Genomic DNA, 57671 nt, shown 5'->3' with positions numbered 1-57671 from the left:
CTTCGACTCTCCAGGTCTCAGCGTTGGCAGCAGCGACAATGCAACAGAGCGCGGGCTGATCATCAATCAGGGTGCAACCCTGCGCGCCCGCCAGTCGAGCTTTACCGTCAGCGGCGACGTGAACAATAGTGGCACCATCGACCTGCAAAACAACAGCGCAGGTGATCGTTTTGTCATCGCAACCAATCCAGGCGACGCCTCCGGCAATTACCACGGGCAAGACGCCAGCCTGAAAATCGACACTGTACTCGGCGGCGATAACTCGCCAACAGACAAGCTGGTGATTCAGGGCGACTCAACCGGCAGCACCAGGCTTAGCGTCAACAACCTCGGTGGCAGCGGCGCCCAGACCGGCAATGGCATCGAAGTGGTGCAGGTCGCCGGAAACTCAAACGGGGTCTTCGCACTCAATGGCGACTACATTACCAAGGACAACCAACAAGCCGTTGTCGCCGGCGCCTATGCCTACACGCTGCACAAGACAGAAACTGGCGACTGGTCCCTGACCTCGGCCATTACCGCCTCCCCCGATACTCCTGTCGATCCGCTGGTGCCAATGACGCCGAGCGAGCCGCGCTATAGCCCTAGCGCTGCACTCTATCAACAATATGGCCAAGCGTTGCTCGACATGAACAGCCTGCCGACCATGCAACAGCGTGTCGGCAATCGCTACTGGCATGCCGCCGACGGCACAGCTCAAAGCCGTACAACCACCAGTATTGACGGCGAGCAGACCTACATCGAAAACGGCGCAGGCTGGGCCCGTGTGGAGGGCAGCTACCAGCGTAACAGGCCCAATGCCGGAACGATCGATGCCGACTCAACAACCAATCGCTGGAAAATGCAGGCTGGCCTCGACGCCTTGCTGAATGAAGACCAACAAGGCAACAAGCTGATTGGCGGGCTAACTGCGCACTACGGCACCTCGTCGTCCCAGGTTGAATCGTTTTTCGGGGATGGCAATATCGACAGCCGTGGTTATGGCGTAGGCCTGACGCTAACCTGGCTGCAGGAAAATGGTTTCTATATTGACTCGCAAGCCTCGGCAAACTGGTACAAAACCGATATCGACTCTGACGAAACAGATCGTCAGTTAGCCTCGGACAATGATGGTTTCGGCTACGCCTTCTCGGTCGAGAGCGGCAAGCAACTTAAGCTCAACGAAACCCTGAGCCTGACGCCCCAGGCACAGTTGATCTACTCCAAAGTTGATTTCGACAGCTTTACCGATGAGTTCAACACCCACACCTCATTGGACTCTGCCGACAGCCTGCGCTCACGCCTGGGTGTTTCGCTGGATCATGACAGCCGTTGGCTGGACGATACCAACAAGATCCGCCGTAGCCATGTCTACGCAATCAGCAACCTGTACTACGAGCTCCTCGATGGCACCCAGGTTGATGTTGCCGACGTAAAGCTTAAAAATCGTCCAGAGCGGCTCTGGACTGGCCTCGGCGTGGGCGGAAGCTACAACTGGAATGAAGACAAGCTCTCGCTCTACGGCGAGGTGTCTGTCGACTCATCCGTGAATAATTTCGGCGACAGCACGGCCGTCAACGGCACCGTCGGCATGCGCCTGAGATTTTGACCCTTAGTCACCGATAACGAAAAACGGAGCCCTCAAGCTCCGTTTTTTTATTGCTCAACACCGCTGCATAACTGAACTAACCGGTTGCGCACCACTCCAGCGCAACCTGCTACGCTCGAAATATCGCAGGAAGCGATAGCCCAGACTTCAAGGAGCGAACGATGTCACTGGCCATAGTCCACAGCCGTGCCCAGGTGGGTGTTGATGCGCCAACTGTCACCGTCGAGGCGCACCTTGCCAATGGTTTGCCATCACTGGCATTGGTCGGTTTACCCGAAACAGCGGTAAAAGAAAGCAAGGACCGAGTACGCAGCGCCATCCTCAACTCTGCATTTGAGTTCCCACCACGGCGAATCACGCTCAATCTGGCCCCGGCCGATTTACCTAAGGATGGTGGTCGTTTCGACCTGGCAATCGCCTTGGGGATTCTCGCCGCAAGCGGGCAAATACCGGCAAGCGCACTTGAAGATATCGAATGCCTGGGTGAACTGGCGTTATCCGGAGAAGTTCGTCCGGTCCAGGGAGTATTGCCGGCCGCCCTGGCTGCTCGGGCCAGCGGACGCACTCTCGTGGTGCCCAGTGCCAACGCGGAAGAGGCCAGCCTCGCTTCCGGCCTGAACATAATTGCAGCCGAGCACTTATTGCAGCTGGCTGCACATTTCAATGGCCTGGAGCTGATTGCGCCATACCAATCACAAGGCCTGCTGCGCCAGCCCCAACCCTACCCGGACTTATCCGAAGTTCAGGGCCAGTTGACGGCAAAGCGTGCATTACTGGTGGCTGCTGCCGGCTCCCACAACCTGCTCTTTAGTGGCCCGCCTGGCACTGGCAAAACCCTGCTCGCCAGCCGCCTGCCCGGTTTGCTGCCACCCCTTGACGAGCAAGAAGCGCTGGAAGTGGCAGCCATTCATTCAGTCGCCAGCCACAGGCCAATGACCGCCTGGCCACAACGACCTTTTCGCAATCCTCACCACAGCGCATCCGGTCCGGCATTGGTCGGCGGCGGCAGCCGGCCACAACCCGGCGAAATAACCCTTGCTCACCATGGCGTGCTGTTTCTCGACGAACTGCCTGAGTTTGATCGCAAGGTCCTTGAGGTATTGCGCGAACCGCTGGAAAGCGGTCATATCGTGATCGCCCGCGCTCGCGACAAGGTGCGCTTCCCGGCCCGATTCCAACTGGTTGCGGCCATGAACCCTTGCCCCTGTGGGTTTCTTGGCGACCCCAGCGGGCGCTGCCGTTGCAGTAGCGAGCAGATTCAACGCTACCGGGCCAAACTCTCCGGCCCGCTGCTCGACCGCATTGATTTACACGTCACTGTGGCCCGCGAGGCAACAGCCCTGCTTGTACCTGAAAGCACCACCAGTGAAACCGCCACCAGCGCCGCCCATGTTGCCAGCACCCGTAAACGGCAAATGCAGCGCCAGGGCTGCGCCAATGCATTTCTGGACCTGCCAGGGCTGCGCCAGCACTGCCCGCTGCAGGCGGCGGACCAGCTATGGCTGGAAACCGCCTGCGAGCGACTGGCCTTATCCCTACGCGCCGCTCACCGCGTGCTCAAGGTCGCAAGAACCCTGGCCGATCTTGAGGGCGTCGCAGACATAAACCGCCAACACCTGGCCGAAGCCATGCAGTATCGCGGTCATGCCTAGACCTAACGCAGTAGCCATATCGGCCTGGCGCTACTGAAAACGCCCGACCTCATTGCGCAGCTCACCCGCCAGGCCATCAAGCTCGCGGGCCGTTTCGGCCAGGTTGGAGATCACCTGGTGCTGCTCGTTATTGGCCAGGGCGATACTTTGCAGATTACTGCTCAAGGCCGTAGCGGTGCTACTTTGCTCTGAAGTGGCTGTGGTAATAGAGGCAAACTGCTCTCCGGCCATGCTGGTCTGCTCGGCAATTTGCGCCAGTGCCTCCACAACCCGAGAATTGAGCTGCAAGCCTTCGTTCATCAACGACTGGCCTTGCTGCATGGTGCTGATGGCAGTGGCTGTTTCAGTCTGGATACTGCCGATCATGCTGGAAATTTCTGTTGTCGCATCACGGGTACGGCCTGCCAAACTACGGACTTCATCAGCAACCACGGCGAAACCACGACCTTGCTCCCCTGCGCGCGCTGCTTCAATCGCTGCGTTGAGAGCCAGCAAATTGGTTTGCTCGGCAATCGAAGTGATCACGCTGACAATACCGCCGATCTCCTGCGAACGCAGGCCCAAAGTATTGATAACCGCCGATGTAGCATCCAATGAATGCGCTATTTGTTCCAGCGCCTTTGACGCCTCGTCCATCGAGCTGCGGCCGATGTTGGTCTGCTGTGCGTTATCACTGGCCAGGCGTTCGGTCTGGCGCATATTGTCGGCGATATTCAGGGATGTTGCACTGAACTCCTCGACCGCACCGGCCATACTGGTGATCTCGCCCGACTGTTGTTCTATCCCTTCATAGGCGCCGCTGGAAAGTCCCGACAATGCTTGGGCGCGGCTGCTAACGGCCTGGGCCGAGCTGCGAATACGCGAAACCATGCTCGCCAGCGCTTCACCCATTTGGTTGAAACTGGTGGCAAGGTCACTGATTTCATCATTGCCACTAATGGTTGAACGTGCACTCAAGTCACCAGCTCCCAGCGCGTGAGCTTGCTTGACCAACTGGCCAAGCGGTCGCAATTTACGGCGCAGCAACCAGATCACCGCACCAACGGCCAAGACCAGCGCCAGCAGGCTACCAATCGCCAGTTGCCAACCGAGCGACCAGGTCACGGCCTGGATTTCAGCCATGGGCATGCTCGCCACCACTTGCCAACCGCCAGCGCTGAAAGGTGCGCTAACGCTGTAGAATTCTTGCTGGCCATCACTCCAAACCATGCCCTGGCTTGGGTTGCTGGAGTGCTCTATCAGTTTCGCCGGGGCTGAATCGGCCTTCTGCGCAGCGAAAGGAGCAACCAACCATTTGCCGCTGGAATCGAAGATTGCCAGTGAACCGGCCTTGCCAATGCGGAAGTTCTTCAGCGCAGCAAACTGATCGTTTTGCGTATCGGTATAGTCAAAGCCGACAAACAACACCGCAATCACTTGCCCCTGGCTATCGGTGACCGGTGTGTACTGGGTCATGTAGGCGCGGTCGAACAGCAATGCACGGCCCACATAACTCTCGTTCTGGAGCAGGCGCTGGTAGGCTGGATGATTGTGATCCAGCGCTGTGCCGATGGCACGACTACCGTCCTGCTTGGTTAACGAGGTGGTAACCCGAACAAACTCGGAACCGTCGCGGACAAATACGGTGGCCACCCCGGCGGTCAGGTTCTTGAACTCATCAACGCGCTCAAAGGCATTGTTCAGCAAGTTGCCGTCGGCATACAACGCAGGCGTCTGCACCCCGACCACGTCTATTCGCTCATCGGGTTTAACCACCAGCCCCGAGCTGTAGCGCTTCTCGAACAGGCCCGCGAGGCGCTGCGTGCTCTCAAGCAAACTAGCGTTGAAGGTCGCTAACTGGTCAGCCATCAAACGCGACTCGCTGGCCAGGTGCTCTTCACGGATCGCCACGTTGGCATCACTCAAAGAGCGCAAGGCGAACACAGTGCTGAGGCTAATCAACACAGTCAGGATAATAGCCAAGGCCAACGCCAGCTGCCGAGTGATAGAGGAACGAGAGGGGTTCATGAAAGCTCCGACAAAAAAATACACCTGAGCACCCATAGCAAAGGATGCATCACTAGTCTGTCGGCTTAATCGGCCCCGCCCCCCAGAACTTAAGCGCCACTCAGCCGATTATTTGATCCACTCGACCTGTGGTAGCTGCATTGCCGCGACTTCACTGACCAGATAGTCGCGCAAGCGCTGGAAACGTTCCTGGTTACGCCGCGCCTTGGGCCAGACCAGGTAATAGCTGGAACCACTGGGTACCGCTGCTGGCCAGGGCAAGCCGAGGCGGCCTTGCGCCACATCCTCTGCGACCATGACCAGATCACCGATCGACACCCCGTAACCGCGCGCGGCCGCGACCATACCCAACTCCAGGGTGTCGAACACTTGACCGCCACGCAACGGGACCTGGTCAGCCAGATTCATGGCCTGCAGCCACTGGCGCCAATCACGGCGATCAGGCGTTGGGTGGAGCAACTCGGCGCTTTGCAGTTGTGCCAGGTCCCAGGCGCCATCGCCCAGGACATCGACGGCGCACACCGGGATCAACCATTCGGCGAATAGCAACTCACTTTCCCAGTCATCGGCAAAGTTTCCGCTGCTCAGCAGTACCGCGCAGTCAAAGGGCTCGTGCAAGAAGTCGACTTTATCGACATCCATCCAGGCACTAGTCAGTTGCACTTCGATATCACTGCTGAGCATGCGAAACCGCGAAAGCCGCGCCAGCAACCAGCGCATGGTCAAGGTCGACGGCGCCTTCAGGCGCAACACCCCATCATCCGCCTGCAAGGGTGCACAGGAACGCTCAAGCGCATCGAATCCTTCACGCAGGCCAGGGAGCAAGGTGCGACCGGGTTCAGTGAGCTTGAGACTGCGCCCACAACGCTCGAATAGACGACAGTCGAAATACTCCTCAAGCGTGCGCACGTGGCGGCTGACCGCGCTTTGCGTGATCGCCAGTTCTTCACCGGCCTGGGTGAATGAGCAGTGGCGCGCGGCCGACTCAAAGGCGCGCAACGCGTACAAAGGCGGTAGCTTGCGACTCATGGATAACTAAAACTCATACTAAACAGAGGTATTTTCATTTTGCAGCATGTGCCATCAATTTCACATACTGCACAGCTCAATACTCAACCTGGCCTCCACTTATGTCCCATGGCAGCTACCCTCTCCACCCCGCCATCAGCAGTGCTGCCGCGCTGCCACGCGAAGTTGATATTGTCATTGCCGGCTCAGGCATCATGGGCTGCGCAACGGCCTACTACTTGCGGCAAAAGGGCTTGTCGGTGTTGGTCTGCGACAAGGCCGGGCTGGCCAGCCAGCAATCGACCCGGGCCTGGGGCTTTGTGCGTCAACAGGCGCGCGACCCGGCCGAAGTGCCATTGATGATGGCTGCCATCGAGTTGTGGAAACAGCTTGAGCATGAGTTGCAGTTACCTTTGGAGTGGCGTCAGGACGGCTGCATGTACCTGGCTGAAAATGATGAACACCTGCGTCAGTACCATGACTGGCTGGATGTCGCCGCCAGCCATGGCCTCGACACCCGTTTGCTCAGCAGCCGTGAAGTCGCTGCCAGATTGCCTGCGCTGGCCAATCCGGCAAAAGGCGGGCTGTTCACCGCCAGTGACGGCCAGGCAGAGCCGCGCCGGGTAGCGCCGGGCTATGCATTACGCGCTGCCGAGGCCGGTGTGGTATTTGCCGAAGGGTGCGGCGTGACCGCGATCGATCGAGCAAGCGGCTCGGTTTGTGGCGTGCAAACCGAACGCGGCTATGTGAAGACCAGCCGCGTACTGGTCGCGGCCGGGGCCAGCAGTTGGCGGTTGCTGGCTCCGCTTGGACTTGAGCTTCCACAGCAGGCGCTGCGCAGCACGGTCTCGCGCACCAGCCCGGTACCCGACATTGGCGGCTGTAGTTTTATCGGCCACGGCATTGGCATCCGGCAACGCGCCGACGGCAGTCTCAACCTGGCGGATGAAGCACAAGCCGACATAGACCTGAACCTGGACTTTATCCGCGGTGCCTCCTGGTACCTGCCCTTATTGCCAGAGCATCACCGCAGCTTCCGCTTCCACCTCAATGGCGCGCTGCTGCATGACATAAAGTTGCGCCTACGGGGTGAAAACAAGGCGCTCGGCGAACGCGACCCACACGCCAGGCCCGAGCCCAGCCGTGTTCGCGCCGCTGAAAAAGCCTTGGCGCGCGCCTTCCCGGCTTTGCATGAGGTGCGCGTCATAGAAAGCTGGGCCGGTTTTATCGATGTCTTGCCCGACGGCATACCTGTACTCGATGCGCCCAGCCAAATCCCCGGCCTGCTGATTGCGACTGGTTTTTGCGGCCATGGCTTCGCCATGGGCCCAATTGTCGGTCAGTTGATGGCGCAATGGGTCACGCAGGGCAACACGTCACTCGATGTAAGCGCATTTCGTAGCGGCCGCTTTGCTGATGGCAGCGCAGGCAAACCCTATTCACTTTTCTGAAGAAGCCCTGCATGTCGAGTCCAAACCGTATTGAGTTGCTGGCTATTTTGCGTCTATCAGGCCCACTGGTAGCGGCGCAATTGGCACATGTATTGATGGTCTTCACCGACACGGTGATGATGGGCCTGCTTGGCCCTCAAGAACTGGCTGGCGGCGGGCTCGGCGCAGCGTGTTATTCGTTTGTCTCGATTTTCTGTGTTGGGGCCATAGGTGCAGTGGGCAACCTGGTTGCCATCCGCCACGGTTCTGCGGATGCGGCAGGTGTAACCCGCCTGACCCAGAACGGCTTGTGGATGGGCTGGGGCTTGGCCCTGCTGGCGGGGCTGATACTGTGGAACCTCGAACCGGCCCTGAGGCATGCGCAGCAAACGCCGGAAAACGTTGAGCGCGCCATGCACTTTCTCTCAACCCTGGTATTCGCCCTGCCCGGCTACATGACCTTTATGGCGCTGCGCGGCTTCACCAGTGCAATCGGTCGTCCCGGGCCGGTCATGGCCATCAGCATTGGAGGCGCGCTGGCCAATTTCATTCTGAACTACGCCCTGATCAAAGGTTGGTTTGGCCTGCCACAGTTGGGCCTGGCTGGTATCGGCCTGGTCACCTCGCTGGTCATGAGCGCCATGGCCTTGATTCTGGCCTGGCATGTGATGCATCACCGCGCCTATAGCGCTTACCCACTGCAGCGCGGCGTCTGGCAGCCAGACTGGCAAGAACTCAAGGAACTTATCCGCCTTGGCTTACCCATTGGCGGCACCTATGCGGTGGAGTCAGGGCTATTTGCCTTTGCGGCGCTGTGCATGGGCGCGCTGGGCAGTACGCAGATGGCCGCCCATCAAATTGCCCTGCAATCGGTGTATGTCGCCTTTATGGTGCCAGTCGGCATTTCCTATGCGGTGACCTTCCGGATTGGCCAGCATTATGGCGCTGGCCGCTTGCTTGAGGCACGGCGCAGCGGTCGACTGGGCATCATGTTTGGCGCCACCTGCATGCTCGGCTTTGCCTTGCTGTTCTGGCTCGCGCCGCAATGGGTGATTGGCTTGTTTCTCGACCGCAATGACCCGGCATTTGAGTCGATTATCGCGCTGGCCATCAGCTTGTTGGCGATTGCGGCCTGGTTTGAGCTGTTTGATGGTATTCAAACCATTGCCATGGGTGCGATTCGCGGACTCAAGGACGCCAAGACCACCTTCTACACCGGCCTGGTCTGCTATTGGCTGATTGGTGCGCCCATGGCCTGGGCCCTGACATTTGTCTTCGACTGGGGCGCGGCAGGTGTGTGGTGGGGTTTAGCCAGCGGTCTTGCCTGCGCAGCCATCAGCCTGAGCCTGGGCTTTGAATGGAAAACCGCGCGGATGCTCAAGCAAGACCCGGTCGAGACCTGCAGCAACTTGGCCTAGTTCTTCTGGCTCATGCCCGGCAGTACATTTCGTACGCCGTAGACCAGAAATTTCGCCAACTCACTCAGAGCGATGGGCTTGCTGATTAGGAAGCCCTGCGCCTGGTCACAACCGAACTGACGCAACATGGCGAGTTGCTCGGCGTTTTCAACGCCTTCGGCGACCACCTGCAAGTTGAGGTTGTGTGCCAAATTAATCATGGCCCGCACCAGCAGGCGGTTCTCCGAGCGTTCGCACATGCCGCCGACAAAACTCTTGTCGATCTTCAGCAAGGTGATCGGCAGGCTGTTGAGGTGGACGAACGAAGAGAATCCAGTGCCAAAATCATCCAGCGAGAAACGCACGCCCAACTCTCCCAAGGCCAGCATGGTCTGGCGCACATGGTCGCTGCGGCGCATGATGGCGGTTTCGGTCAGCTCAAACTCAAGCCACTGGGCATCAATCCCGCGCTCATCGATCAAGCGCTTGAGCGTTGGCAGCAGCTGGCTGTCCTGGAACTGGCGGAATGACAGGTTGACCGCCATATGCAGCGGCTCCAGCCCACGCCCACGCAGCCACTGCATGTCACGCAGGGCACGGGAGATGACCCAGTAGCCGAGCGGCACGATAAGGCCGCTTTCTTCGGCCAGCGGCACAAATTCATTGGGCGCAAGCAGGCCACGGGTAGCGTGGCGCCAACGCACCAAGGCCTCAAGCCCAACAATGTTGCCGGTTTTCAGGCAAAGACGCGGTTGATAATGCAGCTCCAGTTCATCGCGGCGCAGCGCACGGCGCAATTCGCTTTCGAGATCTGCTTGGCTACGCGCGTTGTGATTGATCCGCTCATCATAAATATACGAGGTGCAACCTTGCTGGTTCTTCGCCTGCTGCATGGCAATGTGCGCGTGCCACATCAGCGGATCAGGCCCCGCATTCGCCCGGGCGTGTGCAAGCCCAAGGCTGCAACCGAGCATAAGGCTCTCGCCATCGACCCAATAGGGCTCGGCCAACACTTCGGTTACCCGCTCGGCAAAGCGCTCTGCGCGCAGTGCGTCCCGTCGGGTATCGAGCAGCACCGCAAACTCGTCGCTGCCCAAGCGTGCTATTTGATCCCCCGATTGCAGGACCGACTTTAGCCGCGCTACCACTTGCAGGATCAGGTTGTCGCCGGCCTGAAACCCCAAGGCATCGTTTACATGCCGAAAGTTATCCAAATCCAGATGGCCAAGCGCCAGGCCCCGGCTATCGGCCGCCGCTAGCCGGGCGGTGAGCAGGGTCTGGAAACCTTGGCGGTTGGCAATTCCCGTGAGCGCATCCTGCTCGGCCAAACGGTTGAGGGTATGCTTGAGCGAACCGTGCTCTTGCACATAACGCAAGCAACGCCGCAGTACATCCGGGGTCAGTTGTGAGCGGACCAGCCAATCGTTGATACCTTGGGGCTCATCGAGAGGCTCTTGCTCGAGCAACAAGATAATCGGTAGCGGACAAACACCCAGAGAAGGCTGGTGGCTCGGCGTGGTCAACAGGACGGTGTTGCCATGGTTGCCGTACAGGTTACGCGCGATGCTCCATGAGGCGGCTGAAATAATCGAATACGCTCCGCCCCAAGGCAGCAGGCACTCATGCAAGAGCGCAGGCCATGAGGAATCCTCGGCAAGCAGGATCAGCGTTAAGGGCTCGACGAACGCAGACAAACAACCTCCCCAAAGACAAAATAATGCAGTGGCATCCTCGCCAAATGCGCCATTTTTGGCGTCTAGTCCGCACATCCCTGCTGTGCTCACGCATCCTGCTCTAAAGTAGAGCCTTCGACAAGTACCCCTCAGATGAGGTTACCCGGTTGGCGTAGGAGCTAATTGACCACGATCAAACGCCGCCGACCTTCAACCACCATACAAATGCATGTTATCGCCACGCAGACTACTGTAATTCACAGAAGAACCAAGCCCGCCTGATCTAACTCCGTGCGCTAACACACAGTTCCAGAAGGTCGAGGCACAAAGCGCTGAGCCTGTTAAAATGCGCGCCCACTCTCCATGTGATAACTGTAATGTCCCGACTGAACCCTCGGCAGCAGGAAGCCGTGAACTACGTCGGCGGCCCTCTTTTGGTGCTCGCCGGTGCTGGCTCCGGCAAGACCAGCGTCATCACCCGCAAGATCGCCCACCTGGTGCAGAACTGCGGCATTCGCGCGAGCCACATTGTCGCCATGACCTTTACCAACAAGGCCGCGCGCGAGATGAAAGAACGCGTCGGCACGCTGCTTAAAGGCGCCGAAGCGCGGGGGCTGACGGTTTCGACCTTTCATAACCTGGGCATGAACATTATCCGCAAGGAATACGCACGCCTGGGTTATAAACCAGGGTTCTCGATCTTCGACGAAGGTGATATCAAGGCGCTGCTCAGCGATATCATGCAAAAAGAGTATGCCGGTGATGACGGCATTGACGAGATCAAGAACTACATCGGCTCATGGAAAAACGACCTGATACTGCCCGATCAGGCACTGGCCGAAGCACGCAACCCTAAAGAACAGACCGCGGCCATCGTCTACCTGCATTACCAGCGCACCTTGAAGGCCTATAACGCAGTCGACTTCGATGACCTGATCCTGATGCCAGTAAAGCTGTTTCAGGAACATGCCGACATCCTGGAAAAATGGCAGAACCGAATTCGCTACCTGCTGGTCGACGAATACCAAGACACCAACGCCAGCCAGTATTTGCTGGTAAAACTCCTGGTCGGCACCCGCAACCAGTTCACCGTGGTTGGCGATGACGACCAGTCGATCTATGCCTGGCGGGGTGCGCGGCCGGAAAACCTGATGCTGCTCAAGGAAGACTACCCCTCACTGAAGATTGTCATGCTGGAGCAGAACTACCGCTCCACCAGCCGCATCCTCAGGTGTGCCAACACCCTGATTTCCAATAATCCACACGCCTTCGAGAAACAACTCTGGAGCGAGATGGGCGTGGGTGATGAGATTCGCGTAATCCGTTGCCGCAACGAAGACGCCGAGTGCGAGCGCGTGGCCATGGAAATCCTCACCCTGCACCTGCGCACCGATCGCCCCTACAACGACTTCGCCATCCTTTATCGGGGTAATTACCAGGCCAAGCTGATGGAGCTCAAGCTCCAGCATCACCAGATTCCTTATCGCCTCAGCGGCGGCACCAGCTTCTTCGCCCGCCAGGAGGTGAAGGATTTGATGTCCTATTTCCGCCTGCTGGTGAACCCCGATGACGACAATGCCTTTTTACGGGTGATCAACGTGCCTCGCCGCGAGATAGGCTCGGCGACCCTCGAAAAACTGGGCAACTACGCCACCGAGCGTAAGGTCAGCATGTACCAGGCGGCGGGCGAAATTGGCTTGGGTGAACACCTCGACAGCCGCTTCACCGAACGTCTGGCACGCTTTACCCGTTGGATGGACGGCGTACGCCAGCAGTGTGCGCAGAACGACCCCATCGCGGCGTTGCGCAGCATGGTAATGGACATCGATTACGAGAACTGGCTGCGCCAGAACGCCTCCAACGACAAAGTAGCCGATGCGCGCATGGGTAATGTCTGGTTTCTGATCGAGGCGTTGAAAAACACCCTCGAACGTGACGAGGACGGCGACATGACCATCGAGGACGCCATTGGCAAGCTGGTATTGCGCGACATGCTCGAACGCCAGCAAGAGGAGGAAGAAGGTGCAGATGGCGTGCAGATGCTGACATTGCATGCCTCCAAAGGCCTTGAGTTTCCATACGTATTTATCATCGGCATGGAAGAGGAAATCCTTCCGCACCGCTCCAGTATCGAAGCCGACACCATTGAAGAAGAGCGGCGCCTGGCCTACGTTGGTATCACCCGCGCGCGCGAAACCCTGGCGTTCACCTTCGCTTCCAAGCGCAAACAATACGGTGAGATAATCGACTGCACGTCCAGCCGCTTTCTCGATGAGTTGCCACCCGAGGACTTGCAGTGGGAAGGTTTGGAAGAAGCCCCGGTTGAAGTCAAGGCCGCTCGTGGCAATGCGGCACTGGCGGACCTGCGGGCAATGCTGAAAAAATAGACGGTTTTCTATCGCCCATTATGGGCCAGGCACTCTTGGAAAATTTGCGCGCTGGGCCGCTCCATCCCGGAACGCCCGGCGCAACTGACTTCAGAGACGCCTAAGGCCAGGCAAAGGGCAAACACCCCAGCATAGACTGGGGTTTCACACTAAATGAGGGCTGTTGCGTGGAAGCGCTGAAACAAAAAATTCGCGAAGAAGGCATTGTGCTCTCAGAGCAGGTACTTAAAGTCGATGCTTTTTTAAACCATCAGATTGATCCCAAGCTGATGCAGCAGATTGGACATGAATTCGCGGTCCGCTTTCGCGACCAGAAGATCACAAAAATCGTCACCATCGAGGCCTCTGGTATTGCTCCGGCAGTAATGGCGGGGCTGGAGCTCGGGATTCCGGTCATTTTTGCCCGCAAATACCAGTCGCTGACGCTCAAGGACAACCTGCTCACATCCAAGGTCTACTCCTTTACCAAGCAGACAGAAAGCACCATTGCCGTCTCGGCCAAACACCTGACCGCCGATGATCATGTGCTGGTCATCGACGACTTCCTGGCTAACGGGCGCGCGGCCAAAGCATTGATCGACGTGATCCAGCAGGCTGGAGCCAGCATCGCCGGAATTGGCGTGGTAATCGAGAAGTCATTCCAGGTGGGCCGCAACGAGCTGGACCAACAAGGTTTTCGCGTTGAATCACTGGCGCGTATCAGTTCGCTGGCGGACGGCAAGGTCAGCTTTCTCGAGTAAGAACAGCACTGGCGGGCAGGCTTTGCCGGGCTGCCCGCCAGCGCGTTGGCGGTCAACGCTTACCGACGCCTTGCGTAGCCTGCAAGCCCGCCAATACCAATCGCTGGTACAACTCCTCTCGCAAGCCATCTGGCTGAGCCAGGCCCATGCGCTGCAAATGGTCCATAAACGCCTCGGGCTCGGGCGCTTCAAGCGTGGCCTTGCCAAGACGCAATATCTCCGAGAGCTTGAATTTGCGCTTGAGCCAGGTCAGGGCGCGCAGCAAGTCGCGCTCCACAGGGGTGAAATCGCAGCCCAGGGCAAACTCATCGAACAATGGGCCATGCTCGGTTTGCAACGCCTCCAGGCGTTCGGGCAGGTTATTGCGGTAGGCAGGGTCGAGCTCGAAGGCTTTGTCGAGCTTGCCATTGGCTTGCGCTTGCGCGATCAACTCGGCCTGGAAACGCGAGTCACTGATCTTCAATAAGGCCTCTATCACCTGCGAATCACTTTTGCCGCGCAAATCGGCAATGCCGTATTCGCTGATCACAATATCGCGCAGATGCCGTGGAATCGTGGCGTGGCCATAGGTCCAGACAATATTTGAGCGAACCTCGCCATCGGCCTCACGCCAACTGCGCAGCAGCAATATTGAGCGTGCATCTTCAAGCGCATGGCCCTGGGCAACAAAGTTGTACTGGCCGCCAACGCCACTGAGCACACGACCGTTTTCAAGCTGGTCAGACACCGCGGCGCCCATCAAGGTCATGGTAAATGCCGTGTTGATAAAGCGCGCATCGCGGCGCTGCAACCGCTTTAACTGCTCCTGCCCGTAAAGCTCGTTGATAAAGCAGATACCGGTCATGGCGTAGCGTTGGCGTTGCTCGAAGCTCAGTTCGTTCAAGCGCTCGTAGAATGAGCGCGGCCCGAGGAAGAAACCGCCATGCAAGACCACGGCGTTATTGGCCGGCCGCAAATAGTCGACCAGGGCGTGCTGGGTCTGTGGGTTCGCCAGGTCCGCCGGCACCAAAGCCGACGGCAGCTCCAGCTGCCCTTCAACCAGGCGGATTTCATTGGTAAGCAAGCCATGGCCCTGCAACTCGGCCAAGCGGCGTTCATCAAGCCTGGAGGGCAACCCGGCATCAAGCAGGGCCTGGACACTGCGTGGCCTGCCTTGTTCATCCAGCGCCCCGTCAGAGGCCAGTTGCTGCACCAGCAACTCCGGGTATACCGCACGCCGGATGACCCCGGCATCAGCCAGTAACAACAAGCCGTTGACGAACATCTCGCTGCAGCCGTACAACCCTTTGTCAAAGGCCTCGGTACCACCAACCTGCCCCGCCAACTCGTGCCAGTCGGGTGTGCAATTCAATGCTTCAAGCAACGCCTTGTACTGGCTGTTGTTGGCATGCCGCGCCAAGAGTGCGGCGGTGACCGCATCGCCCATGGAGCCAATGCCAATTTGCAAGGTACCGCCATCGCGCACCAGGGTGCTGGCATGCATGCCAATGCAATGATCTTGCAAGCTGATCGGCATATTGGGGGTTGAGAACAAGGCCGATGTCTCAGCGTCTTGCAGTTGGATGTCAAAGCGCTCACAGGCAATCTCGGCATCACCCGCCATATAGGGCAGTTGGCTATGAACCTGGGCCAGATAGAGGATTTTCTCGCCATTGGCTCGGCGCTTGTCCAGCATCGGCAACAGGTCAAGGGTGATGTCCGGGTTGCAGCTCAGGCTGAAGTGTTCAGGTCGCAGCGGATCAGTAGCCACTAGTTGCGCCAGGACATTGAGACCCCGGCTATTGATATCGCGCGCAGCATGGCTGTAATTGCTGCTGACGTAGTTTTGCTGCGCCTGGTCATTATTGAGCATGCTTGCGGGCTGCATGAAAAACTGCTCGACCCGGATATTTGCCGGCAACTCGCCACGACGCAGGTCGCCGAGAAAGTCCAACTCGGGGTAATCGGCAAACACACGCTCCACGAACGGCTGCAAAAAACGTTGTTGCAAGCCCTGCTCGGCATGCGGGCGCCCCAGGCAAAGGGCCGTGTAGATGTTGAGTTCGCGCTCAGGCAGTTGTTTGCAGCGCTGGTAGAGCGCATTCACCCAAGTGTTGGGCTTGCCAAGGCCAAGCGGCAGGCCAAGATGGATAGGCCCGTCAATTTCGCGCAGGACTCGCTCTACAGCGTCATCAATCGAACACAATTGCGGCATCAAGCACTCCTTGCGCTTAGCTGATCTCTCCAGTTCGACTATACCCGCATCGCAATTACGCCCCGAAGCAAAAATCTATGTCAGCCCATTGCTCGCAATGACGACCAACTGCCTCTGCGGGCCAGGCGTCATGCTTCACGCCGCACGGCGGGTTTCTATACCCCGGAAACGAAAACACCCTGCGCGAGCTAACCCGCGCAGGGTGTTTCCGATGACCCGCCGCTCTGTTGCGGCGCCAAGGAAACTGTCGGCTTACAGGCCGGACATTTTCTCGATGGTCGCCTTGAGCTCTTCGTCGGAGCAATCGCCACAAGTGCCCTTAGGCGGCATGGCATTGATACCGGTGATGGCTTTAGCCAGCAGACCGTCTATACCGCCCTGCTCGTCAGCACGTTTTTTCCAGGCAGCAGTGTCACCGATTTTTGGTGCACCCAATACGCCTGTCGAGTGGCAAGCACCGCAATGGCCCGCGATGATGTCATCTGGAGACTTGGCACCGCCACCGCCTGCAGCAGCGGAAGCAATTTCAACGCCCTTGCACTCTTCGCCCTGAACACAGACTTCACCCACTGGCTTCAAACGAGCAGCAATTGCATCGTCAGTCGCTGCTTGGGCAGAAGCAGCCCAGATAGCCAGCACGGCTGCAGGAGCAACCAACATTTTTTTAATCATATTCACGCTTACACCCTCATCGTGGCTTGGTTCGCCCGCGGCCACGGTTTCGCGAGCGGGATCTAAGTATAACGAGAAGCCCTGCAAGCTGGAACACACCAAATGCCGCAGTTGCGGCCAGACTTGTCGCTCAACCGGCCCGCCGACTCGGTACAGGCTGTATTTTCGGGAGTTTCCACAGCAATAACGCGAAACCCCCGGCACAGCGTTGTTGACGAATCCGTCAGAAATTCGCCGGTGTTGTCGCGCTGATCAGCTTGGCGGGTTCATCGTAGGGGTTACGAAAACGGTGCGGTTTACTGCTCTCAAAGTAGTAGCTATCCCCCTTTTCGAGGATATAGCTTTCACTACCAACCACCAGTTCAAGCCGGCCCTCAATCAGCATCCCGGCTTCTTCGCCTTCGTGATTGAGCATCTCGTTGCCGGTATCGGCGCCAGGTGGGTAGGTTTCTGAGAGGAAGGCGATAGCACGGCTGGGATGAGCCTTGCCGACCAGTTTCATGGTCACGGCGCCATCGGAGATATCAATCAGCTCATTCGCCTTGTAGACGACTTGAGTATTGCTGTCCTGTTCCACGTCGAGGGAGAAAAACTCCACCAGCGACATAGGGATACCCGCCAACACCTTTTTCAACGAACTGATCGAGGGGCTTACACTGTTCTTTTCGATCATCGAAATAGTGCTGTTGGTGACACCCGCACGCTTGGCGAGTTCACGCTGGGAAAGGCCTTTTAACTTACGGATGGATTGCAGTCGTACACCGACGTCCAATGCTTGCGTCCCCCTCGGGAAAATACGGAAAAAGTAGCCGTATCATGGCAATAGCGTTCAGTATTTACAACAGTTTGTGCCTAAATATTGCCCATCCGAATAGTTAGAACCGCACTTTCAGTTATTAACCCCCTAAATAGAGCAATGGCACGCGGCGCAGGTTGCAAAACAACTGGTAGGGAATTGTCCCGGCATGGGCGGCGACATCGCTTGCCAGCACCTGCTTGCCCCATAATTCGACTCGGCTGCCTAGCCCGGAATCCGGCAAATCAGTCAAATCGACCGTCAGCATGTCCATCGACACCCGGCCAATCAGCCGGCTTGGCTTACCGTCAATCATCACCGGCGTGCCTGTCGGCGCATGACGTGGATAACCATCGGCATAGCCCATGGCAACTACACCCACGCGGGTTGGTCGCTCAGTGACAAAGCGCGCGCCATAACCCACCGGCTGCCCTGCCGGCAGTTCACGCACGCTGATGATTTTCGACTCTAGGGTCATTACCGGCTGCAACCGCGCGGCCACAGCCTGGGCCTGCTCAAACGGGGTTGCGCCATAGAGCATGATGCCCGGGCGCACCCAGTCACTGGGCACATCGGGCCATCCCAGCAGCGCTGGCGAATTGCGCAAGCTAACCTCGGCATCAAGACCTTCGCGGGCCTGTTCAAAAACCGCGACTTGCTCAGCACTGCACGAGCAGTCAAGTTCATCGGCGCGGGCAAAGTGGCTCATCAGTACGATTTTTTCCACCTGCGCACATTTCATCAGGCGCTGGTAAGCCGCAGCGAAGTCGTCTGGATGCAGGCCGACGCGATGCATACCGGAATCAAGCTTCAACCAAATGGTCAGCGGCTGGCTGAGGTTCGCCTGTTCAAGCGCTTCAAGTTGCCACATCGAATGCACCACACACCAAAGCCTGTGCTGCTCGATCAGCACCAACTCTTGAGGCTCAAAAAAGCCTTCAAGCAGCAGGATTGGCTGAGCTATACCCGCTTCGCGCAGTTGCAGCGCCTCTTCGATACAGGCCACCGCAAAACCATCAACTTCATCAGCAAGCGCCTGGGCACAACGAACCGCGCCATGCCCATAGGCATCGGCCTTGATCACGGCAAGGGCTTTGGCGGCCGAGATTTCACGGGCCAAACGGTAGTTGTGGCGCAAGGCATTGAGATCAATCAGGGCACGGGCTGGTCGCATAAATTGAACTTCTTGGCAGATGGCTGGCTTGATTAAAAAAAGCCCAGCGGGACTGGGCTAGATGGTGACACATGACAGTTGAAACCACTTCACAGGCCCAGGAGCCTCTGAAAACATTCGGGGCTTTACGGCAGAGCGGCAATGACGCTCATCTCCACCAGTACATCCGGGCGATACATCTTGGCCTCGACTGCAGCGCGGGCCGGTGCCGTGCCGGGTGCAACCCAGGCATCCCAAACCTGATTGAGACTGGCATAGTCACGCGCCATGTCCTTCAGATAAATAGTCACCGACAAAATTCGGCTTTTGTCGGTGCCCGCTTCGCTCAACATCAAATCGATATTGGCCAGGGTTTGCCGGGTTTGTTCGCTGGCGTCGGCGTTGTAGTCATCCGCCAACTGGCCAGCCAAGTAGACAGTGCCGTTGTGGATAACTATTTCGCTGTAACGGGTTTCAGTGCGCAGGCGCTGTAGAGCCATGTTTTTCTGCTTCCTTGGTACGGCTATAACGAGAAATATCCAGGCCTTCGGCGCTGATCTGCGGACGCTTGGACGCCATGGTGTCCGCCAGGAAGCGCCCGGAACCACAAGCCATGGTCCAACCCAGGGTGCCGTGACCGGTATTCAAGAACAGGTTGCGGTAGCGAGTGCCGCCTACAATCGGCGTACCGTCTGGGGTTGCCGGACGCAGGCCGGTCCAGAATTCAGCCTGGGCCAGATCGCCGCCCTGTGGATAAAGATCCCCGACCAGCATTTCCAGGGTTTCGCGGCGACGTGGATTCAAGCTCATGTCAAAACCGGCGATTTCAGCCATGCCGCCAACCCGGATGCGCTTATCAAAGCGGGTCATCGCCACTTTGTAGGTTTCATCAAGAATGGTCGACATCGGCGCCATATCCGGATTCACAATAGGCACGGTCAGCGAGTAGCCCTTGAGTGGATAAACCGGAGCACGGATACCCAGCGGCTTGAGCAGTTGCGGGCTGAAGCTGCCTAGCGCCAGGACATAGCGATCTGCGGTTTCCAGCTTGCCATCGATCCACACGCCGTTGACCCGGTCACCCAGCGCTTCAATACGTTCGATGTTCTGGCCGAAGCGGAACTCGACACCCAGCTTGCGAGCCATCTCGGCCAGCTTGGTGGTGAACATCTGGCAGTCGCCAGTCTGGTCATTCGGCAAACGCAGGGCACCGGCCAGTTTATCGGTAACACTTGCCAGAGCGGGTTCAACGCGAGCAATGCCCTCGCGATCGAGCAGCTCGAACGGTACGCCCGACTGCTTGAGCACAGCAATGTCTTTAGCGGCGTTATCAACCTGCGCCTGGGTACGGAACAACTGGGTGGTGCCAAGGCTGCGGCCTTCGTACGCGATACCGGTTTCGGCGCGCAACTCGTCAAGGCAGTCACGGCTATATTCAGACAGGCGAACCATGCGCTCTTTGTTTACCGCATAACGGCTGGCCGTGCAGTTGCGCAGCATTTGCGCCATCCACAGGTACTGGTCAACATCGCCAGTGGCCTTGATTGCCAGCGGTGCATGTTTTTGCAGCAGCCACTTGATTGCCTTGAGCGGAACGCCCGGTGCAGCCCAAGGAGATGCATAACCAGGTGAAACCTGGCCGGCATTGGCGAAGCTGGTTTCCAGCGCAGGGCCGTCCTGACGGTCGACCACGACCACCTCAAAACCCTGACGAGCCAAATAGTAAGCGCTGACGGTGCCAATCACACCACTACCGAGAACCAGAACCCGCATCATTTTTCTCCTCGCCGAGACTATGCACTGGCGTTTTTTGTCATGAGAGTAGATGCGGCTAGTATATGAATCATCGAGCAGTGCAATTAACTAAACATCAGCCTATATTTAGTAATAACTCTCGGAAAAACCCGCTTGGACGGAGGAGTATTTCTTATGCGCACCCAGCATCAGTCCCGCCGCGATCTGGACAAGATTGACCGCAACATCCTGCGTATCCTGCAGGAAGATGGCCGCATATCCTTTACCGAACTCGGCGAACGCGTGGGTTTGTCGACCACGCCCTGCACCGAACGGGTACGCAGGCTTGAGCGCGAAGGCATCATCATGGGTTACCACGCCCGCCTCAATCCGCAGAACCTCAAGGCCAGCCTGTTGGTTTTTGTCGAGATCAGCCTGGATTACAAATCGGGCGACACCTTCGAAGAGTTCCGCCGCGCAGTACTCAAACTGCCACATGTACTGGAGTGTCATCTGGTATCGGGCGATTTCGATTATCTGGTCAAGGCCCGGATCAACGAGATGGCGTCGTACCGCAAGTTGCTCGGCGACATCCTGCTCAAGCTGCCGCACGTACGCGAATCCAAGAGCTACATCGTCATGGAAGAGGTTAAGGAAAGCCTCACCCTGCCCGTGCCGGAATAAGCCTAGACCAGCACCTGACGAGTGGTTGCAATCAACCTGTGCACCTGCTGCTCGACCTGCGGATCAACAGGTTCATCCGGACCACGCCCATGGGGGCATGGCAGGCGCGGCGTGGTGCCAAACAGACGACAAATCAGCGGGCGCTGGTCGTACACCTCACAGCCTTGTGGTCCCAGGTGCACGCAGTTCAGCTCATCCAGCGCCGCCGCGTGCTCGGCATCGCTCTTGTGCGGCAGCCGCGACATTTCTTCTGAGGAGGCAGTGACCGGCCCGCAGCAATCGTGACAGCCAGGTATGCAGTCAAAGCGCGGAATATGCAGGCGCAGGTGATCAATCTTACGGCTGGTACAGCTCATCGAAGCACCTCTTGGCTAGGGAACCCATGGTAACCGGTTAGGACCGGATCACTGCCAACTGGCAAACAAAATCGTCGGATTATCGGTTTATTTGCCGCTGGCACTTGGCGATCAAGGAAGTCCGCGCTTATGCTTCGTAAAATTTTCCAAACATAATAAACAGGATTTCGCACATGAACGCCCGCGTTCACCAACCGGTTCACAACAATCAGCATGCTGCTTCCTATTACGCCGCCAGCGCGAATCGCACTATTGCGCTGCAACCCTTGGGAGGTGAGCTACGCGCTGATGTGTGCATTGTCGGTGGGGGTTTCTCGGGGCTCAACACGGCGATTGAACTGGCCCAGAAAGGCCTTTCGGTAGTACTGCTCGAAGCCCGCAAGATAGGCTGGGGCGCCAGCGGCCGTAATGGCGGCCAACTGATTCGTGGCGTTGGTCATGGCGTCGAGCAGTTTGAGTCGGTAATTGGCGCCCAAGGCGTGCGCGAACTCAAGCTGATGGGCCTCGAAGCCGTTGATATCGTGCGCAAGCGCGTCGAGCAATTCAGCATCGACTGCGACCTGACATGGGGCTATTGCGACCTGGCCAACAAGCCACGCGACCTCGAAGGCTTCGCCGAAGATGCCGCCGAGCTGAAAAGCCTTGGCTACCAGCACGAATTGCGCCTGCTGCAACCAAACCAAATGCACGAAGTGGTTGGCTCAGACCGCTACGTCGGTGGCTTGATCGACATGGGCTCAGGGCACTTGCACCCACTCAACCTGGCATTGGGCGAAGCCGCTGCGGCGCAAGCATTGGGTGTACAGCTCTTTGAAGACTCCACCGTCACCCGCATTGAGTATGGTGCCGAGGTCAAGGTCCATACCGCTAATGGCGTCGTACGGGCCAACAACCTGGTCCTGGCCTGCAACGCCTACCTTGGCGATCTCAACAGCAACCTTGGTGGCAAGGTACTGCCGGCGGGCAGCTATATCATCGCCACCGAACCCTTGAGCGTCGAACAAGCGCAGGCGATCATTCCAAAAAACATGGCGCTCTGTGATCAACGTGTCGCCCTGGATTATTACCGCCTGTCAGCAGACAACCGCTTATTGTTTGGTGGCGCCTGCCACTATTCAGGTCGTGACCCTGAAGACATCAGCGGCTATATGCGCCCAAAAATGCTGGAAGTCTTCCCAGAGCTGAAAAACACCAGGATCGACTTCCAATGGGGCGGCATGATCGGTATCGGCGCCAACCGCCTGCCGCAGATCGGGCGCCTCAAGGGTCGGCACAATGTGTTTTACGCCCAGGCTTATTCCGGCCACGGCGTCAACGCAACACACCTGGCGGGCAAGCTACTGGGTGAAGCCATCGCCAATCAGGCCAGCACCGGCTTCGACCTGTTCGACAAGGTGCCGCACATGACCTTCCCGGGCGGAAAATACCTGCGTTCGCCCTTGCTCGCGCTGGGCATGCTCTGGCACCGGATGAAAGAAGTGCTGTAGGCCTGGCCTAGGCAAGTGCAGGCTGCGCAATGTAAGGCTGGACCACCGACAGGCTATGCGCAACGGCGACATCTTTCTCGCCCACCGGTGCCACATAGTGAATCGCCGATGCAGCAGCCTCGGCGCCAGCCAGCTTGGCGATGATCCACGTCGCCAAGTATTGCGAAGCCATGCAGCCGCCAGCCGTGGCGATATTGCCCTCGGCGAAAAATGGCTGATTCAATACCTCGACACCCGACTCGACAACCCAGGGCTTGGTGGTCAGGTCGGTGCAGGCCGGGAGCCCATTCAAGACGCCTAATACCGAAAGCAACAAGGTGCCCGAGCATTGTGCGCAGACCAATTGCCTGGCGGGGTCCAGCTTCAAGCGATCCAGTATTGCCCGGTCCTTGGCAATCTCGCGGGTGTAGATACCGCTCCCGACCAACACCACATCGGCGCTATTGGCAAACTCCAGGGGCTGCTGCGCTGCAATCCTGACCCCATTCATTGAGGTGACATGGTCATCAGGACAGCTAATCTGCACATTCCAGCCTTGGCCTTTCATCCGATTCAATATGCCGGCGGCAATGAATGAATCGAGTTCGTTGAATCCTTCAAATGTCAAAATTGCGATGTTCATTCAGCTATCTCCAAGCCGCCGACTCAAAGCTTCCAAAACGGTAGATTGGCTTCGCGATTTGCCTGCGCGCGCGTCAGCCCGATATCCGCCAATTGCTGGTCATTGAGCGTCAACAATGCCCGACGCGTACTGATGCGACGCAGCAGGCGGGTCCAACGTGATACCGGCGGACCATAGTCTGCAGGTGTAGACATGCGCGGCGTGGCATCTTGCTGCAACTCTTGCTGACCGAGCGTCAAACGGACATCGCTTAAACCATTCATCTCCTTGCTCCTGGAATTCAGTCATTTCGAGAGTAAAGAATGGCGCTTGCAGCAAAATCATGACAGATTCAAAAAACACATATTAAAACCATACAGATATGGCTAAATGCTGACTGAATTGTAAAATCCAGGCGAAACTGTACTGGTCTGCACTCAGTTACCTAGCCTGCGAGATGCCCCATGACGCTCTATATCGACCTCGCCAACATGATCAGCTCCCGCATCGAACAGGGCCTGTATCGCCCTGGGGATCGCCTGCCTTCGGTGCGCGCATTGAGCGTCGAACACGGTGTCAGCCTGAGCACGGTGCAGCAAGCCTATCGCCACCTTGAAGACCAAGGCATGGCGACTCCGCGCCCGAAGTCCGGTTACTTCGTACCACCGAGTCGCCAGAAACCCGAGCTGCCGATGGTCAACCGCGCGGCCCAGCGGCCGCTGGATGTCTCGCAGTGGGACAACGTACTTGAACTGATCAGCATCCCGCCCGGTAGTCCTGTCTTGCAACTGGGTCGCGGCATGCCGGATATCAGCAGCCCCACCCTCAAACCCCTGCTGCGCTCCATATCGCGTCTCAGCCGGCGGCAAAGCGTGATCGAACTCAGTTACGGTTGCATCAATGGCGATCCCGCCTTGCGCGAGCAGATTTCCCGCCTGATGCTCGACTCCGGCTGCCAGATTCCGGCCGAGGATATAGTCACCACCACCGGCTGCCATGAAGCGCTATCAGCGGCAATCGGCGCAACCTGCAAACCGGGCGATGTGATTGCAGTCGATTCGCCAAGCTTTCACGGTGTTATGCAGGCACTGAAGGGCTTTGGCATGAAGGCGCTGGAACTGCCCACCGACCCCTTGACCGGTATCAGCCTTGAAGCGCTTGAACTGGCACTTGAGCAATGGCCGATCAAAGCCATCCAGCTGACGCCGACGTGCAACAACCCACTGGGCTACATCATGCCGGACGCCAACAAGCGCGCCCTGCTCGAACTTGCCCAGCGTTATGACGTGGCGATTATCGAAGATGATGTCTATGGCGAACTGGCTTACAGCTACCCACGCCCACGTACGATCAAATCCTATGACGAAGACGGCCGGGTACTGCTGTGCAGTTCATTCTCGAAAACCCTGGCGCCCGGCCTGCGCATCGGCTGGATCGCACCGGGTCGCTACCTGCAGAAAATCCTGCATTTGAAATACATAGGCACCGGCATGGCCGCGCAGTTGCCGCAGCTGGCCCTGGCGGAATACATCGCTGCCGGCCATTACGAGCCACACCTGCGACGCATGCGCAGCCAGTACGCCCGAAATCGCGACCTGATGACCAATTGGGTGAGCCGCTACTTTCCACCGGGTACGCGCGTCAGCCAGCCAGACGGGGGCTTTATGCTGTGGATCGAACTGGATCGCCAGTTCGACAGCCAGCGCCTGAATCGCGCCCTGCTACCGCACGCCATCCAGATCGCGCCAGGCAGTATTTTCTCGGCAACCGGCAAGTACCGTAATTGCCTGCGCCTGAACTACGCCACCAAGGCTACTGCAGAGATCGAGGATGCCGTGCGCAAGGTTGGCGAGACAGTTGCACAACTACTCGCCTCGCCCGATTGAGCCACCCGCGCCTCAGGAGGTAACGACCACTTGCTGCGGCTCTGGGCGCCATGCCAGCACCACAAAACCCGCTGCCCCCAGCGCCATCAACAGCGGCAAGGCATGGCCGCTGACCCACTGGCTGGCCGCACCGGTAAGCAACGGCCCAAGCAGGCAGCCAATCCCCCACAACTGAGAAACATGGGCATTGGCGCGCACCAGCGCATCGTCGCGAAAACGCTCGCCAATCTGAATCAGTGACAGGGTAAACAAACCACCCGCACTGGCGCCGAACAGCACCAGCACCGGCCAGATCAAGGGTGAATGCAATGCCAGCGGAATACTCAGGCTTGAACACAGCAGCACCACACCGCAGCCACGGAACAAATTACGCCGCGACATCAGGTCTGCCAGCCAGCCAATGGGGAGTTGCAAGACAGCATCGCCAACCACAACAACGCTGACCATAAAGAGCGCAACGTCCTGACTGAAACCCTGGCGCAATCCATAGATCGGCAAGAGCGTCAGCATCATCGACTCGAAAGCGGCGAACAAGGCTACCGCCCAGGCAATCGCTGGCATCTTGCTACAAAACCCCAACAGCCCTTTTGACGAAGCACTGTGGCCATCAACCTTGGGCGCGCCGGTGCGACCCAGCAAGATCAACGAGCCCCCAATCAGCAGGCCGGTGCCGGTCCAGAAAGCGCGATCGCTTTCAGTGCCAAGGGCATTCAAGAGCAACGGCCCTGACAGCTGGCTCAGGGCATAACCGGTGCCATAGAGCGCCACCAGGCGACCACGCCACTTTTCCACCGCCAACTGGTTAATCCAGCTCTCGCCCAGAATAAACACCATGGTCAGGGCAACGCCCAGCAGCAAGCGCAGCAATAGCCACACCGTATAGTTTTGTACCAAAGCCAGCATCGCCACCGACAGCGCGCCGACCAGCAGGCAGGTCTGCATTAACGTCGTGGTCCCCAACCGCCCCGCCAGGCGCCCGGCCAGCGAGGCACCGAGCAATACCCCAACAGCCGGGGTGGCGGCCATCACACCGATGGCGAACCCTCCATAGCCCCAACTCTCAAGGCGCAGCGACACCAGCGGCATGGTCACACCCAGTGCCAGGCCGATGCTGATCACTGCCATGGACACGGCGAAATAAGTACCCCAACGCATTACCAGGCTCCTTTTATAGTTATTGCCCTGCACCGCGAAAAGCAAAACGGCCAGGCTCTCTGGGGAAATGACTCCCCGGAAAACCCGGCCGCAGGCTTGGCTCATCCGAGCCGGCCTCTTGACTAGAGACGGACCTTAGCAAACCCCTGGAAAACCACTGCGCTCGCCCTTGGGACCAGCCCGTCGCTCGCTACCTTTTCCAGAGATCCTTCAGGCAAAGCGCGAACGCCTTGCCTGCAACTTATAATTTAATCCAAGTTGCTTTCAGTTCAGTGTACTTGTCGAACGCGTGCAGTGACTTGTCGCGACCGTTACCCGATTGCTTGAAGCCACCGAATGGCGCAGTCATGTCACCGCCGTCGTACTGGTTGACCCAGACGCTGCCAGCGCGCAGGGCCTTGGCAGTCATGTGCGCCTTCGACAGATTACTGGTCCACACGGCTGCGGCCAAACCGTAGATGGTGTCGTTGGCGATCGCAATCGCTTCCTCGGCATCATCAAAGGCGATCACCGACAGCACCGGGCCGAAAATTTCTTCCTGGGCGATGGTCATTGCATTGCTTACGCCGTCGAAGATGGTCGGTTCGACATAAGTACCGCCCGATTCTTCCATCACCCGCTTGCCACCCGCAACCAGCTTGGCGCCGTCCTTATGGCCAGCGTCGATGTAGCGCAACACGTTATTCATCTGCTGGGTATCGACCAGCGCACCGACATTGGTATCCGGGTCAAGCGGATTGCCTGCCTTCCAGCCTTTGATAGCTTCAACCACCAGCGGCAAGAACTTGTCCTTGATCGAGCGCTCGACCAACAAGCGCGAACCTGCAGTGCAGACTTCGCCCTGGTTGAAGGCAATAGCGCCAGCGGCAGATTCGGCAGCGGCCTGCAAATCAGGCGCATCGGCAAAAACGATATTCGGGCTCTTGCCACCGGCCTCCAGCCAAACACGCTTCATATTCGACTCGCCCGCGTAGATCATCAACTGCTTGGCGATTTTGGTCGAACCGGTAAATACCAGCGTGTCGACATCCATGTGCAAGGCCAAGGCCTTGCCCACCGTGTGACCAAAACCTGGCAGCACGTTGAATACGCCCGCAGGAATCCCGGCCTCGATAGCCAACTTGGCAACACGAATACCGGTCAAAGGTGACTTTTCCGATGGCTTGAGGATGATTGAGTTACCAGTCGCCAGTGCCGGGCCAAGCTTCCAGCAGCTCATCAACAACGGGAAATTCCAAGGCACAATAGCTGCCACCACGCCGATTGGCTCGCGCGTGACCAGGCCCAGCTCGTCGTGCGCGGTCGCTGCGACTTCATCGTAAACCTTGTCGATAGCCTCGCCGTTCCAGCGAATGGCATTGGCCGCAGCCGACATGTCGATATTCAGCGAGTCGCTGATCGGCTTGCCCATGTCCAGGGTTTCCAGCAGCGCCAGCTCTTCGGCGTGTTCCTCGATCAATTCAGCAAAGCGAATCATGATCTTCTTGCGCTTGGCCGGCGCCATGCGCGACCACACACCGGAATTAAAGGTGGCGCGCGCATCACGCACCGCGCGCTCGGCATCGGCCAAGTCACAGCTGGCGACATTACCCAGCAAGCGGCCATCAACCGGGCTGATGCATTCAAAGGTTTCACCAGACTCAGACGAGCAGTACTCACCATGTACAAACGCACGAGTCTCAATCTTCAACGTCTTGGCGCGCTGTTCCCAGTCGGCGCGAGTCAGGCTAGTCATGCAAGCTTCCTCTATCGGTAAAGAGTGCCGCACATCTGGTGTGCGCACTGTCAATAATTCTGTAAGGCTATTCCTGCCCGCAACACTAAACCAGAGGACTCTACATTTTCAATATATTTGACAAATAAGCCGCAAACAGCCTTGTCATGTTCATTTTATTAAACATAGACTCAGCCAGCGCCATATGCCTGACCCCGCACAACAAGCCAATACGCAGAGATGCCACAGATGAAAATTGAGCAGATTGTCGACTTCGCCCAAATCAACAGCCCCCTGGAAAGCTACCGCCCAGCGGCCGAAAAAATTCTCAAGGGCGACCCCGCACAAAGTGTACGCAATCACTACGCCAGCCCATGCGGCCAGTTCAATACGGGTATTTGGGAGGGTGCCGTCGGCCAGTGGACGGTTAACTACAGCGAACACGAATACTGCGAAATCCTGCAGGGCGTCTCAGTCCTGCGTGACAAGGACGGCAATGCCAAGACGTTGCGTGTGGGCGACCGCTTTGTGATCCCGGCGGGCTTTTCCGGCACCTGGGAAGTGCTTGAACCCTGCCGCAAGGTCTACGTGATCTTCGAACAGGCCGGCGACTGAGCCCGGCGCAACGAGCCAACACAAAAATCCCGTCATGCGCGGGATTTTTATTGCCTGGCGTTTATCGGGCAGGCTCCTGATGATTTGCCGAGGTGAAACTCAGGGCAAGAAAAAGCCCGCCGTGGTGGCGGGCTTTTTCGTCAAGCCTGTGCAACAAGAATGCTTGATCAATTACTTGATCTTGCCTTCCTTGTAGATCACGTGCTTGCGCACAACCGGATCGAATTTTTTAATTTCGATTTTGTCCGGAGTAGTGCGTTTGTTCTTGTCGGTGGTGTAGAAGTGGCCAGTACCGGCGCTCGACACCAAACGGATCAATTCACGCATGATTTAGCTCCTTAAACCTTTTCGCCACGAGCACGAAGCTCGGACAACACAACATCAATACCACGCTTGTCGATGCAACGCATGCCTTTGGCAGATACGCGCAGACGTACGAAGCGATTCTCAGACTCAACCCAGAAGCGGTGATGCTGCAGGTTTGGCAGGAAACGACGACGGGTTTTGTTGTGTGCGTGGGAAACGTTGTTCCCGGTTACCGGACCCTTACCGGTAACTTGACAGACTCTTGACATGCCTCAGCCCTCTAAAACCACATGCCCAACCCGGCATGGGTTGGCCGCTTAAATTCAGTGTCATTGGCGCAGAAGCGCCGCGTTTCTCGAGGGTCTTACCGGCCACACCTTAAAGCGCAACAACCGGGCCCCTAGAAAAGAGCGCTGCTTTATACCAGAAAGGCCATCGCACAACAAGGATTAACGCACTTCCCACTACAACGCCAGATCCTGCATTCTATCGCATCGGGCAAGCGCTGCGGGGCCTGATCACTAATTACCGCTCGTCGCCCCACTGGATTGTCTTAGTGCGCCATTATGAACTAGGGTACGTCATTGCTACGCGCCGATGGATGCGCGGCACGTCACCGTCAAGGAATATGCCCATGCGCCGTAAAACCTTATCGCTTCTTCTATTACCGCTGCTAAGCCCGATGCTGGCACAGGCTTCGACCCTGAGCGTATGCACCGAAGCCAGCCCCGATGGTTTTGACGTGGTGCAATACAATTCGCTGACCACGACCAGTGCCTCAGCCGATGTATTGATGAATCGCCTGGTCGACTTTGATGCCAGCAGCGGCAAAGTCGTCCCCAGCCTCGCGCAGAGCTGGACGGTCAGCGACGACGGCCTGAGCTACACATTCAAGCTGCGACCCAACGTCAGCTTCCATACCACAGACTACTTCAAGCCGAGCCGGGCCATGAATGCCGATGATGTGGTGTTCAGCTTCGAGCGCATGCTCGACCCCAAGCATCCCTGGCACGCCTTCGCCCAGAGCGGTTATCCACACGCCCAATCCATGCAGCTGCCGAGCCTGATCAAGCGCGTTGAAGCACCCGACGCCAGCACCGTGCGCTTCACCCTGACCCACCCGGATGCGACCTTCCTCGCCACATTAAGCATGGGCTTTGCATCTATTTATTCAGCTGAATATGCCGACCAGTTGCTCAAGGCAGGCAAGCAAAACAACCTCAATAGCCAGCCAATCGGCACTGGCCCCTTTATCTTCAAACGCTTTCAGCAAGATGCCGTGATCCGCTATAACGCCAACCCGGACTACTTCGCGGGCAAGCCAGCGGTCGACAAAATGGTTTTCGCCATCACCCCTGATGCCAACGTGCGCCTGCAAAAGCTGCGCAATAACGAGTGCCAGATCGCCCTGTCGCCAAAACCAGTGGATATCAGCGTCGCGGCCAAGGACCCGGCACTGAAAGTGGTGAAGACCAACGCCTTTATGACCGCCTTTGTCGGCATCAATACCCAGCACCCACCGCTGGATAAGCCGCAAGTACGCCAGGCCATAAACCTGGCATTCGATAAAGCGACCTATCTCAAGGCAGTATTTGAAGACAGCGCAGAGGCCGCCAACGGCGTGTATCCACCCAACACCTGGAGCTACGCCAAGGACTTGCCTGGTTATGCCTACGACCCGGAGCATGCCAAAGCCAAACTCAAGGAGGCAGGCCTTGCTGAGGGTTTCAAAACCACGATCTGGACTCGCCCAAGTGGCAGCCTGCTTAACCCAAACCCAAAATTGGGCGCACAGTTGCTCCAGGCTGACCTGGCCAAGATTGGCATCACCGCCGAAATCAGAGTGATTGAGTGGGGTGAGTTGATCCGCCGCGCCAAAGCGGGCGAGCATGATTTGCTGTTTATGGGCTGGGCGGGCGATAACGGTGACCCGGATAACTTCCTGACACCGCAATTCTCCTGCGCCTCGGTCGAGTCCGGGCTGAACTTTGCGCGCTACTGCGACCCGCAACTGGACAAACTGATTAGCCAAGGCAAGATGGTTAGCGACCAAGCAGCCCGCAGCGATATCTACAAAAAAGCCCAGGCCATCATTCAACAGCAGGCGTTGTGGGTCCCCCTGGCACACCCTACTGCCACTGCACTGACACGCAGCACGGTCAGCGGCTACAGCGTCAGCCCCTTTGGTCGCCAAGACTTCTCCAAAGTCAGTCTCGGCAAATAAAGGCCCACCCACCGAGAGACCTCGCGGCCTCTCGGTGGAACGGCTAGATCCAGCCGTGTTCCGCCATCGACAAGGGTTCGCCTTCGCCGACGATAAAGTGATCCAGCACGCGCACCTCGACCAGTTCCAGGGCTGCCTTCAAGCGTTGGGTCAGTACTTTATCAGCCTGGCTCGGCTCAGCGACGCCAGAAGGGTGGTTGTGTGCCAGGATCAGCGCCGCAGCGTTATGCGCCAAAGCGCGCTTGACCACTTGCCGTGGATAGACGCTGGCACTGTCGATTGACCCGCTAAACAACGACTCATAAGTAATGACCCGGTGCTTGGCATCCAGGAATAAGCAACCAAACACCTCATGCGGCTCATGACGCAACACTGCCTTTAGGTAATCACGCACCGCTTGCGGGCTTTGCAATGCGTCGTTGCGCTGGATTTGTTCAGCCAGATGCCGACGCCCCATTTCCAGCACAGCCTGCAATTGCGCGAACTTGGCCGGGCCCAGCCCCAGGCTCTGGCAAAAGGTCGGAAGATCTGCCTGCAACAAGCAGCGCAAAGTACCGAACTGAGCCAATAAATGGCGCGCCAGATCCACCGCGCTGCGCCCTGCAACCCCTGTTCTGAGAAAAATCGCCAGCAACTCGGCATCGGTCAAGGACGCCGCGCCATGGGCCAAGAGCTTTTCCCGCGGACGTTCTGCCGCAGGCCAGTCGCGAATGCTCATACAAAACCTCCATGTGATGGGCCAAGCCCCTGCAAGCCAGGCCAAGAGGGCCAGTCTCTGCCAAGGCCGCTGTTCCGTTGCAGCCTCTGTGCTATCGTAGCCTTCCTTTTTTCGCGGTGATCGGCCTGGGGAGGCGTCATTACCGCGACGTACATTCACCTTGAGCAAGGCAGGCCTATGCAGCGTCTTTATCGGAAACGCATCATTCTCGGCGTGGGTGGCGGTATTGCAGCCTATAAAAGCGCAGAACTGGTACGCCGACTGAAAGATCAAGGCGCCGACGTACGTGTCGTCATGACCCACGGTGGCCGTGAATTCATCACCCCGCTGACCCTGCAGGCTTTGTCCGGCAATCCCGTACACCAAGAACTGCTCGACCCGGCAGCCGAAGCTGCAATGGGGCACATCGAGCTCGCGCGCTGGGCCGACCTGGTGTTGATAGCCCCGGCCACCGCCGACCTGATGGCGCGCCTTGCCCAGGGCGTTGCCAACGACCTGCTGACAACGCTTGTACTCGCCACCGACGCCCCTGTCGCCCTGGCCCCGGCCATGAACCAGGCCATGTGGCGTGATCCGGCGACCCAGGCCAATACGCAGATTCTCAGCCAACGCGGCCTGCATATATTCGGCCCTGCCTCCGGCAGCCAGGCCTGTGGCGACGTTGGCCTGGGGCGCATGCTTGAAGCTGACGACCTCGCGCAACTGGCGGCTGACTGCTTTGAGCGCAAAAGCCTTAGCGGCGTCCATGTATTGATTACTGCAGGCCCGACCCAGGAAAACATCGACCCGGTGCGCTATATCACCAACCATAGCTCGGGAAAGATGGGGTTTGCACTGGCCGAAGCTGCCGCAGAGGCCGGAGCCAAAGTCACCCTGATCAGCGGCCCGGTGCACCTGCCGACGCCAGAGCGGGTTACCCGCATTGATGTGGTCAGCGCCCGTGACATGCTCGCCGCCTGTGAAGCAGCCATGCCCTGCGACCTATTGATTGCCGCAGCCGCAGTCGCTGACTACCGCCCGGAAGTGGTCGCACAGCACAAACTCAAAAAAGACCCAACCAGCGGCGAAGGCATGCTCCTGCAAATGGTGCGCAACCCGGATATTCTGGCCACGCTGGCCACCCGTGAAGACCGGCCATTCAGTGTCGGCTTCGCCGCAGAAACCGAAAACCTGCTGGAATACGCTTCGCGCAAGCTCAAGGATAAAAATCTCGACCTTATTGTTGCCAACGATGTGGCCAACCCCAGCATCGGTTTCAATAGTGAAGAGAATGCAATCACCATCATTGATCGCCAATTGCAGCAAAGCAGCTTCGCCCAGACCAGCAAGGGTAAGATTGCCCGCCAATTGGTCGACTTCATTGCTGAACGCATGAACCGCACCTGAACTTTATTGATGGATACCAGAACCTGATATGCACGCCTTACAAGCCAAGATCCTCGACCCACGCCTGGGCAACGAATTTCCATTGCCGCAATACGCCACACCCGGCTCAGCCGGCCTCGACCTGCGCGCGATGCTCAAGCAAGAGCTGACCCTCGAACCCGGCCAAACCGTCCTGATCCCAACGGGCTTGTCGATCTACATTGGCGACCCAGGCCTTGCCGCAATGATTTTGCCGCGCTCGGGACTTGGTCACAAACACGGCATCGTCCTCGGCAATCTCGTGGGCCTGATCGACTCGGATTACCAGGGCGAGCTGATGGTTTCATGCTGGAACCGTGGTCAAAGCCCCTTCACCATCACCATCGGCGAGCGCATTGCACAACTGGTTCTGGTCCCCGTTGTACAAGCCCATTTCGAGCTGGTTGAAGCCTTTGACGAAAGCCAGCGCGGAGCTGGCGGCTTCGGTCACTCAGGAACCAACTAAGCTGCATAACTGCAGCTTTTTTGCACTACCTTGAACGCACCAGCGTAGTTCTGTAACGCTGCAAGACGCTAATACTAAGAAAAATGGGTCAGGGAGATGTTCGATGAAGTTGTTCAAACGCGCCGCCAAGGACGAACTGTCCAACGAAATGATCAAGCAGGCGGCGGCCAAGGCATCGAGCAATAAGCAAAATGCACTTGAGGCGCTCAAGCCCGGCTTGCTTGCCGCCATCATCGGCCTGGCTCTTGCCGGCTGCGTGCTGTGGTTCGGCATGCTCGACAGTGCTCAGCAACAGCAGCATCAAGCCCTGAGCAGGGCCTGGGGCGAAAGCCAGGCGACGGCGCTGCAACAGGCTTTGAAACAGCTCGCCGCCGACACCCAGGCAGCGGCGCAGAATCCACAATTGATCGAAGCCCTGCAAAGCGCTGACATTTCCCAGATTAGAGCAGCCGAACGCTCGCTGAAATACTGGAACGGCGTGGTGGATGCGCAACTCAACCTGCGCGGCCAGGCCGTGCAGGACATGGGCCGCACAGCGCCGATGAACTTTGCCGCACTGGATTTGCTGCGCCGTGTCGAGAATGGCCAGACACCGGCAGTCGAAGCCTACAGGGTTGGCCAGCAATGGCTGGTCTACAGCGTGGCGCCGCTGCGCCTGAGCAAGGACCAGCCGCTGCAAGGCACGCTGCTGCTGGCGTTTGACCTCAATCGCTTGCTTGCCAGCCTGCCGCCGCTTCCGGCACAGGTCGGTGCAATCGAACTCAGCCAGCAGTTCGGCACCGCTGCCGCCCAGGTCCTGGCTCGGCACGGCTCGGCCCAGGGTAAAGCGCAACAATTCGACAGCGGCAATCCAAACTGGAAACTTAGCTTTATCCCCGGCCCTGCACTGAATGGCTCTGCCTTCTCGCCATTGCTGCTGGCGCTGGCCGGGCTCCTGGCATTGCTGGGAGCGGCGCTTGGCTTTTATCTGGTGCATCGCAGCTTTAACAACCATCTTGAGGGCGACATCGACCAGTTGGAGCAATTGGTCAAAGAACTCTCGGCAGGGAAAAGCGTCAAAGCCTTTAGCCTGAGCCTGCCTGCATTGAATAATCTGGCGAAAACATTGGCCAGAATGCCACGCCGGGCTGACAACACCGCCCCAGGAAAAGCACAGGTCGCGGCCCCCGGCAAGCCTGAAACAACGGCAACCACTGCAGCAGAGAAACCGGTAATTTTTGCAGACCCACTATTTCAAGATACCGATATTCTCGATATCGACATTCTCGATGAAGACCAGGATCTCCTGGGATTGGAGCAGCCACCCGTTATGAGTAATTCGCAAGTCGCACCAAAACTTCCTGCTGATATTTTCCGCGCCTACGACATCCGTGGTGTTGTCGGCCGCACCCTTACCGCTGAAACCGCCTATTGGGTGGGGCGCGCTGTCGGCTCCGAGAGCCTGGCCAAGGGTGAACCGGATGTCGCAGTTGGCCGCGATGGCCGCTTGTCCGGCCCAGAGCTGGTTGAGCAGTTGATTCAAGGCTTGGTCGACAGCGGCTGCACCGTCAGTGACGTCGGCATGGTGCCCACTCCAGTGGTGTATTACGCCGCCAATATTCTCAGCGGCAAATCCGCGGTGATGCTAACCGGTAGCCACAACCCGCCAGATTACAACGGCTTCAAGATTGTGATCGCCGGCGATACCCTGGCCAACGAGCAGATCCTGGCACTGAAAACCCGCATCGACACCAACAACCTCAGCAGCGGCATCGGCAGCGTCGAGCAGGTTGACGTGCTGGATCGCTACTTCAAGCAGATTCGCGACGACATCGCCCTGGCCAAGCCACTGAAAGTGGTGGTTGACTGCGGTAACGGCGCTGCCGGAGTCATCGCCCCGCAACTGATCGAAGCCCTGGGCTGCACGGTTATCCCGCTGTTCTGTGATGTCGACGGCACCTTCCCCAACCACCACCCGGATCCGGGCAAGCCCGAGAACCTGGTCGACCTGATCGCCAAGGTTAAATCCGAGAAAGCCGACCTTGGCCTGGCATTTGACGGTGATGGCGACCGCGTTGGCGTCGTGACCAATGCCGGCACCATGGTCTACCCGGATCGCCTGCTGATGCTGTTTGCCAAGGACGTTGTCTCGCGCAATCCGGGCGCCGATATCATCTTCGACGTTAAATGCACCCGACGCTTGACCCCACTGATCAGCGGCTACGGCGGCCGCCCCGTAATGTGGAAAACCGGTCACTCGCTGATCAAGAAGAAAATGAAAGAAACCGGCGCCCTGCTGGCGGGTGAAATGAGCGGGCACATCTTCTTCAAGGAGCGCTGGTTCGGGTTCGACGACGGCATCTACAGCGCCGCACGTCTGCTGGAAATCCTCAGCCAGGACAAACGTGACGCCGAACATGTGTTCTCTGCGTTCCCAAGCGACGTCTCAACACCGGAAATCAACATCCAGGTCACCGAAGAGAGCAAGTTCCAGATCATTGACCGCCTGCAACGCGAAGGCGCCTGGGGCGATGCCAATATCACCACGCTCGACGGTGTCCGCGTTGATTATCCAAAGGGCTGGGGCCTGGTGCGTGCATCCAACACCACACCGGTTCTGGTGCTGCGCTTCGAAGCCGAAACAGAAGCCGAGCTGGAACGCATCAAAGTGATTTTCCGCGAGCAAATGACGGCACTCGCACCCGACATCAAACTACCGTTTTAACGCTATGGAGTCCCGCATGACCTTTGAGCGTGATGCCGCTACCCAAGTGGCTAAAGTTCTTTCTGAAGCACTGCCGTACATTCGCCGCTTTGTCGGCAAGACCCTGGTCGTGAAATATGGCGGCAACGCCATGGAAAGCGACGAGTTGAAAACCAACTTCGCCCGCGACATCGTGCTGATGAAGGCCGTGGGTATCAACCCGGTGGTGGTGCATGGCGGTGGCCCACAGATTGGCGACCTGCTCAAGCGCCTGTCGATTGAAAGCCACTTCGTCGATGGCATGCGGGTAACCGACGCACAGACCATGGACGTGGTTGAAATGGTGCTCGGCGGCCAGGTCAACAAGGACATCGTCAACCTGATCAACCGCCACGGCGGTAGCGCTATTGGCCTGACCGGCAAGGATGCTGAGCTGATCCGCGCGAAAAAGCTCACCGTTGAGCGTAAAACACCGGAAATGACCAAGCCTGAAATCATTGATATCGGCCATGTTGGCGAAGTCACCGGGATCAACACAGACCTGTTGAACATGCTGGTCAAGGGTGACTTTATCCCAGTGATTGCCCCCATTGGCGTGGGTGCCGATGGCGAGTCGTACAACATCAACGCCGACCTGGTCGCGGGCAAAGTTGCCGAAGCACTGAAGGCCGAGAAGCTGATGCTGCTGACCAATATCGCCGGCTTGATGAACAAGCAGGGCGAGGTACTCACCGGCCTTACCACTGAGCAGGTCGATGATCTGATTGCCGATGGCACTATCTATGGCGGCATGCTGCCGAAGATCCGCTGCGCCCTTGAAGCCGTGCAAGGTGGCGTGACCAGCGCGCACATCATCGATGGCCGGGTCCCCAATGCGGTGCTGTTGGAAATATTCACCGACAGCGGCGTCGGCACCCAGATCTGCAACCGCAAGCGCCACTGATGACAGGCCGGCAGATCAACACGGACAATGCTGATCTGCCGCGCAACTGACATTTAATGGCGACAAAGGACGTTTTTTGCCAGATCGGGTGATCTGTAGGCGGATAAAAACATCATCCACCCAGACGCGCCCCTTTTAGCGCGACATGATCTCTGCAAAGCGTGCACGGTCGGCATTGAAGCTGGCTTCCGACTCCTTGCGCACCGCTTCGTAACGCTTGATATCGTCAATCAGGCGCTTCTGCTCGACCTTCTGGTTATTGATCTGCACCAGCAGGCTCTCGGGGACATCGCGCCCGCTGCGCTCGAAATCTGCGGCCTGCGCTTGATAGTTGGCCTGTTGTGTACGCACCGATTGCAGGTTGCTACGCGCCACGCTAATGACACCGTCAAGCTCAGCCAGCTTGCGATCACGGGCCCGGTCGATATCTTCAGGCGAACTGTAGAGCCGCTTGAGTTGGGCGTCTGAGCTGGCCCGGGCCTTTTCCTTGAGCAGGCGCTGGCGCTCTTCAAGCGTTGGCGCAGGCGCAATCACCTGCACCACCCGGCCCTGGTCATTGAGAATGTCATACCCTTTGCTAATGAACTCCGGCGGCACGCCCTGGCGGCTAATCACGATGCCACCTTTGCTGTCGGTGTAGCGATACAGTAAGTCGCCTGCATTGGCCGTAACCGAGAGCAGTAAGCATAGGGATAGCAAACAGCAACGCAAAACCGGTTTCAGCACAATAAGTCCTTAACTATGGGTATCAAATTCCGTACTGAGCACGGTAGGCCTCTACCGCGGGCAGATGCTGTTTAAGTTCAGCATCTTCTGCCAGATACTCAAGTACCTGCTCGAGCGAGACGATGCTCACAACCGGTATCGTAAAGTCTCGTTCAACTTCTTGAATAGCCGAAAGCTCGCCTTGACCACGCTCCTGGCGATTCAATGCAATCAATACGCCAGCACAGCCCGCATTCTGCGATTTAATGATTTGCATGACTTCACGGATCGCCGTACCCGCCGTAATCACATCGTCGATAATCAGTGCCTTGCCGGCCAGCGACGCCCCAACCAGGGTTCCTCCTTCACCATGATCCTTGGCTTCCTTGCGGTTGAAACACCAGGGCACATCACGCTGATGATGCTCAGCCAAAGCGACGGCAGTGGTGGCTGCCAATGGAATTCCCTTGTAGGCCGGGCCAAATAACACATCGAAATCGATACCACTTTCAACCACGGCTGCGGCATAAAAGCGCCCCAGTTGAGCCAGCGCCAAACCACTGTCAAACAAGCCCGCGTTGAAGAAATAGGGGCTGGTACGCCCGGACTTGAGGGTGAACGAACCAAAGCGCAAGACTCCACGCTCGATGGCAAAACGAATGAAATCACGCTGATAGGCTTGCATCAATTGTCCCAAAATACACAGATGAGGCTAGTAATTTAGCTAAAAATGGCGACCTCGGGTATCATACACCCACGTGTTTTTGGGGGCCATTTATGCGGATCATCAGTGTGAACGTGAATGGTATTCATGCTGCAGTCGAGCGCGGTTTGCTCAGTTGGCTGCAAGCACAGAATGCCGACGTGATTTGCCTGCAGGACACCCGAGCCTCCGCCTTTGAGCTGGACGACCAAGCCTTCCAACTGGATGGCTATTTCCTCTATGCCTGTGATGCAGAAGTACCAGACCAAGGTGGTGTGGCACTGTATTCGCGATTACAACCCAAGGCGGTGATTAGCGGTTTAGGCTTTGAAGCAGCCGATCGTTATGGGCGCTACCTGCAAGCGGATTTCGACAAGGTAAGTATTGCCACCTTGCTGTTGCCATCGGGGCTCAGTGGGGACGAGAGCTTGAACCAGAAGTTCAAGTTCATGGATGAATTTACCAGTTACTTGGACAAGCAGCGTCGCAAGCGTCGCGAGTACATTTATTGTGGCTCGCTGTATGTGGCGCACCAGAAGCTCGACGCCAAAAACTGGCGCGACTGCCAGCAGTCGCCCGGATTCATGGCGCCTGAGCGAGCGTGGATGGACGAAATCACCAATACCATGGGCTACGTCGATGCCCTGCGTGAAGTGAGCCGTGAAGGCGAGCAATTCAGTTGGTGGCCAGATAGTGAGCAAGCTGAAATGCTTAACCTGGGTTATCGTTTCGACTATCAACTGCTCACCTCGGGTATGCGTCGCACCGTGCGCAGTGCACGCCTGCCACGTCAGCCGCGCTTCTCGCAGCACGCACCACTGATGGTTGATTACGACTGGATTCTCAGCGTGTAAAACCAGCAGCTACAAAAAAACCGGCTCAATGCCGGTTTTTTTGTGCCTCAATCCTGCCTATTTGACGATGCGCCAGCAGAATGGGTAGCGGTATGACTGGCCTTCGTTGGCCTTGATCCCGGCAATTATCGCCAGCACAACAGCAACAACGGTCACCAGCGTGGTCAGCACAAAGCCAATCACCACCAGCATCAACAACACGCTGATCATACAGGCGATGGTAATGCTGATCTGAAAATTCAGCGCCTCTTTACCCTGCTCATCAACAAAAGGATCGAGATCCTTCTTGATCTGCCAGACCACCAAGGGACCAACCAGATTGCCGAACGGGAAAATAAAGCCAAGAAAGGCAGCGAAGTGACAAAACATCGCCCACTGACGCGCTTCCTGGGTTGGAGTCGGTATTGGAGCCTGCTCTTCCATCATTGCCTCTGCTCGAGTTAGTCAGCCAACGCCGCTTGCTGGATGGCAAACAGCTCGTCCATGCCTTTTTGCGCCAGGGCGAGCATGGCATTGAGTTGCTCTGGCTGGAAAGGAGCGCCTTCAGCGGTGCCCTGCACCTCAATAAAACCGCCAGCGTTGGTCATTACCACGTTCAGGTCGGTCTCGGCAGCGGAATCTTCCGGGTAATCGAGGTCAAGCACTGGCTCGCCCTGATACATGCCTACCGAGACCGCAGCAATCATCTGCTTGAGCGGATCGCCATTTTTCAGGCCGCCACGTTTCTTGATCATTTTAAGCGCATCAATCAAGGCAACCATGGAGCCGGTAATGGATGCAGTGCGGGTACCGCCATCGGCCTGGATCACGTCGCAATCGACGTACAGGGTGAACTCACCGAGCTTGGACATATCCAGGGCCGCGCGCAGTGAGCGACCGATAAGCCGCTGAATCTCCAGCGTGCGCCCGCCTTGCTTGCCACGACTGGCTTCGCGCTGGTTACGATCGCCCGTGGCGCGCGGCAGCATGCCGTACTCGGCAGTCAACCAGCCCTGGCCCTGGCCTTTGAGAAAGCGCGGTACGCCAGACTCGACGCTGACCGTGCAAATCACTTTGGTATCACCGAACTCAACCAGCACCGAACCCTCCGCATGCTTGGTGTAGTTACGGGTGATGCGGACTTCACGGAGTTGATCAGCGGCGCGGCCACTTGGACGTTTCATCAAGGAATTCCTGCTCTGAATTGAAATCTGGGCGTCATTATAGGGCGCCATACGCCAGGACGACATGACCAATTGGGCCGGGCCGACGCGCTGCGCTACAATCACCAGCCTCACACTGTCCCGTTTCGTCCCGATTGACTCCAGAGGTTCGCGCATGATCCACAGCATGACTGCCTTCGCCCGCACCGAACAGGTGACGGCCCACGGAACCCTTAGCTGGGAGCTGCGCTCGGTCAACCACCGTTATCTTGAACCCCACCTGCGACTGCCGGAAGCCTTTCGCGACCTGGAAGGTGCCGTGCGTGAAGCCCTGCGCCAAGGGCTGTCGCGCGGCAAGCTCGAATGCACACTGCGCTTTACCGAAGAAAGCACCGGCAAACCCCTGCAAGTCAATCGCGAACGTGCCTCGCAACTGGTAGCTGCCGCCGAGATTGTCGTCGGCCTGATCAAGCAGCCCGCGCCGCTCAATCCACTCGAAGTCCTTGGCTGGCCCGGGGTGCTGGTCGCCGACTCGGCAGATCCCCAAGCCCTCAACAAGGCAGCACTCGGCAGCTTCAAGCAGGCACTTGACGAGCTAAAGCAAGGCCGTGCCCGCGAAGGTATTGAGTTGGCAAAGCTGCTCAACGACCGACTGGACGGCATCACTGACGAAGTCAACGCACTGCGCGAGCTGGTTCCCCAGATGCTCAGCGCCCAGCGCCAGAAGATCCTCGAGCGCTGCAAGGAAATGCAAGCCGAACTGGACCCGCAACGCCTGGAACAGGAAATGGTCTTGCTTGCACAAAAAAGTGATGTAGCCGAAGAACTCGACCGGCTCAACACTCATGTCACCGAGGTTCGCCGGGTACTGAAAACCCCGGGAGCCGCTGGCCGCCGCCTTGATTTTTTGATGCAGGAACTCAATCGCGAAGCCAACACCCTGGGCTCCAAGGCGTTTGATGCGCGCAGCACCCAGGCTGCCGTCAATCTCAAGGTTTTAATCGAACAAATGCGCGAGCAGGTACAGAATATCGAGTGATGCTTTCAACCATCCAGCAATGCAGATGGTCCCCCAATTTGTGAGAGGCCCTAACCATATTCGACAAGACGCGGTTTGAAAATAATCGATTTCACGGCATTAATTGACGTGCAATTATAATTTTCCAAACCATAAGATGCCAATCGGTTTGATAAATGTCGAAATCACGTCGATAGATGACGTACATTTCATCTTTTTAAAATCAGGTTGAGACCCGCCATGTTGAATACTGAAGCCAGACAGCGGCTACAGAAAGTTCTGCCTTTGGATATGGTAGCCACCAAGTCATGGCTGGAGGCGCAAGGGCTTAACCTGCACTTTCTGGACAATGCGGTCCGAAACCGGACGTTGATCCCGCTAGTATCCGGTGTTTATGCAAGACAGGAAGCAAGGCTATCCTGGAAAAGTATTGCTGCCTCTTTGCAACGCATGTCCGAGGCACCTGTCCATATTGGGGGTTTAACCGCATTAGAGCTAGAAGGTCTTGGCCATTACCTGTCCAAAGGAAACAAGCCAAGCGTTCAGCTCTATTGTGATGTAGCGCTTCCTCGGTGGCTCGGCAGAATTGCCTCCCCAGCACAGTTCGAGTGGCATGGCACACGCCGTCTGTGGCCAGAGACACTGATGCAAGACGATAAGTATCTCCGGCAAGACAACTGGCAGGCATCATGCGATCCACTGCACTACTCCTGTCCAGAAAAAGCCATTCTTGAACTCTTGGCAGGGGTGCCAAACAGCATCAGTTTTGAACATGCTGACCAGCTTATGCAGGGATTGCACAACCTCTCGCCCCGCAAGCTGGACACCTTGCTGAGAGCCTGTTGCAGCATCAAAGCGAAACGGCTCTTTCTCTGGCTGGCAGAAAGACACCAACATGCCTGGCTCAAGCACCTCAGACCAGATCAATATGCCCTGGGAAATGGTAAGCGGCTGCTCGCAAAAGGGGGCAAGCTAGAGCCAACCTGGCAAATCACCGTACCGAAAGAGATGTAAATGGCATGGACAGACAAAGCCATTACTATCGGCAAGTCCAACTACTGCTGCAGCTTATTCCTTTCGTTGCCCAGCACGACTGTTTCGCCCTCAAGGGTGGAACAGCTATCAATCTGTTTGTCCGTGACTTTCCCCGGCTTTCGGTCGATATCGATCTGGTTTTCCTGCCCATGATGGAACGGCATGAGGCACTGCAGACCATAAAGGGTAATCTGAACTCACTGGCACTCAACATCAGGACAAATATCGACAATATGCGTGTTACCTGCTCGCTCAAGGATAAAGCGGATGCTCTGCGTCTGGTGGTAGAGCGGGGCGGCGCTCAAATCAAAATAGAACTCTCTCCTGTGCTGCGCGGTACGGTCTTCAAGCCTGAAGTGGTAGCGGTCAGTGAAGCCGTTGAAGATGAATTTGGTTTCGCCGAGATGGCAGTCGTGAGCTTCGCGGATTTGTATGCTGGCAAAATATGCGCCGCGCTGGATCGCCAACATCCGCGAGATCTTTTCGACGTCAAGCAACTACTCGATACCGAAGGACTCACAGCTGACCTTCGCAAAGCTATGCTGGTATACATTATCAGCCATCATCGACCTATTGCCGAACTGCTCAGGCCAAACCTCAAAGACATTACCGATATCTACGAAGGAGAATTTCGCAATATGGCCGATCAAGACATTCCCCAGGCTGACCTTGAAGCAACACGGGAACAACTGATAAGCCTCATCAATACCTCACTGACTCCCCAGGAGCGGGCATTTTTACTGTCATTCAAAAGTCGTACACCTGATTGGACTATCCAATGTCGACCAGTTGCCAGCCGTGCGCTGGAAACTGCAAAACCTGGCCCGCATGACACCAGAAAAACATGCCGCGGCTTACCTGAGGCTTAAAGAAACCCTGGCGATAGGATAATTCCCGGCTCACAAGCGCTGGGGAGCTGACCTTACCCAAGCGACCTGCGTTCAATGCCGTGGCCGGCAGCTGAGGAAAATCACGATTGCCGGATGCAGCCGCCGACAACATCCTTATAATGTGTCGCCATACGCTGCTACGCTTGGCAAACCGCTTTTTCAGGATGCAATCATGAGCCTTACCACCGGCACCCTCTATATCATTTCCGCCCCATCCGGCGCCGGCAAGACCAGCCTGGTCAAGGCGTTGATCGACAGCGAGGCGATGATTCGTGTCTCGGTCTCGCACACCACCCGTGCCATGCGCCCGGGCGAGACCGACGGGGTCAATTACCACTTTGTCGATCGCGAACAGTTTCACGGCATGCTCGAAAAGAGTGAGTTTCTTGAGCACGCTGAAGTCTTTGGCAATCTATATGGCACTTCGCAGACCTGGGTCGAGAAGACCCTGGCCGAAGGTTATGACCTGATTCTTGAAATCGACTGGCAAGGCGCCCAGCAAGTTCGCCGCCTGATGCCAAACTCACGCTCGATCTTCATTTTGCCGCCGACCCAGGAAGCCTTGCGCCATCGCCTGACCAATCGCGGCCAGGACAGCGGCGAAATCATCGAACAACGCATGCGTGAAGCCGTCAGCGAGATGAGCCATTATGTCGAATACGACTTCCTGATCATCAACGATGACTTCGCCCATGCACTGAGCGACCTGAAAGCGATTTTCCGCGCCAATCAGCTGCAACAGGACTCTCAACAACAGCGCCACGCCGGCCTGCTCAGCGAGCTGCTGGGATAAGCCGCACGGCGCCCCGACAAAACTAAAGCTTCCCTTAATGCTGGTGATTTTTTAGACTATTGAGTCCGCTCGCCCATTTGGGCCCAGCTTTACTTGCATTTGTTACGAGGAACACCATGGCCCGCGTTACCGTTGAAGATTGCCTGGACAACGTTGATAACCGCTTTGAGCTGGTCATGCTGGCCACCAAGCGTTCACGTCAACTCGCCACTGGCGGCAAAGAGCCAAAACTGGCCTGGGAAAACGACAAGCCAACCGTAGTTGCGCTGCGTGAAATTGCTGCTGGTCTGGTTGATTACGACGTTATCGCCCAAGACGAGATCGTCGAAGAAGAGCCGCTGTTTGCAGCCTTCGAGGACGAGGCTAACGAGTCTCAGTAAGCCTATGCCGGGTCGACGTCGCAAGGCGCAGGGTCACAACACTCAGCAGGAGAATTTCTTATGCCGAGTCTAGACGCCCTCGCCGATCGACTTTCGACCTACCTTGGCCACGAGCAGGTCAACCTGGTCCGCCGAGCCTACTACTACGCTGAACAAGCCCACGACGGCCAACGCCGCCGCAGTGGCGAAGCCTACGTCACGCACCCGCTGGCGGTGGCCTGCATCCTTGCCGAAATGCACATGGACCATCAAAGCCTGATGGCCGCAATGCTGCATGACGTAATCGAAGACACCGGTATCGCCAAGGAAGCCCTGCAAGCGCAGTTTGGCGAATCCGTGGCGGAACTGGTCGACGGGGTTAGCAAACTGACCCAGATGAACTTCGAGACCAAGGCCGAAGCCCAGGCTGAAAACTTCCAGAAGATGGCCATGGCCATGGCCCGCGATATTCGCGTGATCCTGGTCAAGCTCGCTGATCGCCTGCACAACATGCGCACGCTTGAAGTGCTGTCTGGCGAAAAACGCCGGCGCATTGCCAAGGAAACCCTGGAAATCTACGCCCCCATCGCCAACCGGCTTGGCATGCACAGCATGCGCGTGGAGTTTGAGGACCTTGGCTTTAAAGCCATGCACCCGATGCGTTCCGAGCTGATTCGCGCCTCGGTCAGGCGCGCGCGCGGCAACCGCAAAGAGATAGTCAACAAGATCGAAGAGTCACTGGTGCACTGCCTGGAGCGCGAAGGTCTCGAAGGCAATGTTTTGGGCCGCGAGAAGCACCTTTACGGTATTTACCAGAAGATGCGCGGCAAGCGCCGGGCCTTCAACGAAATCATGGACGTCTACGCCTTCCGTATCGTGGTGGATAAGGTCGACACCTGCTACCGCGTACTCGGCGCTGTGCATAACCTCTATAAGCCATTGCCCGGGCGCTTCAAGGATTACATCGCGATCCCCAAGGCCAACGGCTACCAGTCGCTGCACACCACCTTGTTCGGCATGCACGGCGTCCCCATCGAAATCCAGATTCGCACCCACGAAATGGAAGAGATGGCCAACAACGGTATTGCCGCCCACTGGCTGTATAAATCCAACGACGACGAACAACCCAAAGGCACCCATGCACGCGCCCGCCAGTGGGTCAAAGGCGTGCTGGAAATGCAGCAGCGTGCGGGTAACTCGCTGGAATTCATCGAGAGTGTGAAGATCGACCTGTTCCCGGACGAGGTCTATGTCTTCACCCCCAAGGGCCGCATCATGGAGTTGCCAAAAGGCTCCACGGCGGTCGACTTCGCCTATGCGGTGCATACCGACGTTGGCAACACCTGCATCGCCTGTCGTATAAACCGACGGCTGGCGCCATTGTCCCAGGCGCTTGAAAGCGGCTCGACGGTTGAGATCGTCAGCGCTCCAGGCGCCCGCCCGAATCCGGCGTGGCTCAATTTCGTGGTGACGGGCAAGGCCCGTACCCATATTCGCCACGCGCTCAAGCAGCAGCGCCGCTCCGAATCGATCAGCCTTGGCGAGCGCCTGCTCAACAAAGTGCTCGCCAGCTTCGAGTACAACCTTGAGAAAATCCCGGCCGAGCGCATCCAGCATGCACTCAATGAGTACAAGCTGGAAGTGATCGAGGATTTGCTTGAGGACATCGGCCTGGGCAATCGTATGGCCTACGTGGTCGCTCGCCGCCTGCTGGCCAGCGACGGCGAAGAACTGCCCAATACCGAAAGCCCCCTGGCGATCCGTGGCACCGAAGGCTTGGTACTCAGTTACGCCAAGTGCTGCACGCCAATTCCGGGCGACCCGATTGTCGGCCACCTGTCTGCCGGCAAAGGCATGGTTGTACACCTGGAAACCTGCCGCAATATCGGCGACGTGCGCAATAACCCGGAAAAATGCATTCAGCTGTCGTGGGCAAAAGATGTCACCGGCGAATTCAATGTTGAACTGCGAGTCGAACTTGAACACCAACGCGGCTTGATTGCCTTGCTGGCCAGCAGCGTCAACGGCGCTGACGGCAACATCGAAAAAATCAGCATGGACGAGCGCGACGGTCGCATTAGCGTGGTACAACTGGTGGTCAGCGTGCATGACCGCGTGCACCTGGCCCGCGTGATCAAGAAGCTGCGTGCCCTCAAAGGGGTCATGCGCATCACCCGCGTCAAGGCATAGACCCAGCCCGCCAGTAGCAGACGCCCATCTGTCTTCCATCAATCAGGAGCATTCCATGAGCAAAAGCGTAATCACCAGCGACAAAGCACCAGCAGCCATCGGCACTTACTCTCAAGCGATCAAAGCGGGCAACACCCTGTACATGTCCGGCCAGATTCCGCTCGACCCAAAAACCATGGAGTTGGTCGAGGGCTTCGAGGCTCAGACCGTCCAGGTGTTCGAGAACCTCAAATGCGTTGCTGAAGCTGCTGGCGGCACCTTCAAGGATATCGTCAAGCTCAATATCTTCCTCACCGACCTGTCGCACTTCGCCACAGTGAACGAAGTCATGGGCCGTTACTTCGAGCCGCCATACCCGGCGCGCGCGGCAATTGGCGTTGCGGCCCTGCCAAAAGGCGCGCAGGTGGAAATGGACGCGATCCTGGTTATCGAATAAACCATCGACAAGTCCAGACATTGCTCATGGTCAGCCATTGAACTGACCATGAGTTGCTTGCCCTGCCTACGAATCAGCCCTGATTCATTTGCTGCAAAATAGCCGCGTAGCCCTGTTGATAACTTGCGTACCTGGGCGTCCAGCCAAGCGCTTTAGCGCGCGCGTTACTGCAGCGCTTGCTCCCTGCACGACGCACCCTCGACTCTTCGGCCCAGTGACTGACGCCCAGTTGCTCACGCAGCCAGCCGACCACCTCATGCAGAGGCGCTGGCGCATCATCAACACCGATGTAGCAATCCTGTAGCGACACACCCTTGGCATCTGCTTGCAGCAAAAACGCAAGCAGACCGGCCGCATCATCGACATGAATGCGATTACCATATAGCGGCGGCTCGCTCGTTACCCGGTAGCCCTGTCGCACTTGATTGAGCAGCCACTCACGGCCAGGGCCATAAATCCCGGTCAGACGCACCAGGGTGGCGGCGATAGTCGAATCCAGCGCCAGTTGTTCGGCCTCGGCCATGACCTTGCCTGAGAAACCCGTCGCCTCGGTTGGCGAGTCCTCATCGACCCAACTGCCGTCCTGTTGGCCATAAACACCGCTACTCGATACGAACAGCAGTCGCCTGGGTATTTGCCGGCCTTGCTTCAACCAGGCCAACACATGGCGCAAACCATCAATATAGGCGGTGCGATAACCCGCTTCATCGTGCACAGTGGCTGCTGCGCAATAAACCAGATAATCAATCGGCCCTTGCGGCCAGTCAGCCGGGCACTGGGCAACACTCAAATCGCCTGCCACTGGCCTGATCGGCTCTGGCAGAGCCTGGATCGAGCGGCGCAAACCATAGGCTGTCCAACCCTCGGCTGCGAGTTGCAGGGCCAGGCGCGTTCCTACATCACCGCACCCGGCAATCAATACGCTTGGTAACGCCATCACATGATTCTCCAGTTTTTATTCGCGCCACAGTTTAGCGCTGTTGGTTCCAGACATTGCAAAGGCTATGCTAAGGCGCAACTTAATGGATAAACACTATGACCCTGACCGAACTGCGCTACATAGTCACCCTTGCCCATGAACAGCATTTCGGCCGCGCCGCTGAGCGTTGCCACGTTAGCCAGCCAACCCTGTCTGTCGGCGTGAAGAAGCTTGAAGATGAGCTTGGCGTGTTGATCTTCGAGCGCAGTAAAAGCGCAGTTCGCCTGACGCCCGTCGGCGAGGGCATTGTCACCCAGGCGCAAAAGGTGCTTGAACAGGCCCAAGGTATCCGCGAACTGGCCCAGGCAGGTAAGAACCAGTTGGCCGCGCCATTGAAAATTGGTGCCATTTATACAGTCGGCCCCTACCTGTTCCCGCACCTGATTCCACAGCTGCACCGCGTAGCGCCGCAAATGCCGCTGTATATCGAGGAAAACTTCACCCACGTACTGCGCGACAAGCTGCGCACCGGTGAGCTGGACGCAGTGATCATCGCCCTGCCGTTCCAGGAAGCCGATGTACTGACCTTGCCGCTCTACGATGAACCTTTCTATGCACTGCTGCCAGCTGGCCACCCATGGACCGAGCTTAAAAGCATCGACAGCAAGCTGCTCAATGACAAGAGCCTGCTGCTGCTTGGCGAAGGGCATTGCTTCCGTGATCAAGTGCTCGAGGCCTGTCCGGCACTGCGCAAGGGCGGGGACAACAATGCCAAGCACACCACGGTCGAGTCCAGCTCGCTGGAAACCATCCGCCACATGGTCGCTTCCGGCCTTGGTGTTTCGATACTGCCGCTCTCGGCGGTCAACAGCCACCACTACTCTCCGGGGGTGATTGAAGTACGACCGCTGTCGGCACCTGCGCCATTCCGTACCGTTGCCATTGCCTGGCGCGCCAGCTTCCCACGGCCCAAGGCGATTGAGATCCTGGCTGACTCCATTCGTCTGTGCTCGGTGGTCAAGCCACAGGCGTCAAACGAGTAAGGATTGGCATGTCGGAGTTAGCAGCGGTTTCAGTCACCGCGCTCAAGGGCGTTGGCGCAGCGTTGGCTGAAAAGCTGGCAAAAGTCGGACTGGAAACACTTCAGGACGTATTGTTCCACCTGCCGCTGCGGTATCAGGACCGAACCCGGATCGTGCCGATTGGCGCCTTGCGCCCCGGCCAGGACGCCGTTGTTGAAGGCGTGGTCGCTGGCGCTGATATCGTCATGGGTCGCCGCCGTAGCCTGTTGGTACGCCTGCAGGATGGCAGCGGCACCCTGAGCCTGCGCTTTTACCACTTCAGCCAGGCACAAAAGGAAGGCCTGAAACGCGGCACCCACGTGCGCTGCTACGGTGAAGTTCGTCCGGGATCCTCAGGGCTGGAAATCTACCACCCCGAATACCGCGCCACCTCCGGCACCGAACCTATTGCAGTCGAGCAGACCCTGACCCCCATCTACCCGACGACCGAGGGGCTGACCCAGCAACGCCTGCGCCAACTCAGTGAGCAGGCCCTTGCCCGCCTTGGACCGCACAGCCTGCCCGACTGGTTGCCGCCCGCGCTGGCTGATGAGTACAGGCTACAACCGCTGGACCAGGCGATTCGCTACTTGCACCGCCCGCCACCGGATGCAGATCTGGAAGAACTCGCTGAAGGCCGGCACTGGGCGCAGCACCGCCTGGCATTTGAAGAACTGCTGACCCACCAACTGTCGCTGCAACGGCTGCGTGAAAGCTTGCGCGCCCAGCAAGCACCTGAGTTGCCGGCGGCGACACGCCTGCCCGCACAGTTTCTCGATCATCTCGGTTTTCAGCCCACTGGTGCGCAGCGCCGTGTCGGCGCCGAGATTGCCTACGACCTGGCTCAACCCGAGCCCATGCTCCGCCTGGTCCAGGGCGACGTTGGCGCGGGTAAAACCGTGGTCGCCGCCTTTGCTGCGCTGCAGGCCCTGGAAGCAGGCTACCAAGTCGCGTTGATGGCGCCGACGGAAATTCTCGCGGAGCAGCATTTCATCAACTTCAGCAAATGGCTCGCACCACTTGGGCTCGACGTTGCCTGGCTGGCTGGCAAGCTCAAGGGTAAAACGCGAGCCGCAGCACTGGAGCAAATAGCCAACGGCGTGCCCATGGTCGTTGGCACCCATGCGCTGTTTCAGGATGAAGTAAAGTTCAAGCGCCTGGCCTTGGTGATTATCGACGAACAACACCGTTTTGGCGTGCAGCAGCGCTTGGCGCTGCGTCAAAAAGGGGTCGGTGGGCGCATGTGCCCGCACCAGTTGATCATGACCGCAACCCCTATCCCGCGCACGCTGGCAATGAGCGCCTACGCCGACCTGGACACATCCATCCTCGACGAGTTGCCACCGGGCAGAACACCGGTCAATACGGTGCTGGTGGCTGACAGCCGGCGCTTCGAAGTCGTTGACCGGGTTCGCTCAGCCTGCAATGAAGGCCGCCAGGCCTATTGGGTCTGCACCCTGATCGAGGAATCCGAGGAACTGACCTGCCAGGCTGCCGAAACCACCTTTGAAGACCTTAGCGCAGCGCTTGGCGGACTCAATGTTGGCTTGATCCACGGGCGCATGAAACCCGCAGAAAAAGCCGCTGTGATGGACAGCTTCAAACAGGGTCAATTGCAATTGCTGGTTGCAACCACGGTAATTGAGGTCGGTGTGGACGTGCCCAATGCCAGCTTGATGATCATCGAGAACCCCGAGCGACTTGGCCTCGCACAGCTGCACCAGCTACGCGGCCGGGTGGGTCGAGGTAGCGCAGCAAGCCACTGCGTACTGCTTTATCACCCGCCACTCTCGCAAATTGGCCGTGAACGCCTGGGTATTATGCGCGAGACGAGCGACGGCTTTATCATCGCCGAAAAAGACTTGGAACTACGTGGTCCGGGCGAAATGCTCGGCACGCGCCAAACCGGCTTGCTGCAGTTCAAAGTGGCGGACCTGATGCGAGATGCCGATCTGTTGCCTGCAGTCAGGGATGCCGCCCAGCATTTACTGCATGATTGGCCAAATCATGTCAGCCCGCTGCTTGAACGATGGCTACGTCACGGCCAACAATACGGTCAAGTTTGACGACCAGCGGTATCCCTTGCTGTAACACCGCCGATACAATGGGCGAAGATGCTTCCAGCCATACTGTGTTACAGCAGCCTTGGACCAGATTTGTTGTTTTTACTCGCGCATTAACGTCGGATTTTCTAATGAATGAAGCCAACAACGCACTCGACAACCTGCTGCAGCCGCCCTTGGTTATCGTGCAGTTTCTGCAAAAACTTGGGGTGACATTCAGCGTCCGACGTAAAACCGGTAACTTGCCTGCGGCCCAATGCGTTCAAGCGGTGATGCTTGAAGATGCTGTTGGTCCGCTATTAGTGCTGTTCAGCCAAGACCAGCTCCTCGACCTGAGTCGTCTCGCGGACTTGACCGGGCGCAAGCTGGTTACAGTGACAGCCGAGCGTCAGCAACGCATGCTCGGCAAGCACGGGCTAGACCAGCTCCCCGCGCTGCCGCCCCTGCTCAACTCGCCATGCCTCTATGATGATCGCCTACTCAAAGCGCCTTCGGTGTTTATCGAATCGGGGCAAAGTGGCGTCTTGCTGGAAATCAGCCGTGCCGACCTGCAAGTGCTGTTGAGCAAATCCAGCGCGGCCCTGCTCGGCGAGCCACTAAAGAACATCAAGCTCAACCTCGACCGTCCCGACGACGACCGCAGTGAAATCACCCACGCGGTACAAGCCTTCACCGCACGTCGCATCCAACAACGCCTTGAGGAGACCATCGAGATTCCACCGCTGCCCGAGTCAGCGCAAAAAATCATCAAACTACGTGTCGACCCCAACGCCACCATTGATGACATTACCGGTGTGGTTGAAACCGACCCGGCGCTCGCCGCACAAGTCATCAGTTGGGCAGCCTCGCCCTACTATGCCGCGCCGGGCAAAATCCGCTCGGTTGAAGACGCCATCGTCCGCGTGCTTGGCTTTGACCTGGTAATCAATCTGGCGCTGGGGCTCGCCCTGGGCAAAACCCTGAGCCCGCCCAAGGATCAGCCACAACAATCGACACCTTACTGGCACCAGGCGCTCTATACCGCTGCGGTTATTGAAGGCCTGACCCGTAGCATGCCGCGCGCCGAACGCCCCGAGGCAGGCCTGACATACCTGGCTGGCCTGCTGCACAACTTCGGGTACCTGGTCCTGGCCTATGTATTCCCGCCACACTTGTCGCTGATCTGCAGGCACATAGAGGCCAATCCACACCTGACCCACAACTACATCGAGCATCATCTGCTGGGCATCAGCAGTGATCAGATTGGAGCCTGGCTGATGCGCTCATGGGACATGCCAGAAGAACTGGCCAATGCCCTGCGCTTTCAAAACGACCCGGAATATAACGAAGTCAATGCCGCCTATCCAAGGCTGGTAAACCTCGCCGTGCATTTGCTACGCAACCGGGGAATAGGCTCCGGGCCATGCTCCGAGATCCCGCAAAGCCTGCTCGACTCATTGCAAATCAACCGCGATAAAGCCGAGGCCGTGGTCAGTGAAGTACTGGCAGCCGAAGTGGCATTGCGTGAGCTGGCCTCATTGATTCATCCAACGCATTAACCGCCATTACAGCTCAAAGGGCCTTGGCCAGCCCTTTGATTGCACGGGGCTCAAGGCAACTGTGCGCGACGTTGGGCAAACAACTCGGGCAGCGCCCGCATGGCGCTATCGAGCAACTGCTTGACCGCAGGCTGCTCGTACAAGGCCGCATATTGCTCAAGCTGATCACTGGGAATACGCCGGTAGGCAAACAGCATATAGCTTTCTACCGCTTGCTGGCTGGAGTCATGAAGCACTTGGCGATGTTCAGCTGTCTTGGCACTCAAACCTTGTTCGTCCAGGCTCTCACCCCGCCCTTTGAGCGCAATCAGCGCCTGGGTCTTACCCGACTCATAACGCAGCAAAGTTGCCATCTGCGTGGTGCGCGCGGCGCTATCAAGGCGTTTGACCAAGTCTAGCCGGCTGGATCTGGGCGCACGCTCTGCAAGCTTTTTACGGTAATCAGCAAGCTGTTCTGCCCCATCGACTGCAACGGCTCGCTCGGCCTGGGTGAAACGCTTGGCCAATGGGCTGCCAAGCAACTGACGGGCTTGCTCCAGTTGCTCAGAGTCAATCTGGGTTGAAAGCTTGTTCGCCAAGTCATCACAGAGCTTGTCGGCGCCAAAGAGTTTGTCGACCTGGGCCTTTTGCCTGGCGTCCAGGCCCCGCTCCATCAGCGGCAAGGTTTGATCACACAACAAACGCACCCCAGACAACTCAAAGGCTGCGGCAAGATCTTCAACGTTGGCTGGCGCAGCCTGGGTCAGAGGAGTAACGGCCAAACATAATAGAGTCAGCAAAATACGCATTATTCAGGTTCCGAGACATGGGTTCAGGGCTCAAGCAATGGCTTTGCACCTATTAACAAGCTTGCCCGCACAACATTACCTAAGGAACTTCTGAAAAAGATAGCGAGCGACGAAAGCAACAATCATAGGCTGACTCGAAGGGCGAGCCCCAGCGAGTAAAAGATGCACAAAATAACCTGGGCGTGCTCGACTTCAGTTGCTCTAAATGAGCATTTTATTCGCGCTGCAAACCCTTGTGGGCGCAGCACGGGCTGCCCCAGCACGGGCTGCCCCAGCAATCCCAAGCGCAGTAGTTTTCCAGGGGCTTCCCAATGCTGGTCAGGCCTAATAAGTCTCAGGCAGCTTTTTTAGCGCTGGCTGGCTTTTTGGGGACCAGGTATTTAGTCAGCCCCTGGAACCAGATGACCAAAGCAGGGTTACCTTGAATCTGAATATCCTTGTTCTGGATGCCCTGCATAAAGGCCAACTGCTTGTTCTTGGCACTCATGGTTGCAAAACCGTAGGCGCCATCTTTGAAACCAAGCGCGAACGCAGGCTCGGCGGCCGGGCCAGCCTTACTGGTGATGCGCTGGTCTTTGACAATAAAGTGACGGGCAATCTTGCCGTCCAGGGTGTGCAACTGAAACACCATGTCGCGGTCGACGAGTTGCTCTTGAAACTTGGGATTGTTACGGCTGGCCTTGGCCATTAGGCGGCCCAGCATCCACAGCAAAAAACGGAATTTCATGCGCACAGCCTCGATGTTCGAATGGTTCGGCGGCGCATTGTAGCGGTTTGTCGCAAGGACTACATCCGGCCTAAAGCCTTGGATGAACTGCACCACACGCACTCTCGTTACCGGACATATAACTCAGCTAAACGCGGATTTGGATGCCAGTGCCCGCAGATGCTGGGCCAATATTGTTTCACTGTGCTGCTGTGAAGCGATCTTGCAACCCTTTGCCTCCCGCAAGGCCCGCTGCAAATGGGTTTCTGCCTGTTGCAAATCCCCAAGCAAAATAGAGCGCAAGGCCTCACAACGTGGGCGCAACCATGGGGCGTACCAGTTAATGTCTTGGTTCATCCAGTCACTCCACAAGCCAGTGACATCCCGTTGCAGGTATGCACGGGCAAAACTCAACTCGATTCGCAACAGCCTAATCAGGGTGTCCATCCCGATCTTGGGCGATGCTTGAAGCAACAACTCCAACTCCCGCTCCAATAGCACGGCTGCCTGCCATTGCCCCCGATTCAACAGCGCAGTGAGGCGGTAATCGAGGGCTATCAAAGGCCCGGGCATCGAGCCTTGGGACAAGTTAACGATATCAGCTTCAGGCAGCTGTTCACTGGGTGTTCCTGCCACGCTCAGTGCAAGCAAGCGTGTTTGAGCCAGTTCGGGGCGATCATCGTTTTGATGTAGCCACCAAACAATAAAAACCATTCCATCGCTGGCATGTCCACGCAGGGTCGGCAACAAGTTGGTCAACCCCATGCCCAGGTTGACGAGTGAGAATCCCATGGCCAATGCAGACGCCAATCCATGGGTGAACCACCAAAGCCCGAAACATGCCAGGCTCATCACCAGGTTCAGCACAGGCCCCATCATTACCATCCACAACATTTGCCTGCGCAACGGACGTTTGAGATTGCCAGCAACCATTAGATAACCGCCTAACTTGCGGCCTTTGCTCTGGGGCGACCAGCAGAGCTTAAAGCCCCTACGCAGAAACTGGATCTCGACGGCCATGACGCGCATCGACAGCACTGTCATGCAATTGAACCTAGCGCCGAAATAATGACCGCTTTCATGCAGGATAATGGCCGCTGGCATCATCGCCAAAGCGAGTCCTATGGACACAAGAGGCTGGTCCATGTACGAGTCCAGCACAAAGACCACTCCAAGCAGGCTCACCCCACTGAGCAGTATCTGCAACCCGCATAACAACGTATTGAGAAACCCAAGTCCCTTACCGCCTTTCATGACATCCCTTTCACATCGTTTTCTAGCTAATGGCTTATCTTCCTTAACGCGCTAAGCCATAGCAAGACACAACTCAGCGCTGGGGTGCAGGTCACTTGGTTGTTGGCTATTTACTCGATCAATAGCCTGTGAAGAAAGATCGTCACAGACTAAAAAGCCCCGAAGTACGGGGCTTTTTAGTCTGCATATGCACAGAAGATGGATCAGTCTGCGTTTAATTTACGGCGTCTTTGAGGGACTTGCCCGGTTTAAAAGCAACAGTGTTGCTGGCTTTGATTTTTACTGGCTCACCGGTTTGTGGATTCTTACCAGTACGAGCACCACGATGGCGCTGTATGAAAGTACCAAAGCCAACCAAAGTCACACTGTCTTTACGGTTCAGCGCGCCAGTGATTTCTTCAAGTACGGCGTTGAGTACACGGTTTGCTTGATCCTTACTCAGATCAGCTTTTTCCGCGATTGCAGCGGCCAATTCTGGTTTACGCATAGTTGCCCCTTTGACGGTTTGTTTTTGTTGTGTCCGTGCTGCTCCATGAGCAGCGCCCAAGGCGCCGCAACAGCTCTGCGCTGCGGCAGACACAAGGAGAATGGCATGCGTTTACAAGCAGCGCCAGTACTGCTCGGCAGTTAAATCAAGCAATTTTGTGGCGTAACCGACAGATCGACTGCTATTTACGCCAACAGGGCTGGGAGGGCCTTATTTAGAGCCAACTTTTCTTGCACGGACGTACCGGTTAGCGCGTACCCCAAGAGCGCGCCAGAGGGGTCATGGCACAGCGCCTTAATATCAGAACCACTGCCTGCAACTGTCCACTCGCCGTGTTTACCCAGGGGCGGGGGTGATACCACCAGTGGGCACGCCGGGGTTTTAACCGTCACCGGCATGGCGCCGTAGCTGACAGCTGTCGGATTGCCAGCCAAGGTCTGTGCCAAGGCGCGTGCGCAGGTCATCAGTGGCATGACATAGAGCAGGTTAAGGCCATCAACTTCCGCGCAATCGCCCAATGCATAGATATTGGCGTGGGATGTCGCCAACTGGCGGTCGACCATTACCCCGCGATTGACCTGCAAGCCAGCGGCGGTAGCAAGTTCGGTTCGCGGACGCAGGCCAATGGCCGAAAGCACCAGGTCGCACTCAATCACAGTGCCATCGGATAAATGTGCCTCAAGCGCCGCAGCCTTATGGTTAAGGCTGGCCAGAACCGGCCCCAGGTGAAAGCGGGCGCCAAGGCCTTCAAGCGCTGTTTGCACGGCTGTAGCGGCAGCTGGATGCAACAGGCCCGGCATGACTTGCTCGCAAGGTGCGACCAATTCAACCTGGTAGCCGCCAAGCGTCAGGTCGTTGGCGAACTCACAGCCAATCAAGCCAACGCCCATTATCAACACCCGCTTCTTGCCCACCGAGGCGCCACGGAACCTGGCGTAATCCTCAAGATCGTTAATCGAGTAAATGGCGTCTTGCGCATCACCCTCAACCGGAACCCGAATCACCTGGGCGCCGCACGCCAACACCAGGTCACGGTAGGCGATGGCTTCCTCGCCGA

The 57671-nt window shown here is 57.5% G+C and carries 52 protein-coding genes and 2 pseudogenes (2 of these 54 cut by a window edge); 26 read left to right on the top strand and 28 right to left on the bottom strand.

Going from position 1 to position 57671, the window contains the following annotated elements:
• Together CHB79_RS13070 and CHB79_RS13065 are read left to right on the top strand one after the other, a co-directional pair.
• A protein-coding gene (locus CHB79_RS13070) for an autotransporter outer membrane beta-barrel domain-containing protein (RefSeq protein WP_089360227.1) crosses the window boundary here: on the top strand, positions 1-1588 show its 3' portion. Its footprint begins 1994 nt before the window's first position; the window shows 1588 of its 3582 coding nt (coding positions 1995-3582); the start codon falls outside the window, past its left edge; it ends in the stop codon at positions 1586-1588.
• A gap of 161 nt (positions 1589-1749) precedes the next feature.
• Positions 1750-3240 carry a YifB family Mg chelatase-like AAA ATPase gene (locus CHB79_RS13065; RefSeq protein WP_089360226.1) on the top strand — a complete coding sequence of 497 codons (1491 nt, stop codon included), beginning with the start codon at positions 1750-1752 and terminating at the stop codon, positions 3238-3240.
• Positions 3241-3270: 30 nt separating this feature from the next.
• On the opposite strand, the pseudogene CHB79_RS22425 reads toward CHB79_RS13065, so the two are convergent.
• The 3 genes and pseudogenes from CHB79_RS22425 to CHB79_RS13055 form a co-directional block, all read right to left on the bottom strand.
• Positions 3271-3858: pseudogene (locus tag CHB79_RS22425) on the bottom strand (methyl-accepting chemotaxis protein); the annotation flags it as partial.
• A 270-nt stretch (positions 3859-4128) separates the two neighbouring features.
• Positions 4129-5088 (bottom strand): annotated as a pseudogene (locus CHB79_RS22420) (Cache 3/Cache 2 fusion domain-containing protein); the annotation flags it as partial.
• A 267-nt stretch (positions 5089-5355) separates the two neighbouring features.
• Positions 5356-6276, bottom strand: a complete 921-nt coding sequence (locus CHB79_RS13055; protein WP_089360225.1) for a LysR substrate-binding domain-containing protein — start codon at positions 6274-6276, stop codon at positions 5356-5358.
• 101 nt (positions 6277-6377) lie between these two features.
• On the opposite strand from CHB79_RS13055, the gene CHB79_RS13050 reads away from it, so the two are divergent.
• Together CHB79_RS13050 and CHB79_RS13045 are read left to right on the top strand one after the other, a co-directional pair.
• Positions 6378-7706, top strand: a complete 1329-nt coding sequence (locus CHB79_RS13050; protein ID WP_089360224.1) for an NAD(P)/FAD-dependent oxidoreductase — start codon at positions 6378-6380, stop codon at positions 7704-7706.
• Between the two features lie 11 nt (positions 7707-7717).
• Positions 7718-9103 carry a NorM family multidrug efflux MATE transporter gene (locus CHB79_RS13045; RefSeq protein WP_089360223.1) on the top strand — a complete coding sequence of 462 codons (1386 nt, stop codon included), beginning with the start codon at positions 7718-7720 and terminating at the stop codon, positions 9101-9103.
• Here CHB79_RS13045 and CHB79_RS13040 read toward each other — a convergent pair.
• Positions 9100-10776: a putative bifunctional diguanylate cyclase/phosphodiesterase gene (locus CHB79_RS13040; RefSeq protein ID WP_089360369.1), complete on the bottom strand. Its 1677-nt coding sequence runs from the start codon at positions 10774-10776 to the stop codon at positions 9100-9102. The genes CHB79_RS13045 and CHB79_RS13040 overlap by 4 nt on opposite strands.
• A 356-nt stretch (positions 10777-11132) precedes the next feature.
• Between CHB79_RS13040 and rep the strand changes: the two genes are divergently transcribed.
• On the top strand, positions 11133-13142 hold the full coding sequence (gene rep, locus CHB79_RS13035; RefSeq protein WP_089360222.1) for a DNA helicase Rep: 2010 nt from the start codon (positions 11133-11135) through the stop codon (positions 13140-13142).
• Positions 13143-13309: 167 nt separating this feature from the next.
• Positions 13310-13882 (top strand): xanthine phosphoribosyltransferase, encoded by a 573-nt coding sequence (locus tag CHB79_RS13030; RefSeq protein WP_010489210.1) that lies wholly within the window; start codon positions 13310-13312, stop codon positions 13880-13882.
• A gap of 52 nt (positions 13883-13934) precedes the next feature.
• Here CHB79_RS13030 and CHB79_RS13025 read toward each other — a convergent pair whose 3' ends face one another.
• The 6 genes from CHB79_RS13025 to dadA form a co-directional block, all read right to left on the bottom strand.
• Positions 13935-16076, bottom strand: a complete 2142-nt coding sequence (locus CHB79_RS13025; RefSeq protein ID WP_089360221.1) for an acetyl-CoA hydrolase/transferase C-terminal domain-containing protein — start codon at positions 16074-16076, stop codon at positions 13935-13937.
• A 252-nt stretch (positions 16077-16328) separates the two neighbouring features.
• On the bottom strand, positions 16329-16754 hold the full coding sequence (locus tag CHB79_RS13020) for a c-type cytochrome (protein WP_089360368.1): 426 nt from the start codon (positions 16752-16754) through the stop codon (positions 16329-16331).
• Positions 16755-16971: 217 nt separating this feature from the next.
• Complete coding sequence (locus tag CHB79_RS13015) at positions 16972-17520, bottom strand: cupin domain-containing protein (protein ID WP_089360220.1); 549 nt, start codon at positions 17518-17520, stop codon at positions 16972-16974.
• A gap of 124 nt (positions 17521-17644) precedes the next feature.
• A complete protein-coding gene (alr, locus tag CHB79_RS13010) occupies positions 17645-18718 on the bottom strand; it encodes an alanine racemase (RefSeq protein WP_089360219.1) in 1074 nt (357 codons plus the stop codon).
• Positions 18719-18843: 125 nt separating this feature from the next.
• On the bottom strand, positions 18844-19197 hold the full coding sequence (locus CHB79_RS13005; protein WP_089360218.1) for a RidA family protein: 354 nt from the start codon (positions 19195-19197) through the stop codon (positions 18844-18846).
• Positions 19172-20470 carry a D-amino acid dehydrogenase gene (gene dadA / locus CHB79_RS13000; protein ID WP_089360217.1) on the bottom strand — a complete coding sequence of 433 codons (1299 nt, stop codon included), beginning with the start codon at positions 20468-20470 and terminating at the stop codon, positions 19172-19174. Before dadA ends, CHB79_RS13005 begins: the two co-directional genes overlap by 26 nt.
• Before the next feature lie 156 nt (positions 20471-20626).
• Here dadA and dadR point away from each other — a divergent pair, with 156 nt between their 5' ends.
• Positions 20627-21115, top strand: a complete 489-nt coding sequence (dadR, locus tag CHB79_RS12995; protein ID WP_010489204.1) for a transcriptional regulator DadR — start codon at positions 20627-20629, stop codon at positions 21113-21115.
• Positions 21116-21117: 2 nt separating this feature from the next.
• On the opposite strand, the gene CHB79_RS12990 is transcribed toward dadR, so the two are convergent.
• On the bottom strand, positions 21118-21471 hold the full coding sequence (locus CHB79_RS12990) for a YkgJ family cysteine cluster protein (protein ID WP_089360216.1): 354 nt from the start codon (positions 21469-21471) through the stop codon (positions 21118-21120).
• A 173-nt stretch (positions 21472-21644) separates the two neighbouring features.
• On the opposite strand from CHB79_RS12990, the gene CHB79_RS12985 reads away from it, so the two are divergent.
• Positions 21645-22958 (top strand): NAD(P)/FAD-dependent oxidoreductase, encoded by a 1314-nt coding sequence (locus CHB79_RS12985; protein ID WP_089360215.1) that lies wholly within the window; start codon positions 21645-21647, stop codon positions 22956-22958.
• 7 nt (positions 22959-22965) lie between these two features.
• Here the strand turns inward: CHB79_RS12985 and CHB79_RS12980 are convergent, their stop codons facing one another.
• Both CHB79_RS12980 and CHB79_RS12975 read right to left on the bottom strand, forming a co-directional pair.
• Positions 22966-23580, bottom strand: a complete 615-nt coding sequence (locus CHB79_RS12980) for a DJ-1/PfpI family protein (protein WP_010489201.1) — start codon at positions 23578-23580, stop codon at positions 22966-22968.
• A gap of 23 nt (positions 23581-23603) precedes the next feature.
• The gene (locus tag CHB79_RS12975; RefSeq protein ID WP_010489200.1) at positions 23604-23843 is read right to left on the bottom strand and encodes a DUF1127 domain-containing protein; all 240 of its coding nucleotides are present in this window, start codon (positions 23841-23843) and stop codon (positions 23604-23606) included.
• A 180-nt stretch (positions 23844-24023) separates the two neighbouring features.
• Between CHB79_RS12975 and CHB79_RS12970 the strand changes: the two genes are divergently transcribed.
• A complete protein-coding gene (locus tag CHB79_RS12970) occupies positions 24024-25445 on the top strand; it encodes an aminotransferase-like domain-containing protein (RefSeq protein WP_010489199.1) in 1422 nt (473 codons plus the stop codon).
• A 12-nt stretch (positions 25446-25457) separates the two neighbouring features.
• Here CHB79_RS12970 and CHB79_RS12965 read toward each other — a convergent pair whose 3' ends face one another.
• The gene (locus tag CHB79_RS12965) at positions 25458-26600 is read right to left on the bottom strand and encodes an MFS transporter (RefSeq protein ID WP_089360214.1); all 1143 of its coding nucleotides are present in this window, start codon (positions 26598-26600) and stop codon (positions 25458-25460) included.
• A gap of 241 nt (positions 26601-26841) precedes the next feature.
• Positions 26842-28335: an aldehyde dehydrogenase gene (locus tag CHB79_RS12960; protein WP_010489197.1), complete on the bottom strand. Its 1494-nt coding sequence runs from the start codon at positions 28333-28335 to the stop codon at positions 26842-26844.
• Between the two features lie 228 nt (positions 28336-28563).
• Here CHB79_RS12960 and CHB79_RS12955 point away from each other — a divergent pair, with 228 nt between their 5' ends.
• The gene (locus tag CHB79_RS12955; protein WP_010489196.1) at positions 28564-28929 is read left to right on the top strand and encodes a cupin domain-containing protein; all 366 of its coding nucleotides are present in this window, start codon (positions 28564-28566) and stop codon (positions 28927-28929) included.
• Between the two features lie 171 nt (positions 28930-29100).
• Here the strand turns inward: CHB79_RS12955 and rpmG are convergent, their stop codons facing one another.
• Positions 29101-29256, bottom strand: coding sequence for a 50S ribosomal protein L33 (gene rpmG / locus CHB79_RS12950; RefSeq protein WP_002551515.1), 156 nt, complete (start codon positions 29254-29256; stop codon positions 29101-29103).
• A gap of 11 nt (positions 29257-29267) precedes the next feature.
• Positions 29268-29504: a 50S ribosomal protein L28 gene (rpmB, locus tag CHB79_RS12945; protein ID WP_010489195.1), complete on the bottom strand. Its 237-nt coding sequence runs from the start codon at positions 29502-29504 to the stop codon at positions 29268-29270.
• A 365-nt stretch (positions 29505-29869) separates the two neighbouring features.
• Between rpmB and CHB79_RS12940 the strand changes: the two genes are divergently transcribed.
• Positions 29870-31459 carry an ABC transporter substrate-binding protein gene (locus tag CHB79_RS12940; protein ID WP_089360213.1) on the top strand — a complete coding sequence of 530 codons (1590 nt, stop codon included), beginning with the start codon at positions 29870-29872 and terminating at the stop codon, positions 31457-31459.
• 43 nt (positions 31460-31502) lie between these two features.
• On the opposite strand, the gene radC is transcribed toward CHB79_RS12940, so the two are convergent.
• Positions 31503-32177, bottom strand: coding sequence for a RadC family protein (gene radC / locus CHB79_RS12935; RefSeq protein WP_089360212.1), 675 nt, complete (start codon positions 32175-32177; stop codon positions 31503-31505).
• A gap of 177 nt (positions 32178-32354) precedes the next feature.
• Here radC and coaBC point away from each other — a divergent pair, with 177 nt between their 5' ends.
• From coaBC to argB, 4 genes are all read left to right on the top strand, one after another.
• Positions 32355-33563 (top strand): bifunctional phosphopantothenoylcysteine decarboxylase/phosphopantothenate--cysteine ligase CoaBC, encoded by a 1209-nt coding sequence (gene coaBC, locus CHB79_RS12930; protein ID WP_089360211.1) that lies wholly within the window; start codon positions 32355-32357, stop codon positions 33561-33563.
• A gap of 28 nt (positions 33564-33591) precedes the next feature.
• Positions 33592-34047: a dUTP diphosphatase gene (dut, locus tag CHB79_RS12925; protein ID WP_010489191.1), complete on the top strand. Its 456-nt coding sequence runs from the start codon at positions 33592-33594 to the stop codon at positions 34045-34047.
• Between the two features lie 103 nt (positions 34048-34150).
• Positions 34151-36751, top strand: a complete 2601-nt coding sequence (locus CHB79_RS22415) for a phosphomannomutase/phosphoglucomutase (RefSeq protein ID WP_089360210.1) — start codon at positions 34151-34153, stop codon at positions 36749-36751.
• Positions 36752-36767: 16 nt separating this feature from the next.
• On the top strand, positions 36768-37673 hold the full coding sequence (gene argB / locus CHB79_RS12915; protein ID WP_010489189.1) for an acetylglutamate kinase: 906 nt from the start codon (positions 36768-36770) through the stop codon (positions 37671-37673).
• Positions 37674-37808: 135 nt separating this feature from the next.
• Here argB and CHB79_RS12910 read toward each other — a convergent pair whose 3' ends face one another.
• Both CHB79_RS12910 and pyrE read right to left on the bottom strand, forming a co-directional pair.
• Complete coding sequence (locus CHB79_RS12910; protein WP_010489188.1) at positions 37809-38399, bottom strand: DUF4124 domain-containing protein; 591 nt, start codon at positions 38397-38399, stop codon at positions 37809-37811.
• A gap of 22 nt (positions 38400-38421) precedes the next feature.
• A complete protein-coding gene (gene pyrE / locus CHB79_RS12905; protein ID WP_089360209.1) occupies positions 38422-39063 on the bottom strand; it encodes an orotate phosphoribosyltransferase in 642 nt (213 codons plus the stop codon).
• A gap of 92 nt (positions 39064-39155) precedes the next feature.
• On the opposite strand from pyrE, the gene CHB79_RS12900 reads away from it, so the two are divergent.
• Complete coding sequence (locus tag CHB79_RS12900) at positions 39156-39935, top strand: exodeoxyribonuclease III (RefSeq protein ID WP_010489186.1); 780 nt, start codon at positions 39156-39158, stop codon at positions 39933-39935.
• A 57-nt stretch (positions 39936-39992) separates the two neighbouring features.
• Here CHB79_RS12900 and CHB79_RS12895 read toward each other — a convergent pair whose 3' ends face one another.
• Together CHB79_RS12895 and rph are read right to left on the bottom strand one after the other, a co-directional pair.
• Positions 39993-40358: a DUF4870 domain-containing protein gene (locus CHB79_RS12895; protein ID WP_425439604.1), complete on the bottom strand. Its 366-nt coding sequence runs from the start codon at positions 40356-40358 to the stop codon at positions 39993-39995.
• A 17-nt stretch (positions 40359-40375) separates the two neighbouring features.
• A complete protein-coding gene (rph, locus tag CHB79_RS12890; RefSeq protein ID WP_010489184.1) occupies positions 40376-41098 on the bottom strand; it encodes a ribonuclease PH in 723 nt (240 codons plus the stop codon).
• 154 nt (positions 41099-41252) lie between these two features.
• Here rph and CHB79_RS12885 point away from each other — a divergent pair, with 154 nt between their 5' ends.
• From CHB79_RS12885 to CHB79_RS12855, 7 genes are all read left to right on the top strand, one after another.
• Positions 41253-42116 (top strand): YicC/YloC family endoribonuclease, encoded by an 864-nt coding sequence (locus CHB79_RS12885; RefSeq protein WP_089360207.1) that lies wholly within the window; start codon positions 41253-41255, stop codon positions 42114-42116.
• A 219-nt stretch (positions 42117-42335) separates the two neighbouring features.
• Positions 42336-43109 carry a type IV toxin-antitoxin system AbiEi family antitoxin gene (locus tag CHB79_RS12880; RefSeq protein WP_089360206.1) on the top strand — a complete coding sequence of 258 codons (774 nt, stop codon included), beginning with the start codon at positions 42336-42338 and terminating at the stop codon, positions 43107-43109.
• A 5-nt stretch (positions 43110-43114) separates the two neighbouring features.
• Complete coding sequence (locus CHB79_RS12875; protein ID WP_245851466.1) at positions 43115-43999, top strand: nucleotidyl transferase AbiEii/AbiGii toxin family protein; 885 nt, start codon at positions 43115-43117, stop codon at positions 43997-43999.
• Between the two features lie 193 nt (positions 44000-44192).
• Positions 44193-44813 carry a guanylate kinase gene (gmk, locus tag CHB79_RS12870; protein WP_010489180.1) on the top strand — a complete coding sequence of 207 codons (621 nt, stop codon included), beginning with the start codon at positions 44193-44195 and terminating at the stop codon, positions 44811-44813.
• Positions 44814-44929: 116 nt separating this feature from the next.
• Complete coding sequence (rpoZ, locus tag CHB79_RS12865) at positions 44930-45193, top strand: DNA-directed RNA polymerase subunit omega (RefSeq protein WP_010489179.1); 264 nt, start codon at positions 44930-44932, stop codon at positions 45191-45193.
• A gap of 60 nt (positions 45194-45253) precedes the next feature.
• Complete coding sequence (gene spoT, locus CHB79_RS12860) at positions 45254-47362, top strand: bifunctional GTP diphosphokinase/guanosine-3',5'-bis pyrophosphate 3'-pyrophosphohydrolase (protein ID WP_089360205.1); 2109 nt, start codon at positions 45254-45256, stop codon at positions 47360-47362.
• Between the two features lie 55 nt (positions 47363-47417).
• A complete protein-coding gene (locus CHB79_RS12855) occupies positions 47418-47798 on the top strand; it encodes a RidA family protein (RefSeq protein WP_010489176.1) in 381 nt (126 codons plus the stop codon).
• A gap of 73 nt (positions 47799-47871) precedes the next feature.
• Here CHB79_RS12855 and CHB79_RS12850 read toward each other — a convergent pair whose 3' ends face one another.
• A complete protein-coding gene (locus CHB79_RS12850; protein ID WP_089360204.1) occupies positions 47872-48735 on the bottom strand; it encodes an SDR family oxidoreductase in 864 nt (287 codons plus the stop codon).
• A gap of 98 nt (positions 48736-48833) precedes the next feature.
• On the opposite strand from CHB79_RS12850, the gene CHB79_RS12845 reads away from it, so the two are divergent.
• From CHB79_RS12845 to CHB79_RS12835, 3 genes are all read left to right on the top strand, one after another.
• On the top strand, positions 48834-49760 hold the full coding sequence (locus tag CHB79_RS12845) for a hydrogen peroxide-inducible genes activator (RefSeq protein ID WP_089360203.1): 927 nt from the start codon (positions 48834-48836) through the stop codon (positions 49758-49760).
• Between the two features lie 8 nt (positions 49761-49768).
• Positions 49769-51844: an ATP-dependent DNA helicase RecG gene (gene recG / locus CHB79_RS12840; RefSeq protein WP_089360202.1), complete on the top strand. Its 2076-nt coding sequence runs from the start codon at positions 49769-49771 to the stop codon at positions 51842-51844.
• Positions 51845-51972: 128 nt separating this feature from the next.
• The gene (locus tag CHB79_RS12835; RefSeq protein WP_089360201.1) at positions 51973-53379 is read left to right on the top strand and encodes an aminoacyl-tRNA deacylase and HDOD domain-containing protein; all 1407 of its coding nucleotides are present in this window, start codon (positions 51973-51975) and stop codon (positions 53377-53379) included.
• Positions 53380-53429: 50 nt separating this feature from the next.
• Here CHB79_RS12835 and CHB79_RS12830 read toward each other — a convergent pair whose 3' ends face one another.
• The 5 genes from CHB79_RS12830 to CHB79_RS12810 form a co-directional block, all read right to left on the bottom strand.
• Entirely contained in the window at positions 53430-54167 is a 738-nt protein-coding gene (locus tag CHB79_RS12830; RefSeq protein WP_089360200.1) for a hypothetical protein, read from the bottom strand.
• Between the two features lie 334 nt (positions 54168-54501).
• A complete protein-coding gene (locus CHB79_RS12825; RefSeq protein WP_029529633.1) occupies positions 54502-54894 on the bottom strand; it encodes a hypothetical protein in 393 nt (130 codons plus the stop codon).
• Between the two features lie 123 nt (positions 54895-55017).
• Complete coding sequence (locus CHB79_RS12820; RefSeq protein ID WP_141133425.1) at positions 55018-56127, bottom strand: M50 family metallopeptidase; 1110 nt, start codon at positions 56125-56127, stop codon at positions 55018-55020.
• A gap of 214 nt (positions 56128-56341) precedes the next feature.
• Complete coding sequence (locus CHB79_RS12815) at positions 56342-56614, bottom strand: HU family DNA-binding protein (RefSeq protein WP_010487690.1); 273 nt, start codon at positions 56612-56614, stop codon at positions 56342-56344.
• A 185-nt stretch (positions 56615-56799) separates the two neighbouring features.
• Positions 56800-57671, bottom strand: the 3' portion of a protein-coding gene (locus CHB79_RS12810) for an NAD(P)/FAD-dependent oxidoreductase (RefSeq protein ID WP_089360198.1). 277 nt of this gene lie beyond the right edge of the window; 872 of the gene's 1149 nt are visible here — the last part of the coding sequence; its start codon lies beyond the right edge, outside the window; its stop codon occupies positions 56800-56802.

This window comes from Pseudomonas segetis (genome assembly GCF_900188155.1).
GTDB classification, from domain to species: Bacteria; Pseudomonadota; Gammaproteobacteria; order Pseudomonadales; family Pseudomonadaceae; genus Aquipseudomonas; species Aquipseudomonas segetis.
Note: the sequence above shows the minus strand (reverse complement) of the source record. Positions and strands in the feature narration are given on the sequence as shown.

Excerpts from the sequence above, each read along its gene's own strand:
- CHB79_RS13065 (WP_089360226.1), top strand. The coding sequence starts at position 1,750 with ATGTCACTGGCCATAGTCCACAGCCGTGCCCAGGTGGGTGTTGATGCG.
- CHB79_RS13055 (WP_089360225.1), bottom strand. The coding sequence starts at position 6,276 with ATGAGTCGCAAGCTACCGCCTTTGTACGCGTTGCGCGCCTTTGAGTCG.
- CHB79_RS13050 (WP_089360224.1), top strand. The coding sequence starts at position 6,378 with ATGTCCCATGGCAGCTACCCTCTCCACCCCGCCATCAGCAGTGCTGCC.
- CHB79_RS13045 (WP_089360223.1), top strand. The coding sequence starts at position 7,718 with ATGTCGAGTCCAAACCGTATTGAGTTGCTGGCTATTTTGCGTCTATCA.
- rep (WP_089360222.1), top strand. The coding sequence starts at position 11,133 with ATGTCCCGACTGAACCCTCGGCAGCAGGAAGCCGTGAACTACGTCGGC.
- CHB79_RS13025 (WP_089360221.1), bottom strand. The coding sequence starts at position 16,076 with ATGCCGCAATTGTGTTCGATTGATGACGCTGTAGAGCGAGTCCTGCGC.
- alr (WP_089360219.1), bottom strand. The coding sequence starts at position 18,718 with ATGCGACCAGCCCGTGCCCTGATTGATCTCAATGCCTTGCGCCACAAC.
- CHB79_RS13005 (WP_089360218.1), bottom strand. The coding sequence starts at position 19,197 with ATGGCTCTACAGCGCCTGCGCACTGAAACCCGTTACAGCGAAATAGTT.
- dadA (WP_089360217.1), bottom strand. The coding sequence starts at position 20,470 with ATGCGGGTTCTGGTTCTCGGTAGTGGTGTGATTGGCACCGTCAGCGCT.
- dadR (WP_010489204.1), top strand. The coding sequence starts at position 20,627 with ATGCGCACCCAGCATCAGTCCCGCCGCGATCTGGACAAGATTGACCGC.
- CHB79_RS12990 (WP_089360216.1), bottom strand. The coding sequence starts at position 21,471 with ATGAGCTGTACCAGCCGTAAGATTGATCACCTGCGCCTGCATATTCCG.
- CHB79_RS12985 (WP_089360215.1), top strand. The coding sequence starts at position 21,645 with ATGAACGCCCGCGTTCACCAACCGGTTCACAACAATCAGCATGCTGCT.
- CHB79_RS12980 (WP_010489201.1), bottom strand. The coding sequence starts at position 23,580 with ATGAACATCGCAATTTTGACATTTGAAGGATTCAACGAACTCGATTCA.
- CHB79_RS12975 (WP_010489200.1), bottom strand. The coding sequence starts at position 23,843 with ATGAATGGTTTAAGCGATGTCCGTTTGACGCTCGGTCAGCAAGAGTTG.
- CHB79_RS12970 (WP_010489199.1), top strand. The coding sequence starts at position 24,024 with ATGACGCTCTATATCGACCTCGCCAACATGATCAGCTCCCGCATCGAA.
- CHB79_RS12965 (WP_089360214.1), bottom strand. The coding sequence starts at position 26,600 with ATGCGTTGGGGTACTTATTTCGCCGTGTCCATGGCAGTGATCAGCATC.
- CHB79_RS12960 (WP_010489197.1), bottom strand. The coding sequence starts at position 28,335 with ATGACTAGCCTGACTCGCGCCGACTGGGAACAGCGCGCCAAGACGTTG.
- CHB79_RS12955 (WP_010489196.1), top strand. The coding sequence starts at position 28,564 with ATGAAAATTGAGCAGATTGTCGACTTCGCCCAAATCAACAGCCCCCTG.
- rpmG (WP_002551515.1), bottom strand. The coding sequence starts at position 29,256 with ATGCGTGAATTGATCCGTTTGGTGTCGAGCGCCGGTACTGGCCACTTC.
- rpmB (WP_010489195.1), bottom strand. The coding sequence starts at position 29,504 with ATGTCAAGAGTCTGTCAAGTTACCGGTAAGGGTCCGGTAACCGGGAAC.
- CHB79_RS12940 (WP_089360213.1), top strand. The coding sequence starts at position 29,870 with ATGCGCCGTAAAACCTTATCGCTTCTTCTATTACCGCTGCTAAGCCCG.
- radC (WP_089360212.1), bottom strand. The coding sequence starts at position 32,177 with ATGAGCATTCGCGACTGGCCTGCGGCAGAACGTCCGCGGGAAAAGCTC.
- coaBC (WP_089360211.1), top strand. The coding sequence starts at position 32,355 with ATGCAGCGTCTTTATCGGAAACGCATCATTCTCGGCGTGGGTGGCGGT.
- dut (WP_010489191.1), top strand. The coding sequence starts at position 33,592 with ATGCACGCCTTACAAGCCAAGATCCTCGACCCACGCCTGGGCAACGAA.
- CHB79_RS22415 (WP_089360210.1), top strand. The coding sequence starts at position 34,151 with ATGAAGTTGTTCAAACGCGCCGCCAAGGACGAACTGTCCAACGAAATG.
- argB (WP_010489189.1), top strand. The coding sequence starts at position 36,768 with ATGACCTTTGAGCGTGATGCCGCTACCCAAGTGGCTAAAGTTCTTTCT.
- pyrE (WP_089360209.1), bottom strand. The coding sequence starts at position 39,063 with ATGCAAGCCTATCAGCGTGATTTCATTCGTTTTGCCATCGAGCGTGGA.
- CHB79_RS12900 (WP_010489186.1), top strand. The coding sequence starts at position 39,156 with ATGCGGATCATCAGTGTGAACGTGAATGGTATTCATGCTGCAGTCGAG.
- CHB79_RS12895 (WP_425439604.1), bottom strand. The coding sequence starts at position 40,358 with ATGGAAGAGCAGGCTCCAATACCGACTCCAACCCAGGAAGCGCGTCAG.
- rph (WP_010489184.1), bottom strand. The coding sequence starts at position 41,098 with ATGAAACGTCCAAGTGGCCGCGCCGCTGATCAACTCCGTGAAGTCCGC.
- CHB79_RS12885 (WP_089360207.1), top strand. The coding sequence starts at position 41,253 with ATGATCCACAGCATGACTGCCTTCGCCCGCACCGAACAGGTGACGGCC.
- CHB79_RS12880 (WP_089360206.1), top strand. The coding sequence starts at position 42,336 with ATGTTGAATACTGAAGCCAGACAGCGGCTACAGAAAGTTCTGCCTTTG.
- CHB79_RS12875 (WP_245851466.1), top strand. The coding sequence starts at position 43,115 with ATGGACAGACAAAGCCATTACTATCGGCAAGTCCAACTACTGCTGCAG.
- gmk (WP_010489180.1), top strand. The coding sequence starts at position 44,193 with ATGAGCCTTACCACCGGCACCCTCTATATCATTTCCGCCCCATCCGGC.
- rpoZ (WP_010489179.1), top strand. The coding sequence starts at position 44,930 with ATGGCCCGCGTTACCGTTGAAGATTGCCTGGACAACGTTGATAACCGC.
- spoT (WP_089360205.1), top strand. The coding sequence starts at position 45,254 with ATGCCGAGTCTAGACGCCCTCGCCGATCGACTTTCGACCTACCTTGGC.
- CHB79_RS12855 (WP_010489176.1), top strand. The coding sequence starts at position 47,418 with ATGAGCAAAAGCGTAATCACCAGCGACAAAGCACCAGCAGCCATCGGC.
- CHB79_RS12850 (WP_089360204.1), bottom strand. The coding sequence starts at position 48,735 with ATGGCGTTACCAAGCGTATTGATTGCCGGGTGCGGTGATGTAGGAACG.
- CHB79_RS12845 (WP_089360203.1), top strand. The coding sequence starts at position 48,834 with ATGACCCTGACCGAACTGCGCTACATAGTCACCCTTGCCCATGAACAG.
- recG (WP_089360202.1), top strand. The coding sequence starts at position 49,769 with ATGTCGGAGTTAGCAGCGGTTTCAGTCACCGCGCTCAAGGGCGTTGGC.
- CHB79_RS12835 (WP_089360201.1), top strand. The coding sequence starts at position 51,973 with ATGAATGAAGCCAACAACGCACTCGACAACCTGCTGCAGCCGCCCTTG.
- CHB79_RS12830 (WP_089360200.1), bottom strand. The coding sequence starts at position 54,167 with ATGCGTATTTTGCTGACTCTATTATGTTTGGCCGTTACTCCTCTGACC.
- CHB79_RS12825 (WP_029529633.1), bottom strand. The coding sequence starts at position 54,894 with ATGAAATTCCGTTTTTTGCTGTGGATGCTGGGCCGCCTAATGGCCAAG.
- CHB79_RS12820 (WP_141133425.1), bottom strand. The coding sequence starts at position 56,127 with ATGAAAGGCGGTAAGGGACTTGGGTTTCTCAATACGTTGTTATGCGGG.
- CHB79_RS12815 (WP_010487690.1), bottom strand. The coding sequence starts at position 56,614 with ATGCGTAAACCAGAATTGGCCGCTGCAATCGCGGAAAAAGCTGATCTG.